This is a genomic window from Moraxella lacunata (assembly GCF_002027545.1).
Classification (GTDB): Bacteria; Pseudomonadota; Gammaproteobacteria; order Pseudomonadales; family Moraxellaceae; genus Moraxella; species Moraxella lacunata.
This window is the reverse complement of sequence record NZ_MXAN01000015.1, coordinates 1-57671: the sequence shown is the minus strand read 5'-3', so window position 1 is coordinate 57671 and position 57671 is coordinate 1. Positions and strand designations below refer to the sequence as shown.

Annotated in this window: 50 protein-coding genes, 1 tRNA gene and 1 pseudogene (1 of these 52 running past the window's edge); 25 read left to right on the top strand and 27 right to left on the bottom strand. The window is 43.8% G+C overall.

Features of this window, described 5'->3' with window-relative positions; all coding sequences use genetic code 11:
• The 10 genes from B5J94_RS03345 to B5J94_RS03300 form a co-directional block, all read right to left on the bottom strand.
• Positions 1-545, bottom strand: partial view of a uracil-DNA glycosylase family protein gene (locus B5J94_RS03345; RefSeq protein WP_062498880.1) — the 5' portion only. It extends 19 nt beyond the left edge of the window; the window shows 545 of its 564 coding nt (coding positions 1-545); it begins with the start codon at positions 543-545; its stop codon lies beyond the left edge, outside the window.
• Positions 546-711: 166 nt separating this feature from the next.
• Positions 712-948: a PIN domain-containing protein gene (locus B5J94_RS03340; RefSeq protein WP_062501769.1), complete on the bottom strand. Its 237-nt coding sequence runs from the start codon at positions 946-948 to the stop codon at positions 712-714.
• The gene (locus tag B5J94_RS03335; protein WP_062501771.1) at positions 945-1238 is read right to left on the bottom strand and encodes a hypothetical protein; all 294 of its coding nucleotides are present in this window, start codon (positions 1236-1238) and stop codon (positions 945-947) included. Before B5J94_RS03335 ends, B5J94_RS03340 begins: the two co-directional genes overlap by 4 nt.
• Positions 1239-1307: 69 nt before the next feature.
• Positions 1308-1706, bottom strand: coding sequence for a PIN domain-containing protein (locus B5J94_RS03330; RefSeq protein ID WP_079363931.1), 399 nt, complete (start codon positions 1704-1706; stop codon positions 1308-1310).
• On the bottom strand, positions 1703-1993 hold the full coding sequence (locus B5J94_RS03325) for a hypothetical protein (RefSeq protein ID WP_062499267.1): 291 nt from the start codon (positions 1991-1993) through the stop codon (positions 1703-1705). Before B5J94_RS03325 ends, B5J94_RS03330 begins: the two co-directional genes overlap by 4 nt.
• Positions 1994-2168: 175 nt before the next feature.
• On the bottom strand, positions 2169-4244 hold the full coding sequence (gene uvrB, locus B5J94_RS03320) for an excinuclease ABC subunit UvrB (protein WP_062499268.1): 2076 nt from the start codon (positions 4242-4244) through the stop codon (positions 2169-2171).
• An 88-nt stretch (positions 4245-4332) separates the two neighbouring features.
• Positions 4333-4848 carry a DUF2059 domain-containing protein gene (locus tag B5J94_RS03315; RefSeq protein WP_062499269.1) on the bottom strand — a complete coding sequence of 172 codons (516 nt, stop codon included), beginning with the start codon at positions 4846-4848 and terminating at the stop codon, positions 4333-4335.
• A gap of 153 nt (positions 4849-5001) precedes the next feature.
• The gene (locus tag B5J94_RS03310; protein WP_079363930.1) at positions 5002-6348 is read right to left on the bottom strand and encodes a lytic murein transglycosylase; all 1347 of its coding nucleotides are present in this window, start codon (positions 6346-6348) and stop codon (positions 5002-5004) included.
• A gap of 172 nt (positions 6349-6520) precedes the next feature.
• Entirely contained in the window at positions 6521-7960 is a 1440-nt protein-coding gene (locus B5J94_RS03305; RefSeq protein WP_062499271.1) for an L-serine ammonia-lyase, read from the bottom strand.
• 228 nt (positions 7961-8188) lie between these two features.
• Positions 8189-9112, bottom strand: a complete 924-nt coding sequence (locus tag B5J94_RS03300; RefSeq protein WP_062499272.1) for a WG repeat-containing protein — start codon at positions 9110-9112, stop codon at positions 8189-8191.
• Between the two features lie 178 nt (positions 9113-9290).
• Here B5J94_RS03300 and leuC point away from each other — a divergent pair, with 178 nt between their 5' ends.
• From leuC to B5J94_RS03260, 8 genes are all read left to right on the top strand, one after another.
• Entirely contained in the window at positions 9291-10709 is a 1419-nt protein-coding gene (leuC, locus tag B5J94_RS03295; protein WP_062499273.1) for a 3-isopropylmalate dehydratase large subunit, read from the top strand.
• 61 nt (positions 10710-10770) lie between these two features.
• On the top strand, positions 10771-11577 hold the full coding sequence (locus B5J94_RS03290) for a hypothetical protein (protein WP_062499274.1): 807 nt from the start codon (positions 10771-10773) through the stop codon (positions 11575-11577).
• 55 nt (positions 11578-11632) lie between these two features.
• Positions 11633-12166 (top strand): YbhB/YbcL family Raf kinase inhibitor-like protein, encoded by a 534-nt coding sequence (locus B5J94_RS03285; RefSeq protein ID WP_062499275.1) that lies wholly within the window; start codon positions 11633-11635, stop codon positions 12164-12166.
• A gap of 37 nt (positions 12167-12203) precedes the next feature.
• Entirely contained in the window at positions 12204-12854 is a 651-nt protein-coding gene (leuD, locus tag B5J94_RS03280) for a 3-isopropylmalate dehydratase small subunit (RefSeq protein ID WP_062499276.1), read from the top strand.
• A gap of 21 nt (positions 12855-12875) precedes the next feature.
• Positions 12876-13373, top strand: a complete 498-nt coding sequence (locus B5J94_RS03275) for a hypothetical protein (protein WP_062499277.1) — start codon at positions 12876-12878, stop codon at positions 13371-13373.
• 50 nt (positions 13374-13423) lie between these two features.
• Positions 13424-14491 carry a 3-isopropylmalate dehydrogenase gene (gene leuB / locus B5J94_RS03270; protein WP_062499278.1) on the top strand — a complete coding sequence of 356 codons (1068 nt, stop codon included), beginning with the start codon at positions 13424-13426 and terminating at the stop codon, positions 14489-14491.
• A 368-nt stretch (positions 14492-14859) separates the two neighbouring features.
• Positions 14860-15912, top strand: a complete 1053-nt coding sequence (locus B5J94_RS03265; RefSeq protein WP_079363929.1) for an RsiV family protein — start codon at positions 14860-14862, stop codon at positions 15910-15912.
• Between the two features lie 126 nt (positions 15913-16038).
• The gene (locus tag B5J94_RS03260) at positions 16039-16611 is read left to right on the top strand and encodes a YceI family protein (RefSeq protein ID WP_062498330.1); all 573 of its coding nucleotides are present in this window, start codon (positions 16039-16041) and stop codon (positions 16609-16611) included.
• Between the two features lie 147 nt (positions 16612-16758).
• Here the strand turns inward: B5J94_RS03260 and sthA are convergent, their stop codons facing one another.
• The 3 genes from sthA to ppsR are packed head-to-tail and all read right to left on the bottom strand — an operon-like array spanning position 16759 to position 19727.
• Positions 16759-18384, bottom strand: coding sequence for a Si-specific NAD(P)(+) transhydrogenase (gene sthA / locus B5J94_RS03255; RefSeq protein WP_228144510.1), 1626 nt, complete (start codon positions 18382-18384; stop codon positions 16759-16761).
• Positions 18385-18409: 25 nt separating this feature from the next.
• Positions 18410-18778 carry a DUF4377 domain-containing protein gene (locus B5J94_RS03250; RefSeq protein WP_158081030.1) on the bottom strand — a complete coding sequence of 123 codons (369 nt, stop codon included), beginning with the start codon at positions 18776-18778 and terminating at the stop codon, positions 18410-18412.
• Between the two features lie 55 nt (positions 18779-18833).
• Complete coding sequence (ppsR, locus tag B5J94_RS03245) at positions 18834-19727, bottom strand: posphoenolpyruvate synthetase regulatory kinase/phosphorylase PpsR (RefSeq protein ID WP_079363928.1); 894 nt, start codon at positions 19725-19727, stop codon at positions 18834-18836.
• Positions 19728-20049: 322 nt separating this feature from the next.
• Here ppsR and B5J94_RS03235 point away from each other — a divergent pair, with 322 nt between their 5' ends.
• The 12 genes from B5J94_RS03235 (at position 20050) to glyS (ending at position 36155) form a co-directional block, all read left to right on the top strand.
• On the top strand, positions 20050-21597 hold the full coding sequence (locus B5J94_RS03235) for an MBOAT family O-acyltransferase (protein ID WP_079363927.1): 1548 nt from the start codon (positions 20050-20052) through the stop codon (positions 21595-21597).
• Positions 21598-21620: 23 nt separating this feature from the next.
• Positions 21621-22892: an SGNH/GDSL hydrolase family protein gene (locus B5J94_RS03230; RefSeq protein ID WP_062498327.1), complete on the top strand. Its 1272-nt coding sequence runs from the start codon at positions 21621-21623 to the stop codon at positions 22890-22892.
• A gap of 32 nt (positions 22893-22924) precedes the next feature.
• Positions 22925-24193: a GDSL-type esterase/lipase family protein gene (locus B5J94_RS03225; protein ID WP_062498326.1), complete on the top strand. Its 1269-nt coding sequence runs from the start codon at positions 22925-22927 to the stop codon at positions 24191-24193.
• Positions 24194-24322: 129 nt separating this feature from the next.
• Positions 24323-26683 carry a phosphoenolpyruvate synthase gene (ppsA, locus tag B5J94_RS03220; protein WP_062498325.1) on the top strand — a complete coding sequence of 787 codons (2361 nt, stop codon included), beginning with the start codon at positions 24323-24325 and terminating at the stop codon, positions 26681-26683.
• Between the two features lie 127 nt (positions 26684-26810).
• Positions 26811-26896, top strand: a tRNA-Leu gene (locus B5J94_RS03215).
• 180 nt (positions 26897-27076) lie between these two features.
• Positions 27077-28036 carry a glycine--tRNA ligase subunit alpha gene (glyQ, locus tag B5J94_RS03210; RefSeq protein ID WP_062498324.1) on the top strand — a complete coding sequence of 320 codons (960 nt, stop codon included), beginning with the start codon at positions 27077-27079 and terminating at the stop codon, positions 28034-28036.
• Positions 28029-29150, top strand: coding sequence for a hypothetical protein (locus B5J94_RS03205; protein ID WP_062498323.1), 1122 nt, complete (start codon positions 28029-28031; stop codon positions 29148-29150). The genes glyQ and B5J94_RS03205 overlap by 8 nt, the downstream gene beginning before the upstream one ends.
• Before the next feature lie 12 nt (positions 29151-29162).
• The gene (locus B5J94_RS14040; RefSeq protein WP_156471029.1) at positions 29163-29336 is read left to right on the top strand and encodes a hypothetical protein; all 174 of its coding nucleotides are present in this window, start codon (positions 29163-29165) and stop codon (positions 29334-29336) included.
• A complete protein-coding gene (locus B5J94_RS03200; RefSeq protein WP_062498322.1) occupies positions 29333-29875 on the top strand; it encodes a hypothetical protein in 543 nt (180 codons plus the stop codon). The genes B5J94_RS14040 and B5J94_RS03200 overlap by 4 nt, the downstream gene beginning before the upstream one ends.
• Before the next feature lie 139 nt (positions 29876-30014).
• Entirely contained in the window at positions 30015-31706 is a 1692-nt protein-coding gene (locus B5J94_RS03195; protein ID WP_062498321.1) for an ATP-binding protein, read from the top strand.
• 49 nt (positions 31707-31755) lie between these two features.
• Positions 31756-34020, top strand: a complete 2265-nt coding sequence (locus B5J94_RS03190; protein ID WP_062498320.1) for a hypothetical protein — start codon at positions 31756-31758, stop codon at positions 34018-34020.
• Positions 34021-34061: 41 nt separating this feature from the next.
• On the top strand, positions 34062-36155 hold the full coding sequence (gene glyS / locus B5J94_RS03185; protein WP_062498319.1) for a glycine--tRNA ligase subunit beta: 2094 nt from the start codon (positions 34062-34064) through the stop codon (positions 36153-36155).
• A gap of 116 nt (positions 36156-36271) precedes the next feature.
• On the opposite strand, the gene glyA is transcribed toward glyS, so the two are convergent.
• Positions 36272-37654 carry a serine hydroxymethyltransferase gene (glyA, locus tag B5J94_RS03180; protein WP_062498318.1) on the bottom strand — a complete coding sequence of 461 codons (1383 nt, stop codon included), beginning with the start codon at positions 37652-37654 and terminating at the stop codon, positions 36272-36274.
• 259 nt (positions 37655-37913) lie between these two features.
• On the opposite strand from glyA, the gene B5J94_RS03175 reads away from it, so the two are divergent.
• On the top strand, positions 37914-39227 hold the full coding sequence (locus B5J94_RS03175; protein WP_062498317.1) for a CitMHS family transporter: 1314 nt from the start codon (positions 37914-37916) through the stop codon (positions 39225-39227).
• Between the two features lie 80 nt (positions 39228-39307).
• Here B5J94_RS03175 and B5J94_RS03170 read toward each other — a convergent pair whose 3' ends face one another.
• Complete coding sequence (locus B5J94_RS03170) at positions 39308-39763, bottom strand: chorismate--pyruvate lyase family protein (protein WP_062498316.1); 456 nt, start codon at positions 39761-39763, stop codon at positions 39308-39310.
• Positions 39764-40183: 420 nt separating this feature from the next.
• On the opposite strand from B5J94_RS03170, the gene B5J94_RS03165 reads away from it, so the two are divergent.
• Positions 40184-41785: an isocitrate lyase gene (locus tag B5J94_RS03165; RefSeq protein WP_062498315.1), complete on the top strand. Its 1602-nt coding sequence runs from the start codon at positions 40184-40186 to the stop codon at positions 41783-41785.
• 173 nt (positions 41786-41958) lie between these two features.
• Entirely contained in the window at positions 41959-44118 is a 2160-nt protein-coding gene (locus B5J94_RS03160; protein ID WP_062498314.1) for a malate synthase G, read from the top strand.
• 425 nt (positions 44119-44543) lie between these two features.
• On the opposite strand, the gene leuE is transcribed toward B5J94_RS03160, so the two are convergent.
• The 8 genes from leuE to nagZ all read right to left on the bottom strand — a co-directional run bounded on the left by leuE (position 44544) and on the right by nagZ (position 50510).
• The gene (gene leuE, locus B5J94_RS03155) at positions 44544-45194 is read right to left on the bottom strand and encodes a leucine efflux protein LeuE (RefSeq protein WP_062498313.1); all 651 of its coding nucleotides are present in this window, start codon (positions 45192-45194) and stop codon (positions 44544-44546) included.
• 189 nt (positions 45195-45383) lie between these two features.
• Positions 45384-45947 (bottom strand): hypothetical protein, encoded by a 564-nt coding sequence (locus B5J94_RS03150; RefSeq protein ID WP_062498312.1) that lies wholly within the window; start codon positions 45945-45947, stop codon positions 45384-45386.
• Positions 45948-46120: 173 nt separating this feature from the next.
• Positions 46121-46678, bottom strand: coding sequence for a hypothetical protein (locus B5J94_RS03145; protein ID WP_062498311.1), 558 nt, complete (start codon positions 46676-46678; stop codon positions 46121-46123).
• Between the two features lie 594 nt (positions 46679-47272).
• Positions 47273-47764, bottom strand: coding sequence for a hypothetical protein (locus tag B5J94_RS03140; RefSeq protein WP_143821888.1), 492 nt, complete (start codon positions 47762-47764; stop codon positions 47273-47275).
• Positions 47765-47890: 126 nt separating this feature from the next.
• Entirely contained in the window at positions 47891-48628 is a 738-nt protein-coding gene (locus tag B5J94_RS03135) for an SH3 domain-containing protein (RefSeq protein ID WP_062498309.1), read from the bottom strand.
• A gap of 29 nt (positions 48629-48657) precedes the next feature.
• Positions 48658-49032: a hypothetical protein gene (locus B5J94_RS03130; protein ID WP_062498308.1), complete on the bottom strand. Its 375-nt coding sequence runs from the start codon at positions 49030-49032 to the stop codon at positions 48658-48660.
• Between the two features lie 3 nt (positions 49033-49035).
• Positions 49036-49329 (bottom strand): hypothetical protein, encoded by a 294-nt coding sequence (locus tag B5J94_RS03125; protein WP_062498307.1) that lies wholly within the window; start codon positions 49327-49329, stop codon positions 49036-49038.
• A gap of 113 nt (positions 49330-49442) precedes the next feature.
• Positions 49443-50510, bottom strand: coding sequence for a beta-N-acetylhexosaminidase (gene nagZ / locus B5J94_RS03120; RefSeq protein WP_062498306.1), 1068 nt, complete (start codon positions 50508-50510; stop codon positions 49443-49445).
• Between the two features lie 179 nt (positions 50511-50689).
• Between nagZ and B5J94_RS03115 the strand changes: the two genes are divergently transcribed.
• Complete coding sequence (locus B5J94_RS03115) at positions 50690-52882, top strand: carboxy terminal-processing peptidase (RefSeq protein ID WP_062498332.1); 2193 nt, start codon at positions 50690-50692, stop codon at positions 52880-52882.
• Positions 52883-53072: 190 nt separating this feature from the next.
• Entirely contained in the window at positions 53073-53504 is a 432-nt protein-coding gene (gene ndk, locus B5J94_RS03110) for a nucleoside-diphosphate kinase (protein WP_062498305.1), read from the top strand.
• A gap of 95 nt (positions 53505-53599) precedes the next feature.
• On the opposite strand, the gene purU is transcribed toward ndk, so the two are convergent.
• The 4 genes and pseudogenes from purU to B5J94_RS03085 all read right to left on the bottom strand — a co-directional run bounded on the left by purU (position 53600) and on the right by B5J94_RS03085 (position 57540).
• Complete coding sequence (gene purU, locus B5J94_RS03105; RefSeq protein WP_062498304.1) at positions 53600-54457, bottom strand: formyltetrahydrofolate deformylase; 858 nt, start codon at positions 54455-54457, stop codon at positions 53600-53602.
• A 301-nt stretch (positions 54458-54758) separates the two neighbouring features.
• Positions 54759-55553 carry an ABC transporter ATP-binding protein gene (locus tag B5J94_RS03095; RefSeq protein WP_062498302.1) on the bottom strand — a complete coding sequence of 265 codons (795 nt, stop codon included), beginning with the start codon at positions 55551-55553 and terminating at the stop codon, positions 54759-54761.
• Positions 55550-56479 carry an ABC transporter permease gene (locus B5J94_RS03090; RefSeq protein WP_062498301.1) on the bottom strand — a complete coding sequence of 310 codons (930 nt, stop codon included), beginning with the start codon at positions 56477-56479 and terminating at the stop codon, positions 55550-55552. The genes B5J94_RS03095 and B5J94_RS03090 overlap by 4 nt, the downstream gene beginning before the upstream one ends.
• Before the next feature lie 80 nt (positions 56480-56559).
• A pseudogene (locus tag B5J94_RS03085) lies at positions 56560-57540 on the bottom strand (ABC transporter substrate-binding protein).
• Positions 57541-57671: the final 131 nt, after the last annotated feature.

Sequence of the window (57671 nt, the reverse complement as noted above, 5' to 3'; positions counted from 1 at the left end):
AACACCGCCCGATAAAACCATGCCTTTTTATCAAGGGCAAGCGGATACGCCCGTGATGATGACGGCAGACGGTGCAGAGTAACAATTTTATTGTCAAATGTTAAATTTACCGATTGCCCAACTTTTGGCATGTTAATATCAAAATCGGACAATAAAATCTGTGTCGCCTTTTCGCCTGTAGTGATGATATGATTGCACTCGGGCAAGGTGGCTAATAAGCCTTGAATGTCGGATTTTTGGATAATGGTTAAAAATTTATCGGACGCATTGTTATTTTCACGAATGACTGTTTTGGCAGTGTCATAAATGGCAATGCCTTGTTTGTTTAAAAAATCTTTTAAAAGTGTCTCTTTAAACTTTTTACCGTCAATAAAATAATCTTTATCATCAAAAAATACCAAGCCCATAATCCGCCACATGTCATTATTTAAATTGGGATAATAAAAATTCATCGCCCAGCGATTAGGCGGTGGTGGAAAACTGCCAAGCATCAACACTTTGGCATGGAGTGGGACGAATGGCGGTAAGAGGTGGGATTCTTGCATAATATTCTACAATAAAACAAAACCTTCCGCCCGACTTGCTTTTTTATCAAAGGTATAAACGGGTAAATTATCCAAACTGCGACTTTTGCACGCTATCAATAAATCAGATAAATCAAAAGTATTATTTTGGGCGTATAGTAGGGTTTGTTTTAGATGATTGGCTTGTTCAAACGTTAAAAAAAGGGAAATTTAATAAAGTTAATAGCGAATGGATAATTTCATGTCTAGGAATTTTATAACTAAATGCCAATACCCAATTTACTTCCAAAACCACCAATAAAGAGATAAAACCCTGTTCATTATTCGTATGAAATTTTTGAAATAATGCCACCACTTTTTGATATTGCACGGTATCGTCTTTGGTTAAATAACGCACCAAAATATTGGTATCAAGACTAATCATAACTCCGCCTTATCCATTTGTGAAAAATGGTGGTTTATGCCGTCATTCATTTCATCAATGGTTAGTGACTGCTTGACATAAGGGGCAAGCAGTCCGCCTGTATTTTCAATCATGGCAAGCACGTCATCTTTTTTGGCGGTTTTTTGATTATTTTTAAAACTCACCAAGCGATGAGAGTGCGTCAAGTCATCAATCAACCACTTAGGAAACACCACACTACCGTCTGCATTGAGTGGCAACATGATAGACAAACTGCTGTCGGTGGGGCTATTGATGATGATTTGGGTCATATATATTCCTTAGAGATTATTAGGATGTGTCTTTTGTTTTTTATTGCAAATGCCAAAGGCAAATACAACTTATGGCAATAAAACAAACCCTTCCGCCCGACTTGCTTTTTTATCAAAGGTATAAACGGGTAAATTATCCAAACTGCGACTTTTGCACGCTATCAATAAATCAGATAAATCAAAAGTATTATTTTGGGCGTATAGTAGGGTTTGTTTGACTTCTTTATTGTGTTCTATGTCAAAAATTGGCATATGGCAAAGATTTATCATTTCATGGATAATATCTTGACGGGCGATTTTATAGCGAAATGACAACACCCAATTTAATTCAATCAACACCAACAAAGAAATAAAGGCTTGTTTTTGATTGTTTTCTAAATCTTGCAAAAAGTGCAATACTTTTTGAAATTGAATTTCATCATCTCTTACCAAAAACCGCACCAAAATATTCGTATCCAATGAAATCATGAATTACCCCAAGTGCTAAATTGCTCGGCGATACTGTCATTCATCTCATCAATGGTGGATTTGATGTGGGTTTTGTGTTGTAGTCGCCCTGCCATGTCTTGAACTGATAAAGATTGTTTTTGCGGTGTGGGTCGTTTGGGGGTGATGACAAATTCTATTGGCAGATTTACCTGCAAATTCATGTCATCAATCAACCACTTAGGAAACACCACGCTACCGTCCGCATTGAGTGGTAACATGATAGACAAACTGCTGTCGGTGGGGCTATTGATGATGATTTGGGTCATGGTATGCTCCTTAGGTTGTCCGTTAAGTGTACCACAAAAAGGTGTATTTTGCCCCATTTCAACTTTATATAATTGGTTGATTTATTAAGGGTAAATTGCAATTTGCCCCTACAAATCAAAAAATAATTATTAAAAATCAATGAGTTATCATTTTAAGTTAAGTATAAAGTATATCTTACAGTTTATTAAACTCATCTTTTAACGCCAGCATGGTATCACGCACTCTCATCGCTTCTTCAAATTTTAGCTCGCCTGAGAGTTTTTTCATTTGTTTTTCTAGGCGGTTAATCTCTTTTATCATGAGTTCAGGACGGCGTAAGATTTCTACATCAATGTCATTTAGGGCAAAAGGCACATCAATTGTTGGGGCATCCACGCTCTCAATCTCGCCCGTGTCAATCTTATCGGTAATGGTACGGCTTGCCGATTTTGGTATAATGCCATGCTCATCATTAAAGGCGATTTGCTTGGCTCGTCTGCGTTCGGTCTCATCTATCGCTTTTTGCATACTGGGGGTAATGCTGTCGGCGTATAGGATAGCCTTGCCATTGACGTGCCGTGCCGCCCGCCCAATGGTCTGAATGAGTGACCGCTCCGAGCGTAAAAAGCCTTCTTTGTCCGCATCAAAAATCGCCACAAGCGACACCTCAGGCATATCCAAGCCTTCACGCAAAAGGTTAATACCCACCAGCACATCATGCACCCCTGTTCGAAGTTCATGAATGATTTTCATGCGTTCTACCGTATCAATGTCGCTGTGCAAATATGCCACACGCACGCCATATTCTTTTAAATAACTGGTCAAATCCTCCGCCATGCGTTTGGTGAGCGTGGTAATCAGCACTCGCTCATTGAGTGGCTTACGCAGGTTAATCTCGCCAAGCACATCGTCCACTTGGGTGAGTACGGGGCGTATTTCTAGTATGGGGTCAATCAGCCCTGTGGGGCGGACGACTTGCTCGACCACTTGCTCGCTATGTTCCAACTCATAAGGGGCAGGGGTTGCCGATACAAAGATACGAGTTGGCACGACCGCCTCCCACTCTTCGAACATCATGGGGCGGTTATCCATGGCGGACGGCAAGCGAAAGCCATAATTAACCAAGTTTTCTTTGCGACTTCTATCGCCCTTGTACATCGCTCCGATTTGGGGAACGGTAACGTGGCTTTCGTCCAAAAACACCAACGCATCAGACGGTAGATAGTCAAAAAGTGTGGGCGGTGCCTCGCCTGCCTGTCGCCCTGACAGATGACGAGAGTAGTTCTCAATGCCGTTACAGTAGCCTAACTGCTGTATCATCTCTAAGTCGTATTGGGTGCGTTCTTTGATACGCTGGGCTTCTAGTAGCTTATCATGCGAGCGAAAATAGTCTAACCGCTCGGCAAGCTCTTCTTTAATCGTACCCATTGCCACTTCTAATTTTTCTCGGGGGGTAACGTAGTGTGATTTGGGGTAGATGGTAATGCGTGGCACGGATTTGATGTTTTTGCCCGTCAAAGGGTCAAACCATGTGATTTTTTCAACTTCATCATCAAACATACTAATCCGCACCGCCAACTGCTCACTCTCGGCAGGGTAGATGTCTAATGTCTCGCCATGCAAGCGATAGGTGCCACGCCCAAAGTCCAGCTCATTACGCTCATACTGTAACTCAACCAAACGCTTGATAAGGTCGGTTCTGTCCACAACATCGCCCACGACCACGTGCAGGAGCATTTTTAGGTAGCTCTCAGGGTCTCCCAAGCCATAGATGGCGGACACACTCGCCACAATAATGGTATCACGGCGTTCGAGCAAGGCACGCGTGGCGGACAGTCGCATTTGGTCGATGTGGTCGTTGATGGCAGAATCCTTTTCAATAAAGGTATCGCTTGCCACGACATACGCCTCAGGCTGATAATAATCATAATAACTGACAAAGTACTCTACCGCATTATGGGGGAAAAATTCCTTGAACTCGCCATAAAGCTGTGCCGCCAGCGTCTTGTTATGAGCCATGATAATCGCAGGTCGCCCCAAGCTCTCAATGACCTTTGCCATGGTATAAGTCTTACCCGAGCCTGTAACGCCAAGCAAAAGTTGGTCTTTTTTGCCTGCCTTGACCCCGTCCACTAGGGACTGTATGGCGGTCGGTTGGTCGCCACTGGGAGCAAAGGGCGTAACCATTTTAAAGACTTTATCGTCATCGCCTAGCTGTTTGGTAAGCTGACTTTCGGTGATTTTGGCACGAGTGGTTTTGGGCTGTTGCATGGTTTTGTTGTTATTAAAAGAAATCCTTATCATAATGGGGTCATGATAAGGATTTGCAAGCGATGGCAGGAAAGAGCGGTGCAATTGATTATTTGTTTAAAATCTTTTTAACATCATCCTGCATTTTTTTAAGATGTTTGTTTTCGTAGGCTTCTACGGTTTTTTTGTTGCTCTCGCCTGCACTTTTCATGTAGGACTCAAAGACGGCATCTTGTTTTTTTAAGGCACTTTGCCCGTCTTTACTGCCATAAAAAGCAATCATGGCATCCACTTCGGCTTGGCTAAATGACTTGGCGGCGTTTAGGTAGGATTTTTTAAGCCCGTCTTTGGTCGCTTTGGTGTCTAGGCTGTTAATGAGTCCTTCGGCATAGCCGTCAAAGGCTTTTAGGGCTTTTTTGCGTTGGTCATCGGTGAGTGTGTTGTCCTGTGCCATGCCCTGAGCGATTGCCATGCGTTCCATTTCAAGTGGGGCAACGACCGCTTGGTAAAACGTGGATTCGTAAGGCATGATTTTGGCAAGTTCTTCTAGTGATTGATTGCTCGGTGCAGCAAAGGCACTGGTACAAAATAGGGTGCTAAGCAGTAGTAGGGATTTGATTTTCATAACAGCTCCAAAGGTTAAAAGTTAAAAGTGCTATAATCTAACAGATTTTTATCAAGATGAAAAGTTTTAAATTGTTATCATTTGCAACGATGGCTTAACTGTGTGATGAGTGATTTAAATAAAAAGTCGGTACATCACGCACCGACTTTTATGTTACCAGACCAAGCCACGCACTGAGTTTTGGGTGATAAAACCGTCAGGAATGCGTCCGTTATCCGCCTGCCAACGAGCAAAGGCACGAGACGTGTTTGCCCCTGCCACACCGTCTGCTTTGCCGGCAGAGTAGCCTTTGGCGTTTAAGGTTTCTTGCAAGCGAATCACTTCTGAGCGAGGCAGGGGCTGTTCGTGGCGTGGCCAGTTGCCACTAATGCCAGTCCCACCAGCGATACGTTTGGCAAGGGTTGCCACGGCTAGGGCGTAGCTAGATGAGTTGTTATAAACTTTGATGACATCAAAGTTGGGTGTTAGTAGCAGGGCAGGACCATTTACGCCAGCAGGGAGCCACAGCTCGCCTTGGGCATGACCGCCAAGGTACTCGCCATTGGCAGAGACCACGCCCAAGGATTTCCACGATTCTAGGGATTGTTTTTGTCCTAAGAGTTGATAGTTAAAGCCAGTTGGCAAGCGAACTTCATAAAAAGCATCCACGCCTGACACCCAACCGCTCGCTCCTAGATAATGGGCGGTGGAGGTAAGAGCGTCCGAGATTGTCCACGGGTTTTTTTGTCCATCGCCGTTACCGTCCACGCCGTATTTTATCCAAGTAGAGGGGATAAATTGGGTATGACCCATGCCTCCCGCCCATGACCCACGCAGTTGTGAACGATTGACATCGCCACGCTCAATCATCTGTAACATGGCAAGCAGTTCGCCTTCGGCAAAATTGCGACGGCGACCATCAAAAGCAAGACTAGATAAGGCATCGACTAAGTCGGTTGAACCTGTTGCCGCCCCAAAAGAGGACTCAATACTCCAAATGGCGACCATCACTTCTTTGGGGACACCATACTGGCTTTCGGCTCGTGAGAGTAGGGAGGGGTATTCACGCATTTTGGCTCTACCGTCAGAGACACGCCCTGAGGTAACGGCAGATTCGACGTATGACCATGGCATTTTGGCAAATTCGGCTTGGCGACCGTCTAGGCTGATGACCTGTGAGTTGAGACTGGCACTGCCCATCAGTGCATGCACCGCATGAGAGGCATGACCGCCAGCGATGGTGCGAGTGATAAAGTCGCTTTTCCAATCGCCAAAACTGCCATAGTAGCGATTTTCTACCGATGGGGCAGGCGTGGGGGCGGTTACTGGGGCGATGGGTGTTTGGGGTTTGACGATGACCACCCGAGATGGGGCGGGGGCGGGCGTTGGTGTTTCAACAGCGATGGGTCGCTGTGGGGCTTGGGGAGCCGAAGCACAGGATAGTAGCGTGATGGTGGCAACAGCCACAGCGGACAGGCGAAAAGTAGGGTGGTCTAGCAGAGTTGTTACAGAATAAGTCATGAGTATTTAGCGGTAAAAATTTGTTGCCATTGTACACAGTTATGAGAGTTTTGGCAATGATATTTATATATTTGGCAAGGTAAAGATGGATAAGGCAAAAGACGGAGTAAAACATCTATACCCGTCTTTTATTTGCCCTGCTAAATCTTGGTAAATGGGTTGATTGGTGTCATCAACACTGACTAAACCCCGCACCCACATGACCGACCACTGCCACAGGAATGCGGTTATCGGCATGAATGGCAAGTCCGCCACGAGCGGTTTCTTTGTATTTGTCCATCATGTCAAGCCCGGTCTCTTTCATGGTCAAAATGGCTTTGTCCAGTGAGACATGGTGAGAGCCATCGCCACGCAGGGCAAGGCGAGCGGCGTTAATCGCCTTGATGGACGCCATCGCATTGCGTTCAATACAAGGTACTTGCACCAGTCCTGCGATGGGGTCGCAGGTCAGCCCTAAGTTATGTTCTAACCCAATCTCGGCAGCGTTTAGACATTGGGCGACTGTACCGCCCATGACGTGAGCCAGTCCTGCTGCTGCCATCGCACAGGCAGAGCCAACTTCGCCTTGACAGCCAACTTCCGCCCCTGAAATGGACGCATTTTGTTTGATTAATGCCCCAATCGCCCCTGCCACGAGCAAAAACTCACGCACGCCTTGATAGCTAAATGACGGAATAAAGCCTTGATAATAATGTAGCACCGCAGGGATAATACCCGCCGCCCCATTGGTGGGAGCGGTAACGACCCGCCCGCCCGAGGCGTTTTGTTCATTGACCGCCAGAGCATACAGGTTCACCCAGTCCATCGCAAGCAGTCCGCCATCGGCTTTGCCGTATTCTTTACTAAGCTGGTCATATAAGGCTTTGGCACGGCGTTTGACGTTAAGACCGCCGGGCAGGATACCGTCTTTTTGGTAGCCGGCATTGACACACGCCTGCATGGTCGCCCAGATGTCATTAAGATAATCTTTAACTTCTTCTTCGTCTCGGACAGCAGTTTCGTTGTGGAGCATAAGCTCGCTGATACTAAACCTATGCGTGTGGCACAGCCGTTCGATGTCTGCTCCTAGCTCAAAGGGATAAGGGTAGGGCGATTTTTTGGGGGCATCCAGTTGCTCTTGTGCGGTTTGGGCTTTAAATTCGTCATTATCCACAACAAATCCGCCCCCGATAGAAAAGTAAGTCTCGCTGATACGAGTGCCATCGGCTAAGGTGGCGATGAGTGTCATGCCGTTGGGGTGTTGGGACAGGGTGACATCACTATACCACAAGATGTCGGTGGTTTCATCAAAATCAATGATATGACGACCGCCCAAGTTCATCTTTTGGTGCGTGCGTATGTCTGATAAATACTCGTCCGTGCGTTCGGTGTCTATCGTGCGTGGGGCGTGTCCGAGTAGCCCAAGTAAGGTGGCGGTATCGGTGGCGTGTCCTTTGCCTGTGGCGGACAGTGAGCCATATAGCTCTATGGTAATGCCTGTAATTGGACTAAAATCGCCATGCAATCGCTCACCTAACAGTGCCAAAAACCGCCCACTGGCAACCATCGGGCCGACCGTGTGCGAGCTTGAAGGGCCGACGCCGATTTTAAACATATCAAAAATACTAATCATAAAAAGTCCTTTATAAAGTTATTTTACCGTGTGACAAAATCAATTGTTAAATTAAGATAGTCTGACGGGCAGAGTGTGCAAACAATCCTATTTTAAAAAAATGCACAGATAGTCATATCAGATAAGTTGCTATTTTATCATGATTGATGGGGATTTGATATAAAAGTATCTGCCCAAATGTGGGCTTGGTTGAATTTAGAATAATGGCGTATTTTAAAATCAAAAACCCTAACAAGCCACATTAACCCCTTGCGAATTGATACATAGTTTGTCGCCATTATTTAGATTGCCAATCCATGCCTTGCCATTTTTAAACATCAGTGGTTCGGGCAGTTCGGGATTTTTAGTGCTGTCCAAGATAAACCCGTCTTTATGAAAGCGAAAATCGATGACCAGTTGCCCGCTTTTATCAATAAAGCCCCAATTATCGCCCATGCGTACCCCTGCCAGATTCTCACTATAAGCTCGGACATCATCAAAGGCGTAGATAATCATCGGTACGCCCTTATCATCGACAAAGCCCCATTTGCCGTCTTGTTGTCTTGGCGTGAGTGTCAGGTGCGTGCTCGGGTTTGGCAGACTGCCTTGGGCAAGTGTCGGCTCTGGGGTAGGTGACGTGTTGGGGGCTTGCCGTGTGCGATTGCCGTTTTTGTCGATGGTGTAGGTACTGCCGCCAGCGGTGACAGTGGCGAGACCTTGGGAGAAGTCACTGATGTGACTGATGGCTCTCTCGGGGCGGACGATGACCTTGCCCCGAGTGTCTAGCACGCCAAAGCCACGGTTTTGTTTGACGATGATACGCTCGCCCCGCACGCCCCTTGCCCATTGGTTGCCGTTCATGCGGTCGTAGTTAAAGGCGATGACGGTTTTGCCTTTGCCATTGATGTAGCCGACTTTACCGTTTTTTAGGGCGGGGAGTAGCCCACTTCTAAACTCCGAACCCAGCACCGCTTCATAAGCGAACAAATCAGCTGTTTTATTGCCTTTTTTGTCCAAAAGTGCCACAGGTGAGCCGTTGTCTTTGACCGCCAAAAACACGCCCGAACGTGCGGTACAGCTGACGTTTTTATAATGGCTTTTGGGTAGGGTACAGGCGTGAGTTAGGGGTGTGAGCGAGCCGAGCAGTAGGGCGGTGACTAGATATTTTTTCATAAAAACAATGCGTGAGAATTTGGGTTATTTTATCATAAGTGGCAAGATTATCATGCTAAAAAACTTTTTCCAAAAAGTTAAATAAACCATAAAAATTATAAATTATTGTTATTTTTAAATTGTGTTATAATCTTTTAAAATTCAACTACCCAGACCATTTTACATTTGGAGAATAACAATGGCAGGCAAAACCCTTTACGACAAACTTTGGGACGACCATTTGGTCAAAGAGCGTGATGACGGTTCATCGCTTATCTACATTGACCGCCAACTGTTGCATGAAGTAACTTCCCCTCAAGCCTTTGAAGGCTTAGAGCTTAATAACCGTAAGCCGTGGCGACTGTCGGCAAACATCGCAACGCCTGACCACAACGTTCCAACTTCTAAAAATGAACGTGAGCAAGGCATTGCAGGGATTGCTGACGATACCTCTCGCATTCAGGTTAAAACACTTGATGACAACTGCAAATCCTTTAATGTCGTGCAATTTAGTATCAATGACGTCCGTCAAGGCATTGTTCACGTGGTCGGGCCCGAGCAGGGCTTGACCCTACCGGGCATGACGGTGGTGTGTGGGGATAGCCATACCGCCACGCATGGGGCGTTGGGGTGCTTGGCTCATGGTATTGGTACAAGTGAAGTGGAACACGTCCTTGCCACGCAGTGCCTTGTGCAAAAGAAAATGAAAAATATGCTGGTGCGTGTGGACGGCAAACTTGGCAAAGGCGTTACGCCAAAAGATGTCGTGCTGGCCATCATCGGCAAAATCGGCACGGCAGGCGGAACAGGACACGCCATTGAATTTGGCGGACAGGTGTTTCGTGATATGTCCATTGAAGGGCGTATGACCGTGTGTAACATGGCGATTGAAGGCGGTGCTAGGGTCGGACTTGTGGCGGTTGATGATAAGACCACCTCCTATGTTAAAGGTCGCCCCTACGCTCCGACTGGCGAGAATTGGGATAAAGCCGTTGCTTATTGGAATACTTTAAAATCGGACGATGACGCTCATTTTGATACGGTGGTTGTGCTAAATGGCGATGAGATTGAGCCACAGGTGTCGTGGGGTACGTCTCCTGAAATGGTCATTCCCATTAGCCAAAACGTGCCAACCCTAGCGGACGCCAAAGATGACATACAGCGTAATGACTGGATGCGAGCCTATCAATACATGGGCTTGACGGCAGGACAGCCCTTGTCCGATATTGTGCTTGACCGTGTGTTTATCGGCTCTTGCACCAACTCACGCATCGAGGACATTCGTGCAGCAGCAGAAGTTGTTAAGGGTTACAAAGTCGCCCCAAGCATCAAGCAAGCGATGATTGTGGCAGGCTCAGGACTGGTTAAACAGCAAGCAGAGCAAGAAGGGCTGGATAAAATCTTTATGGATGCAGGCTTTGAATGGCGTGAACCGGGCTGTTCTATGTGCCTTGCCATGAATGCCGATAAACTACAAGCTGGCGAGCATTGTGCCAGTACATCCAACCGCAACTTTGAAGGCCGTCAAGGCAATGGTGGACGCACGCATTTGGTATCTCCTATCATGGCAGCAGCAGCGGCAATTCACGGGCATTTTGTGGATGTGCGGACGTTTTGAGATGATAAAATAAGATAATCTGTGCTAGAATGGGTTATTTTATTTTAATTAGAGTGTTATTATGTCGAATGAATCAAATTTTACCTATGAGTTGATTGAAAAATCTTTGGCTTTACCTGGTATTAAAGTTGAACGAAATGCTTTTTTACTTGATGTTTTTAAAGGCAAGGTCAAGCAATCCGATATTTCTTTATTGCTTGAAAAAGGTCCAATCGCATCAGGCTTAATTTCTCAAAAGGAAGTCAAAAAGACCGCCATCATGGTTGCCAACAAAAGAAAATTGATGTGTTCTGGTGGTTCTTTTTTGGCGGGTCTGCCGGGTGGATTGGCATTGATGGCGACAATACCTGCGGATTTAGTACAATTTTTTGCCTTTAATTTGCGTTTAGCCCAAGAAATTGCTTATATTTATGGTTATCAAGATTTTTGGAATGGCGATGTGTTAAATCATGAAAAAGTTGAGCATGAATTAATGCTGTTCTTGGGTGTTATGTTTGGCATTGGCGGAGCATCGCAATTAACACGATTAACAGCAGGAAATTTATCAAAGCAAGCTCTAAAAAAATTGCCACAAATGGCATTAACCAAAACATGGTACTATCCGTTGGTTAAAAAAATTGCAGGAATGATTGGTGTAAAATTAACAAAAGATACTTTTGCCAAAGGTGTTTCTAAGGCTATTCCTGTTATGGGTGGTATTATTTCAGGTGGTATTACTTATGTATCCATGGATAAGATGAGTAAAAGACTGTATGAAGCTTTTGATGTGGCAGTAGAATACACCGATGAAGAGATTTCAGACGATTTGAAAAACCTTAAAAAACAAATGCCAGATATTTTTGAAGGTGAATTTAAGCAAATTGATTAATGCTTAATTAATCAATTTGTATTAGTTTAATTATAAATGAATTAAGGAAAAAACCATGACCGACCTAACCCAAAACTCCTACCTAGATGTGCGTAACCCTACCCAGCCACAAGGTGAAATGACCCTAAAATGTAGCGACATTGCTGATGGTAGCACGCTGTCAGATGACTATGTTGCCAACATTTGGGGTTATACAGGAGGCAATGTGAGTCCAGAGCTTGTGTGGGACAACGCCCCAGCAGGTACCAAAAGTTTTGTACTGACCATGTATGACCCCGACGCTCCAACAGGCTCAGGTTTTTGGCATTGGAATGTGTTTAATATCCCTGCTGATTGGACAAAATTACCAAAAGGCAAATCCAATGATTTTGGAAATGGTATTGTAGAACTACAAAATGATGCAGGATTAAACGGTTTTATCGGAGCATTTCCCCCCAAAGGCGATAAACCACATCGCTACATTTTTACGCTGTATGCTTTAAATGACACGCTGGATTTGTCAAATGACATCAGTGCTGCGGTACTCGGCTTTAATTTAAATGGCAAAGTATTGGCAGCAGCAACTTTGACGGCTTATTATGGTTGCTAAAATGACTGTTTTTGATAAGTTATAACAAGGATAATTTATGAAACCATACACCACCGAACAGGGCATCGTTGCCCCACTTGACCGCTCAAATGTGGATACCGATTTGATTATCCCCAAGCAGTTTTTAAAATCCATCAAACGCACAGGCTTTGGCGATAATTTATTTGATGAATTGCGTTATTTGGACGAAGGCTTTTTGGGGCAAGACATTAATAAGCGTCCCAAAAATCCTGATTTTGTGTTAAACCAAGCCCGCTATGCTGGGGCAACCATTTTACTGGCTCGCAAAAACTTTGGCTGTGGGTCTAGCCGTGAACACGCTCCGTGGGCATTGGAAGAATATGGCTTTCGCACCGTGATTGCCCCAAGTTTTGCTGATATTTTTTATAATAACTGCTTTAAAAATGGTATGTTGCCTGTTGTGTTAAGTGAAAGCGATGTTGATGACTTATTTAACGAATGTTTTGCCAATATTGGCTATCAATTAACGGTTGATTTAGAAAACCAAAAAGTCATCAGCCCAAGCGGTAAAGAGTATTCTTTTGAAGTTGATGCGTTTCGTAAGCATTGTTTGTTAAATGGTTTGGACGATATTGGGCTAACCTTGCAACACGCCGATGACATTAAAGCTTTTGAAGAAAAAGCCAAAGCGGACAGACCGTGGGTGTTTAAAGAATTGACGGCTTGATATTTTTGATAGGATTTTATTATGACTGATACATTTTCCCCAGAAATTTTAAAAGAGCAATATCATTTAACTAATAATGAGGCTCACGAGTTAAGTGATTTATTAAAATTCTTTGAGAATAAGAATTTTACTTATAGTAAACAATTAAGTGATTTTATTGTAAAAAATAATCTTGCGGATAGATTTCCAAATTTAACTGGTGTAGGTTTATTTAAGAAAGGTTCTGATGAGTGGAATTTAAAAGGTGCAATTTCACCTAGTGTTTATCATATTGTTTGTAGTTGTCTTAATTTACAAGGTAAAGACAGTGGTTCTACAATACACAAATTCACAAGTTACAAATCAACTAAAAATAATTCATATCCTAATCAGTCTTTATTTGAAAGTTTGGAAAGATTTTTTGTTGATAAGAAAAGTTATGATGACGAAAAATATTCTATTGAAGATTTAGTTGAGTTATATGGTGAAAACCCTTCTGAAATGACCAGTAGTGAAATGGAGTTATTTTTGGAAACCTAAGAACCTGACTTTGATTGAAACATTTTCTAATTTAAAAAGGGAAAATCTTTATGAAACACATTGCAATCTTAAAAGGCGATGGTATTGGCCCTGAGATTATCGCCCAAGCCGTTAAAGTATTGGACAAACTCATTGAACAAGGCTTGGCTGTCAGCTATGAATACGCCAAATTGGGCGGTGAAGCCTATGACGCTTATGGTTTGCCATATCCAAGCCAAACCCAAGAGCTTTGCCAAAAGGTGGATGCAGTGCTTTTGGGGGCGGTTGGTTCGCCTAAGTACGATGACCTTGACCGTCCATTGCGTCCTGAGCGTGGACTTTTGGCGATTCGCAAGGATTTGAATTTGTTTGCTAATTTACGCCCTGCAATTTTGTATAAAGAACTGGCTGATGCTTCTACATTAAAACCTGAGGTTGTGGCAGGGCTTGATATCTTAATTGTCAGAGAATTGACAGGTGATATTTATTTTGGTGAGCCACGGGGCATTGTAACCCTTGACAATGGCGAGCGTGAGGGCTTTAATACCATGCGTTATGGCGAAAGTGAGATTCGCCGCATTGCCAAAGTGTCCTTTGAGGCTGCCCAAAAACGCCGTGGCAAACTGTGCAGTGTGGATAAAGCCAATGTGTTAGAAACCACCGAACTTTGGCGGCAGATTTTTACCGAAGTTGGCAAAGACTATCCAGAGGTTGAACTTAGTCATATGTATGTGGATAATGCTGCCATGCAATTGGTCAAAAATCCCAAGCAGTTTGATGTGATTGCCACAGGCAATATCTTTGGCGATATTTTGTCCGACCAAGCGTCCATGCTCACAGGCTCTATTGGCATGTTGCCATCAGCAAGCCTAAACGAGACAGGCAAAGGGTTGTACGAGCCGTCTCATGGCTCTGCCCCTGACATTGCAGGGCAGGATAAGGCAAATCCGCTAGCGACCATTTTGTCGCTTGCCATGCTTGTGCGTTATAGCCTAAATGATGAAAATCGTGCGGTGCAGATTGAAAAGGCGGTGCAAAAAGTGCTAGAACAAGGCTATCGCACGGCGGATATTTATGAAGACGGCACGACTTTGGTTGGCTGTGCGGACATGGGCGATAAAGTGGTGCAGGCGTTGTAAGCGTTGTTGATTTAACACAAAAAGCCCATGATTGTGGGCTTTTTATTTGCCAAGTGGTTGATTTTGCTTTACAATGCTAGGGCGTGTTGAACATTGATAACATTTTATTTAAATTCGGTAGAGTTTTAAAGCCTTGATTGATTTTTGCATGAAAAATGGCTATCCGACCACTTAATTTAAAAAGTTAAGTATAATTCTTAAATTTACCCAGTTTAAGTGGTCGGATTGTTTTTCATCGTCAAAATCCTTGTTGATATTTCAATATCAACTGCGGACTTTTCCTTGAAAAACTTGCGATTTTTCTCATTTTTCATTGCAAATACCAATATTCAACACGCCCTATCGGTTTTAATTTAAAAAGGGGTAAGATGATGAAAAAAGTATTGGTGCTGGCTTTGGCGGTGTTAATGACTGCTTGTGGTCAAGATGAAACGGTCAAAAACAATCAAGCAGAATATTTGGATGCTCAAAAAAATCAAGTCATGCCAAGTGGCGAGCTAACCCCAAGTGAGACCATTAAAGCCCTTGATCAAAAACTTGCCAATGTAGGCAAGATTACCAAGTCTGAACAAATTAAATTTAGCACGGTTGCCTATGAGTATGAACTGCCCGATGAGATGAAGCAGGCGTGCAATTTTGACCCAAAAACACCCAAAGATGACGAAGGTTTTTATAAAGAGGGCTTTTGCACGAGTATCAATATCAAATTGGCAAAAGTTGAACCACGTTGGATAGAGCAGATTGTCAATAAAACAATTACCAACGATGACAATCCTAAACTGCTTAAATTTAAGCAGAATGTTGATGAATTTGTGGGTGAGCATTTGATGTTTATCAATGAGATGAAAGACGTTGCCAAAGAAAATGGCGAGCCCTTTGAGTCAGCACCGAGCTATGCTTGGACGGTTGCCCCAGAGCTTATCCCTGCTCACAAAAACTTAGCTCAGGTTGCCATCGCAGGCGATGTTTATATGGGTGGGGCTCATGGCATGCCATTTATGGAGTATCTGATGTTTGATATGGATTTGCAGACGCAGATTGATTTTTCTGATGTGATTGTGGCGGATAGGGCGAGTGATTTTCATGAGCTGGCTTATGCGGGGTTTAAAGAATATCTAAAAGATGAGCTACAAATCACAACCAAAAAAGACATTCAAGAATACGAGCAAACGTGGCAGTTTGAGATGACCGAAAATGTGTATTTTGGTAAAAATGGGGTGGTGCTGGTGTATCAACCTTATGAAATGGGAGGTTTTGCACAGGGTTTTGTTGAGATTGTGGTGCCGTATGATAAATTACAAGGCATTATCCGAGAGGAATACTTACCTAAGCAGACAGCCAAAACAGCAAACCAAGAATCGGTAAGTCAAGAGTCAGTAAGTCAAAAGGCGGAGCAGGCAAGCCAAGCGGATAAGTCCTGATGTATCATTAACCAAACATTAACAATGCGTTTCTTAATCGTGCTTGTTTTTCCTAATCAGTCTTGCTAGAATTTATCGCATTGGTGTTGCACCAATAACATTATTCATCAAACCCAAGGAGTTGTTATGAAAAAGCTAGCCCTACTGTCTCTTGTTGCCCTAGCAGGCATGGCAAATGCTGCCACTTATGAGATTGACCCATTTCACACCAATGCCCGTTTTGCCATTGATCATTTTAAAACCAGTACCAACGTGGGCGGTGTGTATGGTCTAACAGGCGAGATGGAGTTTGATAAAGCCAAACGCACAGGTAAAATTGACATCGAGTTGCCATTGGCAAACCTACAATCAAGCTCTAAGGAGTTTACTGAACATCTGCTCAGTGCCGATTTGTTTGATGCCGAAAAATATCCCACCATGCGTTTTGAATCTACCAAATTCAACTACACAGGCAAGGGCAAAGCACGCAAACTAAGCTCAGTAGATGGCAAACTTACCCTACTTGGTCAAACACACCCTGTTCGTCTGCACGCCAATAAGTTCAATTGCTATGACAGCCCCATGGCAAAAACCGAAGTTTGTGGCGGTGATTTTAGCACGACCATTGACCGCACCAAATGGGGCATGGATTATTTGGTGAATGTTGGCATGGCAAAAAATGTCCGCATTGACATTCAAGTAGAAGCCGCTAAGAAATAATTTGTTTTAAAGAATCAAAAATCACCCCAAATCATGTTGGGGTGATTTTTGTGATTTGCATAAAGGATGGGTGATATGGGTAAAAGTTACATTTGCCACAGATTTATACCATGGACGTAAGGACGTGCTGAACACGTCCTTTGGGCTTTAAAAAATACGGTTCATGCCATTTAACGCCGCCACACGATAGGCTTCTGCCATGGTGGGGTAGTTAAAGGTGGTGTTGATGAAGTATTCTAGTGTGTGACCGCATTTCATCACCGCTTGTCCGATGTGGATAATCTCGGAGGCGTGGTTGCCGTAGCAGTGAATGCCTAGGATTTGTAGGGTTTCACGGTGGAACAAGATTTTTAGTACGCCCGAACGCTCACCGATGATTTGGGAGCGAGCTAGGTGTTTGAAAAAGGCTTGTCCAACTTCATAAGGGATTTGGTCACGGGTTAAGTCTTCTTCGGTCGCCCCAATGCTTGAAATCTCAGGAATGGTATAGATGCCAGTAGGCACGCTATTGACAAACTCAGCGTGTTTGTCACCCACCATAAAGCCGGCGGCATTTCGCCCTTGGTCGTAGGCAGCGGACGCCAAAGACGGCCAGCCGATGACATCGCCCACGGCATAGATGTGTTCGGCTTTGGTGCGGTAGGTTTGGTCAACTTCGAGCTGTCCACGACTGTTGGCAGATAAGCCAACCGCTTCTAGATTAAGCCCGTCGGTGTTGCCCGAACGTCCGTTACACCAAAGGATGGCGTCGGATTTGATTTTTTTACCGCTTTTTAGGTGTAAGACCACGCAGTCATCAAAGGTTTCTAGGCGTTCAATCTCTTCATTGCTACGAATACGCACGCCAAACTGACGAAAGTCGTGCGATAGGGCGTCCGAGATTTCATCATCAAGGTAGCTTAGCAGTTGTTCTTTGTTATTAATCAAATCAACGACATAGCCCAGACCTGTAAAGATGGACGCATACTCACAGCCAATCACGCCTGCCCCGTAGATGATGATTTTGCGAGCGACATAGTCCATTTGCAAAATCTTATCTGAGTCAAAGACGCGGGGATGGTCAAAGTCAAGCAGGTCAGGACGGTAGGGTCGTGAACCCACGGCAATGACCGCCTTTTCAAAGGTAACAGTCTTGGCACCCTCACCATGAACCTGCTCGACTTCTAGGGTGTTTTTGTCAATAAAACGCCCCCAACCTTGGATAATCTCAACACGGTTACGCTCATAAAATAGCTTGTGGGTATTGACTTGACTGGCAATCACTCGCCGTGCTTTGCTCAGCACCTTATTTAGGGGAACTTGAAAGTTGTCAGTAAATGAGCTAAAAATGGGGTCACGTCTCATGCTGATGATGTTAAACACCGATTGGCGAAGTGCCTTACTGGGGATGGTGCCGACGTGAGCACAGTTACCGCCCACTTGGTCGCGGGGGTCGATGACTGCCACTTTCAGTCCTGATTTGGCAAGTTTCATCGCCGCTGCTTCACCGGCAGGCCCTGCCCCTAGCACCACCGCGTCATATTCAAAGCCGTGACGGACTTTGCGTTTTTGGGGAGCGATGGCGACACGCTGACCATCTAACGGACTGATGAGTAAATGACTGGGGTCATGCTCTTCATGAGCTGGCGTGTTTGTGCTGTCGGGGGTTTTGATTTCTGCTTCGGGTAGGGCGGAACGTTTGGCTTGTTCTTTGATGGCGTGTTCTGCCTTGGTCTCATTTGTGGCAGGGTTTGGGGATTTACCTGCCGTCTCGGTGGGGTTGGTTTTGGTCATGATATTGCCTTTTTGTTTGTTTTAATTAACGAATATTTTGCGTTAAAATCTCATCTAACTGCCACAGCCCTGTGGGTTTGCCAGTATTTTGGTCTATCTCTTGACGCACTTTGATGGTGTAGGCAGTGCCAACGGTTGGCGTAAAGCCGATGATGTCATTATAGCCAATGCCGAACAGCTTATCATCGTCTGCCCCGATGGGCTTGACCAGTAGGCACTGCATGGGTGTGGCAGAATGACAGGCACTGCGATAAGGCATGACTTCTAGCGTTTCACTGGCATTTAGGGCGACATTAGGGATGTAACGTGGCTCGGGCACAGGGGGGCGACTTTGGCACGCACTCAAAGAGATGATGAGTGTTAGGGGTAAGAGTAACAAAGAGCGATGTTTCATATTTTTCTCAGAGTTTATCAGTTTTAAAATCATGTTATTTAAAATGCTTCAACAATCAGCCAATCCGTCGTGCCAAACCTGTGATTTGTAAAATCCGTGTGGCAATCTCTTCAACGCTCATCTCGGAGACATTGAGATTGGGGATTTTTTGGGCGGTGTAGATGGCTTGAATGGCACGTTGTTCTTCTTGGCATTGGGCAAGGGAGGCATAGCGAGAACCTGCTTTTCGCTCTTGGCGGATACGCACCAGTCGTTCGGTGTCAATGGTTAGACCAAAGAGTTTGTGGCGATAGGGCTGTAATACTTTGGGTAGATTGCTACTGTCTAGGTCATCTTCGGTCAAAGGATAGTTGGCGGCACGAATGCCAAACTGTAAGGCAAGATATAGGCTTGTGGGCGTTTTGCCTGAGCGTGATAAGCCAACTAGGATGATGTCTGCTCCGTCGTAGTGATTGGTTCTCGCCCCGTCGTCATTATCCAAGGCAAAATGCACGGCGTCAATCCTTGCCTTATAATCATCGCTGTCCACTTGTCCGTGTGCCATGCCTGCATGGGGGTCGGGGGTCTCACCGATTTCATTGGCAATGCGGGTAATCAGCCCTTCATAGATGTCAAGGTTGGTGGCGTCCGCCCCGTTGATGATGGTGCGAATCTCATCACTAACGATGGTATCAAACACCAAGGGTTTGAGCCCTGATAAGCGATGAGTTTCATTAATACGTTTGACCGCCTCATGAGCCAACTCAGGGGTGTCCACATAGGGGATGATTTTGACGTCAAATTTGACATTGCCAAACTGGCTCAGCAATGACCGCCCAAGTGTCTCGGCGGTGATGGCGGTGCCGTCAGAGATAAAAAAAGCACTGCGAAGTAGCTCGGGGGCTTTAAACTGCTTGGCTTGCCGAGCCTGCTGGTCTTGTTGGCTGGGTGTGGGGGTGTGAACGTACATGGCTATCCTTTGTATCCTATGCCATACATGAGTAAACTTAAATGAGAGTATAGCACAAAAACAGGGGATTTTGTAGGAAAAATTATCAACTGTGGCATGACAAAAAGAAACGGGATAAGTGAATGACAATAATTAAAACAGCATGAAAAGCGGATAAAATCCCATTGTGCATTTGTGGTAATTTTGTTAAAATGAACGACCTTTTTGTCAATATAAAAAGTGCAGTCTGATAAAAGGGCGGCACTAACCATAATGACAACAATCACATCTTTGGGTAGGGCGTATTCATGGTTTCTCAGATGGTTTATGGCTAAGGAATGCAATGTTTTCATTTTTATCGATAGAATTTGCGTTATTGTTCATGGTGTTTTTTGCGCTTTATTGGGCATTTAAAAAAAGACCAGACATTCAAAATATGCTGTTGCTCATTATCAGCTATGCCATTATTTATTTAATGGCAGGCTTGATGGCAGTTGGCATGCTGTTTATTTTTAGTATTGTCATTTATTTCATTGCTCAGCAAATCATCATCAGTCGCCACAAAAAAGCATGGATGGCGATGGGTGTTATCATCACTTTGATAAATTTATCGGTGTTTAAATATTATGAATTTTTCCGTGCTAATGTTAGCCGTGCCTTAGAGATATGGCAATTAGATAATACGGGACTCATGGCAAATATTATTTTTCCATTGGGCATTTCTTATTATTCATTTCAAGCCATTAGTTATTTGGTAACGCTTTACCGACAAAGCGTGGCTTATGAGCAAAATGAACAAAGCGAGCAAGAAAAACAAGATAAAAATAATGAAAGTCCGATTTCTTATTTGTCTTTTTGGCAAGCATTAACGCATTTTTCATTTTTTGCCACTATTTCGGCAGGTCCGATTACCCGTGTTAATGGCACCAAGGGGCTAAATGATATTACGGGTAAGCCTTGCGGGATGTATGAGCAATTAAATGAACCTGCCCCACGCCAATTATTATACCCAAAAATCGCCTTTGCCTTAATCGTGCTTGCTCTTGCCAAAAAATGGTGGTTGGCAGGGTATTTGGCGGATAATTGGGTCAATCCCGTCTTTGCCAATCCCACAGGCTTTCATAGCTTGGAAGTATTGACCGCCATTTATGGTTATACCTTACAATTATTTCTGGATTTTTCAGGATATAGCGAGATGATGGTGGCATTTGGGTTATTGCTTGGTTTTCGCTTACCCATGAATTTTAATGCTCCTTTATTGGCTCATAATATTAGAGATTTTTGGGACAGATGGCATATTAGTTTATCGACATGGATACGAGATTATATTTATATTTCCTTAGGCGGTAGCAGAAAGGGCTTTTGGTTTACTCAGCTTAATCTTATTATTGCGATGGTGTTATCAGGGATTTGGCATGGCTCAACCTTTAATTTTTTCTTTTGGGGATTATTACACGCCTTAGCCATTGCTTTATTAAATACAGGCGATTTGGCGTGCCAAAAAATAAGCGGTCATGCCAAAGGACGTAATTTTTTGGCAAATACAGGCATCATTGGTAAAACGCTGGGCGTATTAATCACTGTGCATTTTGTGGTATTTGCTTTTGTCTTTTTTAGGGCGACCACATTAGATGAAGCGTTATTGATTTTTAATGCCTTATTTTTTAATCATATTAATGTAGCATGGACAAATAACCCGCTTTATCTATTGGCGATTTTGGCATTGGCATGGCTGATTTATCCATTATTTCATCGTCATCAAACACAAATCGGTCGGCTAATTCATAAAATGCCAAGCGTGATTTTTTATGTGTTGTGCTTTATGGCATTTATGGCGGTGGTGATTTTGGCTCCGTCTGGCATTCCTGGTTTTATTTATGCAAATTTCTAAAAGACAAGATAAAGGATATTATCATGAGCGAACATAAACAAGATGAGATTAATCATATTAACAAGGCTGATATTGACAGTCAAGATAATGTCAATCAAGCAAATATTCATCGAAAAGACATTAATAAAGAAAAAATTAACAAAGAAAACATTGATACAGAAAATACAGATAAAGAAATCATTCATCAAGACGATGGTAATGATTGGGATAATGAAGTCATTATCCTAGATGATAATTTTAAACAATCCTTTATTACCACGCTCATGTTTTTGGTATTATCTACTGTCATGAGTATTTGGATAATGCAAAAATCAATCAATGCCTATTATCTACAAACTTATCATCAGCCCAGCCCATTAAATCTAATTAATAGTCCGTTATGGCAAAAAGGGGGTGATATTGGCGATGGATTGTATGCTTTTCATGATAATATCGCCAATAATATCGGCAATATGAATAAAACCATGATTGATGAGTTTAATACCAATCACGCCTATACCCCTGCTTATAAAGCCCAAATGGCAGAAAAAGCACACCAAGAGCAATTACGCCAAGAGCAATTACGCCAAGAGCAATTACGCCAAGAGCAATTACGCCAAGAGCAAGAAAGACAATTAAAAGCCCAAGCCCTAAAAAAAAATCAAGCCCAAAATGAATTAGAACAATCCTTAACATTAAATAAAAGCCAAAAAGTATTTTTTGCTGGCGATTCGATGATGCAGGGCATTGCCCCACATATGCAAAAGTATTTACAAGGCTTAGGCGTGGATTCGGTTAATCTTAGCAAACAAAGTACTGGCTTGGCATATCCTAAATTCTTTGATTGGAATAGCACCATTAAAAATACTTTGCAATCAGATAATAGTATTAAAGTACTCATCGTCATGCTGGGGGCAAATGACCCTTGGGATATGCCAGATAAACAGGGAAAATACCTAAAATTTAATAGCGAAGAATGGATAGCAGAATATCAGGCACGCATGAAAGACATATTGGATTTTGCCAAAGAAAGACAGGTGGGCGTGATTTGGGTAACACCGCCAAACATGAAAAAAAATAAATTAAATGAACAAATGGTTCAGCTTAATGATGTGATGATGAATGAATTGGCTCGTCATAATGTCAAAGTGATTGATGCACGTCCTATCATGGGTGGGCGTAACAATGTTTACAATGATTATCTTGAAAAAGATGGCAAAAACATTAAAATGCGTAGCGGTGATGGTATTCATTTTTCTGGCGATGGTCAGCGGATTCTTGCCAAAGAAGTGCAATCTTATTTAATCATTGAGTGATGAATTTTATTTGATAACTAAAAAGAGTATTCATGAATTTAACAAAACTTAGCTTTAAGCCTGCCTTATTAGTGATGGCGTGCGTGTCGGTATCGGCTCATGCCAATTTAACCAACTTTGGCGAACCCAATACCAATGCCCTAGCCCAAGCCATGACAAACCACTCGGTGCATATCGTCCAACTGGGCGATAGCCATACCGCCGGCGACACCATGACGGACGCTCTAAGAAATAGCTTGCAGGGCGTGATGGGCGATGGTGGCATGGGCTGGGCGATGCCAATGTATTTTAGCGGTCAGCGTATGGCACGGTTTAGCTATGATAATGTCGATTTTTCACCGATTTCTAGCCGTACCAATCAAAGTGAGTATTATACGCTGGGCGGACTGATTGCCAGACCCAAGGTTAATGGGGCAAGCCTGACCCTAAAACCCAAAAAAGGGGCAGAACCTGCTCAGCGTATTTGGGTGAGTATTCGTCAGCAACCGACAGACGGCAGATTTACAGGGGTGGACGCTTATGGCAAGCGGTTTGTGCTAGAAACGGCACGCAAGGACGGCACATGGCAGATGGTGAGTGTGAACGTGAATTTGCCGTTTACCATTTATAATGACAACGCCACAGGCTCGGCGATTGGTGGTTGGTGGGCGTTCAACCCCAGTGGGCGTGGGGCGGTGGTGTCGGCACTGGGTATCAATGGGGCGGAGCTGTCGCATTGGGGTAGATGGAGTGCACAGGCGTGGCAAAATGAGCTTGCGACCATTCGCCCCACACTCATCGTGCTCGCCTATGGCACCAATGAAGCGTATAATGGTGTGTCAGGCGAGAGCGTGCGTGCAACCTTGACCGAAAAAATCCGCCAAATCCGTGCCGTCAGTCCACGTTCGGCAGTCATGGTACTCGGCTCGCCCGAAGCTCTAAAAAGCACAGACGGTAGTTGTGGTACACGCCCTGCCACGCTCACGGACGTGCAGACCGCCCAACGGCAAGTCGCCCAAGCCGAACGCACGCTATATTGGGATTGGCAAGGGGCGATGGGTGGCTCTTGCTCGATGAAATCATGGATAAATCGTGGGCTTGCCAGTAAAGATGGCGTGCATTTTAGTCAGTCAGGCTACACTCGTCTGGGTAATGAGTTGGCAAATGAGCTGTTGGCATTACAAACACAAGCCCCCACGCAGTATCCGAATGCCACTTATCCCAACACTGCTCCGACATACAGCCCCAATGATGTGCCGAGTATCAACTCAGGGCAGGGTGGTCAAGGGCGTGGGTTTATCCGCATTGAACGGGCTAATTAGTCTTTATTAAAAGGTTAAAATAGGTGTATTTAGATAATAAATACACCTATTTTTATAAAAAATAACATTGAGTATTGGCAAATTTATCGTTATAATTTGACAAATTTTTATAGATTAAAAGGTGTTCTTATGGCACAAGTTATCCCCTTTAACAAACTTGGTAAAGACGATGTTGAGATTGTCGGTGGTAAAAATGCGTCTTTGGGCGAGATGATTAGCAATCTTGCCAATGTTGGCGTATCTGTGCCAAACGGCTTTGCTACGACCGCAGATGCGTTTAACCGCTTTTTGAACGAAACGGGCTTACTTGACAAAATCAATGCCGAGCTAAAAGGCTTGGACGTTGATGATGTTGAAAAACTTGCCGAAGTGGGGGCAAGAGTGCGTGGTTGGGTCATCGCCCAAGAATTGCCAAAAGACCTAGAAGACGAGATTCGCACGGCATTTGATACACTAACAGGCGGTCAAGATGTGGCGGTGGCGGTGCGTTCATCAGCGACTGCCGAAGATTTGCCTGATGCGTCTTTTGCAGGTCAGCAAGAGACATTCCTTAACATTCGTGGCATTGGCAACGTACTGATTGCCATCAAAGAAGTGTTTGCCAGTCTTTACAACGACCGTGCGATTGCCTACCGTGTCCACAAAGGCTTTGAACACGCAGGCGTGGCGTTGTCGGCAGGCGTTCAGCGTATGGTACGCTCGGAGACGGGTACATCTGGGGTGATGTTCACGATTGATACCGAAAGCGGATTTAATGACGTGGTATTTATCACGGCAAGCTATGGCTTGGGCGAAATGGTGGTGCAAGGGGCGGTAAACCCTGATGAGTTTTATCTCTCCAAAAAACTTCTTGCCGAAAATCGCCCTGCGGTGGTTCGCCGTAATCTTGGCTCAAAACACATCAAAATGGTCTATGGCGATGAAGGTACAACCAAACGCTCAACCAAAATCGTGGACGTAGAAAAAGCCGACCGTCAGCAGTTCGCCCTAAATACCGATGAGCTAACCCGCCTTGCCAAACAGGCTCTTATCATTGAAAAACACTACGGTTGTCCTATGGACATCGAGTGGGCAAAAGACGGCGATACGGGTGAATTGTTTATCGTGCAAGCTCGCCCCGAGACCGTAAAATCTCGCCAAGACAAAACCAACATGGAGCGTTATGTCATCAACTCAAAAGGAGCGAAAGTGCTGTGCGAAGGGCGTTCTATTGGTCAGCGTGTCGGTGCAGGCAAGGTGCGTATCGTAACCAATTTGAACGAGATGAGCAAAGTTCAAGACGGCGATGTGCTGGTGTCTGATATGACCGACCCCGATTGGGAACCTGTGATGAAGCGTGCCAGTGCGATTATTACCAACCGTGGCGGACGTACCTGCCATGCGGCGATTATCGCTCGTGAGCTTGGCGTCCCTGCCATTGTCGGCTGTGGCAATGCCACCGAGCTTTTAACAGACGGACAAGCGGTAACGGTATCATGTGCCGAGGGCGATACAGGCTTTATTTATGACGGCATTTTGGACTTTGAAGTCCAAAAAAATTCTCTCGCCAGTATGCCTGAGCTTGGCTTGAAGGTTATGATGAACGTGGGTAACCCCGACCGTGCCTTTGACTTTGCCCAAATCCCGAACGAAGGCGTGGGCTTGGCTCGCTTGGAATTTATCATCAACCGCATGATTGGCGTACACCCCAAGGCTCTTTTGAACGTGGATACCTTGTCCCAAGAGACCCAAGCCCAAGTGTTTGAGCGTATCGCAGGGTACAACTCGCCTGTGGAGTTTTATATCAACAAACTCATCGAAGGCATCTCAACGCTTGCCGTGGCGTTTAAAGACAAGCCTGTCATCGTGCGTATGAGCGATTTTAAATCCAACGAATACGCCAACCTTATCGGTGGTAAGCTGTACGAACCGCACGAAGAAAACCCAATGCTTGGTTTCCGTGGGACGAGCCGTTATATCTCGGACAATTTCCGTGATTGCTTTGAGCTTGAATGCCGTGCCTTAAAATACGTCCGTGATGATATGGGGCTGACCAACGTAAAAATCATGATTCCGTTTGTGCGTACCACAGGCGAAGCTAAGCAAGTGATTGAATTACTTGAAAAAAATGGGCTAAAACGTGGCGAGAATTCTCTTGAAATCATCATGATGTGTGAATTGCCAACCAATGCCTTGCTTGCTGATGAGTTCTTGGCTTACTTTGACGGTTTTTCAATCGGCTCAAATGACCTAACTCAGCTTACGCTAGGGCTTGACCGTGATAGTGGCATTGTGTCGCACCTGTTTGATGAGCGAGACCCCGCGGTCAAAAAACTGCTTGGCATGGCGATTGAGGCGTGCCGTAAACAGGGTAAATATGTCGGCATTTGCGGTCAAGGGCCGTCCGACCACCCAGACCTTGCCAAATGGCTCATGGAGCAGGGTATCAGCTCGGTATCGCTAAACCCTGATACGGTGCTGGATACTTGGTTGTTTTTGGCGGATAAATAATGGCTATAAGACTGGGCTGTAAAAAGCTCAGTCTTTAAAATATTTTTAAAATTTTTATAAAAACCCCTTGACGAAATTTTAAAATAAGCTATAATACGCACCCATAGCAAACAAGCTAACCACTCATGCCAGTGTGGTGAAATTGGTAGACACGACGGATTCAAAATCCGTTGCCTAATAAGCGTGTCGGTTCGAGTCCGACCACTGGTACCAACTACAAACCCTTGAAAAATCAAGGGTTTTTATTTTTTTAAAATAACACCCCCAATCCCTTATCTGCCCGTCATTTATCATTTATCAACAAAAATCTTAACAACTTAAAACCATAACCGTTTTTTATCCTGTCTAATTGTGTTAAAATAAGTCATTTACCATACCTAAAAGTGATGACCGATGACACAGACAACACAAACACCAAAACAAGCACTCACCTTTCAACAAATCATCCTAACCCTACAAAACTACTGGGCATCTCGTGGCTGTGTGGTCTTGCAACCTTATGACATGGAAATGGGGGCGGGGACGTTTCACACCGCCACTTTTTTGCGTGCTTTAACGCCTGAAAAATGGAATGCTGCCTATGTTCAGCCGTCTCGTCGCCCAACCGATGGGCGTTATGGTGATAATCCTAACCGCTTGCAACACTATTACCAATTTCAAGTGGTCTTAAAGCCAAATCCTGCCAACATTCAAGAGCTGTATTTGGGTTCTTTGCAGGCCTTGGGTATTGATACACTAACCCATGACGTGCGTTTTGTGGAAGACAATTGGGAGAGTCCAACGCTTGGGGCGTGGGGGCTTGGCTGGGAGGTGTGGCTAAACGGCATGGAAGTTACCCAGTTTACCTATTTTCAGCAGGTGGGTGGGATTGAGTGTTTCCCTGTAACGGGCGAGATTACTTATGGCTTGGAACGCCTTGCCATGTACATTCAGGGTGTGGACAGCGTCTATGACCTTGTGTGGACGGACGGCGAGTTTGGGCGTGTAACTTATGGCGATGTGTTTCATCAAAATGAGGTGGAGCAATCTACCTATAATTTTGAACATGCAGATATTAGCAAACTTTTTGAATTATTTGACTTTTATGAGCATGAAGCCGACCGCTTGGTGGGTGTAAATCTGCCATTGCCTGCCTATGAGATGGTACTAAAAGCCAGCCATACTTTTAATCTATTGGACGCTCGTGGGGCAATTAGCGTTACCGAACGCCAACGCTTTATCCTACGTGTGCGGACTTTGGCAAGAAAAGTGGCAGAAAGTTATACGGTAGCACGATCCAAATTGGGCTTTCCACTTGCTGATGAAGCACATAAAAAAGAAGCATTGGAGAAGTGGTTGCCGAAAAATGACTAAAACAAAATTATATATAATGCAGGACTTGTATGCAATCATTTGTGGATTGATACTTGCTACTGTCATTAAGGTATTTAAAGACTATGGCGATATTAGTCAATTCGTGATATATTCCATTGTGGCAACAATTCTAATTGTGGGCTATCCATTTTTCACATTTGGCATTTTTTTAAAATCTTGGGGTAGTAGTATAGAATGCACCTTAAAAGATATGTATTGGATTGCAAAACACACACCAACAAATATTGCATTGCCCGATTTCTTGATAAAATGTTCAATTTTATTAACCTTAATTGCAATCGCATTTTCGGCTTGTTGGGCATTTATGCCAAATAATAAAATTGCACTAATGACAGTTACTATTGTTGTCTTGATGTTGCAAAGTAGATTTTCAAACATTTTTGATAAATGGGTAAAATTACTATCTGACAACTTTCATATAGGATTGTTTGAGCGTAATAAACATAAGATTGTAAAATATTTTTCAAATTATATGACCAAAAATTCTTTGAATATGTTTTTGCAATTTTATGAATATTTACCCACGCATTTAAGAAAAAAGTATCCAAATATTGATGATATTGCTTTAATTGCAGGAATATCGGCATTATCAGGAAGTTGTTATCAGTATTTTGAGATTAACAAAGGCTCTTTTTCGACCATTACAGCACCTAATGGGGATAGATTGTATGATTATGATAATCCAGTAGAGCTATTTCCATCGTATCTTTCAGGAAACCTTATACCAATTAGAGACCATTCATCAAGAGATAAGCTGGAAACAGTCTTTGCTCTGTTGGAAATCAATCGTAAAATTAAAAATTCTATTGGTACGGAATTTTTTGGCATACCAACTTTAATGCGTCATTCAAATGGTCAGCCACATCCATCAAAGGTAGCAAAAGAAAATTTGGATTATTGTCAATCATTAATAAAAGGTGATAATAAAAATATATCGCAAGCCTTGATGATGTGTGCTTATTTGGTAAATCATAAAAATGTAATTTATAACAAGCCTTATTTGCCAGCAGATGATTTTGAAAAATTGGTTTTGGAAAGTGCCATTCCAGCATCAAAAATTGATTTTGAACAATTAAACACCAAGCAATTTTAATGAGGTTAAAAAATGAGTACCGCATCCTTTGATAAACAATTTATTGTGCGTGATGAAAAGGCGATTGAGCAATTTTTATATGATTTGGAAAATGCCAAACCTGTGCAAATCAAATCGCCCAAAAAAGAACAACCAAGCGTTGATGAATTTTTGGAAATTTTACAAAAACGCTGGGATAAAAAATGAGAATTTATCCATTATTGGATTTTTTGGATAATGATAAAAAAGAGCAATCCATTCAGCGATTGATAAATGAGTTTGATTGTCCAAAAAATCTTGATGTTGAGCGGTTTTTAAAAAATAAAGCCATTGACTTTGAACGCACACACAATGCCAGAACTTATTTAATTGCTTCCGAAAATGGCGAACTTTTGGCGTATTTTTCATTGTCTTTTAAAGATGTGAATATTGATAATGACAAATTAAGTAAAAGTGTTGTCAAAAAATTAGATGGCTTTAATAAAAATGCCAAAACCATACGAGCATTCTTAATTGGACAAATCGGCAAAAATGCCAATGTAGAAAATAACCCAATTATCTTGCAGGATATTTTTGATAGAATTTTTGAAATATTATTGTCCGCCCGTCAAATCATTGGCGGCCGTGCCGTTATTTTAGAATGCGGGCCCATTGATAAACTGCTTGATTTGTATGAATGTTACGACTTTAAACAATTAGCCGTTGTCAATGATGATGAAATGCTAACCCTATATCGGGTTTTGTAATGTAAATTTTTAAATAAAAAGGTCAAACAATGAACACAATCCTATTTGAACTTGGCTGTGAAGAACTACCGCCAAGACTCTCAAAATTTTTTTTAAATAGTTAAGAAATTCAGCAATTAAAAGCAATATGAAGTGCAATATGAGTGAAATCAATCAATTTTTAAATGATGATTGGGAGTATGAATTGCCAGCAAGAGTGGTTGGTTTTTCTCGTGCTGGTAGTGCTTTGGTTAGACTATTTTTAGATAGCATTGTTGCCATTAATGACAGTATGGCAGATGAAAAAGACATTAATTTATTTATTGGAAAAGTTCAGAATTTAAACAAGGGTGATTGTGTAATCATTAAGATGAGAAAGTCTGTCATTAATTACATCCTATTAAATGGTAGATTGGATGGTAGTAATTCTGCTAATTTTATAAGAAAAGTCGATAGCAAAAAAGAATATCAAAAATTATTAAAATTTAGCATTATACAAGAAATTGATCGAGATATTAATGCAAGAAGAGATGGTTTAAAAAGATTGGCTGAAGATTTTAATGCAATATTGGAAAATATTAATATACTAAAAGAAATTAAAGATTTAGAGCAAGCCAACGAATCATTAAAACAAGAAAAAGATAAGTTATTATCTTTTAAACAAGAAAATCAATGGTTGGAAAAAATTAAACCTTATGTTGTCAGTAATAAAAATAATATTAGTGATAATGGTAATAATGTTGATAAAATTATTACCAAAACTCAATCAAAGCCATTATTTAATAAAATTACCAAACTCCTAAAAGATAGATTCAACCTATCCGATGATTTTATCTATTGTTATTTATTATCTTTATTTACCAGCCTAACACAAGGACGATTTTTATTATTAACAGGGCATATTGGCACAGGTAAATCCAGCATCATCAAAGAAACAGGAAAACTGCTTGGTGGGCAAACCAATATGGTTGCCGTTCGCCCTGCTTGGCTTGATGCGTCCGATTTATTGGGTTATTTTGACCCTATTAATAATCGTTATCACAGTACTGATTTTGTTAGATTTATCAAGCAAGAAAATAATGACCATATCAATATGATATTGCTTGATGAATTAAATATCGCTCGTATTGAGAATTATGGAGCAGATATTTTGGCTTGTTTTGCAGAAATTGGCGAAAGAAACCAAGAACAAAACAAAATTCATCTATTTAATCAAGATTTGCAAGAACTGATTCATACTTATCAATTATTTGAAGAGTTAAATGATATACAAAAACAAAAATATCAGCATATCCTAGACAGAATTAAACAATCATCAAGCATTGCTATTCCCGATAATGTCTTAATTTGTGGTACGCTTAATATCGATGGTTCAACCGAAAATCTATCACCAAAAATGATAGACCGCTCATTTATGTTAAAATTTCCTGATTTTGATGGGCAACTTGGGGAAATAAAAGAAATCACAGAACAAGTGCCTTTATTGATTTCTCAAATGATTGATTCAGTAAGAAAAATAGATACAATCTCAGTTCAGCAATGGAATGATTTTTATGACAAAAATATCAAAAGCATTAAAGACAGCTTAATTCCAATCAGCAATCGTGTCGCCAAAGATTATTTGGTATTTTGTCAATTTGCAGAGTTTTTTGGTATTGATGATGAACACAAAATCAATGCGTTATTTTTTTATGCACGCATTTTACCAAGATTGCGTATTGAACGACTTGATGATAAGAACAAAGGCGTATTAAATTCATTTAAAAATAATGAATTGTTCGCTTCATTTGATAGGGAAATCAATAGTGGTAATAATGGCAACTTTATTGACTATCAACATATTTGTGGTTAATTAGGATAATTAAATGTATATCACCATTGGAAAAAATAGAAGGTGCTACATGCCTGACGAATGGCAATTTACTGCTTATCAGGTTTTAAATATTCATATTGATGACTCTAATATGATTGGTAAGCCATTTTGTCTAAAAGATAATCAAGAAAAAATAGATTTGATTAATACGGATAGAAACGGCAGGTTGTTAAAACATTGGTTATTGCCTTATGATAAACACATTAAACCAACGGCTGGCAATGTTGATATTGGATATGAAACAACAAATGGCGTGGTTAAAGAAAGAATTGTTATTTTGCCGTCTATTTTGGACAAGAAAGAATTTCAAGAAATGGCAAAAATGATTGGTGATGTTGTATTCAATTGCCATTCTTTTACTCGTGCCGATGTTGCACAACAAACCAATCAAGGCATTAATCAGGGTGGAAATAACAATGGGGCTAGTTCGCAAAAACAAGGTGGATATTCTGACTATATTTTAGAGCAATTGCCAAGTTTATTTAAAGTGTTGGAGCATCATATTCCAATCATTGAAAAATCTCCCAGTCTTAGTATGCGAGCGGTCAAAAAAGAAATTCAAATTCATAAATCAAATAACCCAAAAGATTTATTGGCAAGAAAATTACAGCCAAATAAAAAAATTACCCTAAGTTATGGTAAGTCTTATGATGATTATAGTCCAGAAAATAAATGGCTGGGTTATATTATCTTTAAAGTATTAACCAATTTGGTAGAAAATTTACTTGTTGGACTTCAAGAATATCAAAAAAATAATACCTTTGAATATCAAAACAACACCCATCATAATGAAACAGTCAAGAAAATTAACGAAATTAAACATAGATTGGATAAAATAAAGTCCAATGATTTTATCAAAAAATTTGACTTAAAATTAAATAGACCACCACAAATTACCACAAGATTGATAAAATCAAAAGGTTATGGAGAAATCGTAAGAGCTTATCAAGAAATTTTTAATGAAAATTTCTTGAAAGCCTTTGAATTTTATAACGATGTCACCACCGCTTATTCTAGTGGATATTTGGATAATTTATCCAATATTTATGAGCATTGGTGTTTGGTGGTTTTATATGATAATTTATTAAAACTTGGTTTTAAACCTGATGATGATTGTCGGTTGGAAAATGTCATTAAATTGCAAGATGATAATTTGGTAATTCCAAGTGAAAGCGTGTTTGTATTGGAAAAACCATTTACACAAGATGAAAAAGGTAAGTCTCTTGATAAGATTGTTATTGAACTACATTATGAACCAAAAATTAACAAAAGAAATAATAAGGGATATTATACGCCTGATATTAAGATAGATATTGTTGCCCCAGAAGAACGAGTTTATGGGATAACGAATTTTTCAGTCATTTTAGATGCAAAATTTAAAAAATATGAAAGAGATTATAATAGATTGGTGGAAAATTTGGAGAACAGAACAAATAATTTTCTCAATATTCGTGATAAAATGCTGTTTTTAAGTGACATGATTGGTGTTTCAATGTACAAATATCATTATGATTTAGAAAAGAAACCAAATATGAGTATGATTTTACATCCAAATAATGAAAGTGATAAATTTTTATGGCGTGGAGAGTTGAATTTTAAGAAATTTTTGTTGGATTCTAATATTTTAAAAAATGACAATTTCAATTTATTAAAAGAAGAAATTCAACAAGAAATGGATTGGGGTAATATCTCTGAATACATTGAAAGTCAAGTTTCCCATAAATTTGGCACTTTAACATTAAGACCGAGCCAGTTGGGCAGAGACATACGCCGATTATTTGCCATGATTTTTTATTATCATATGGGATTAACGAGCTTATGTTTGGGATGTGGCAGAGAATTGCACGAAGAAGATGAGTTTTTTGTCAATGAGTTTGATGATGAAATAAAATACACAACAAAATGTCAAGAGTATCAACAACGATTACAAAATCGTTTGCCGACAAAAATCGCATGGAATAGATTTAATCCAAATACTGCATTTAGAGCTGTTTGTAAGGACTGTCATACTAATTGGCGAGTGTCTTTTTGTAATGGCAAAGATGATAGAAATAATGGTGTTAGAAATACAATACACTATTATGAACCAAATAAAGAAAACCGTATTATTAAACTTGGTATCAATGATGAAACTGGCTATATACCCATTCATCATAAAACAAATGAAGGTACATATTGTCCCAAATGTTTTGCGATGAAAAGATCTAGCCATTTAAATGTTGGTGTGGATAATATTTTTCAAAACAACACATTACCAACGAATTTTTCTTATGATGAAGAATCACCTTTTTGATGGGTGGTATATTAATTTTAATTCAATAAAGAAGGCATCCTATGAGTACAATCCTATTTGAACTTGGCACCGAAGAGTTGCCCCCAAAATCCCTAAAAACCCTACAAAATGCCCTATACGACCATGTCAAAACGGCATTGGGCGAGCAAAACATCGCTTTTGATGACATCAAGGCATACTCTGCTCCACGTCGGTTGGCACTACTTATCAAAGGCATAAGCGACTATCAGCCCGACCGCACCGAAACCAAAAAAGGCCCAAATATCAAGGCAGGTTTTGATGCCGATGGTAATCTGTCTCGTGCAGGGCAGGGCTTTTTGCAGGGGCTTAACGCCAACGGCTTAAATCTCACCAAAGACGATTTAATCACAATCAGCGACAAAAAAGGCGAATACATCGCTTATACGCTTACTATCAAAGGCGAGAAAGTTACCGACCTGATACCAAGCCTTATCCAAAAGGCGTTGGACGATTTGCCGATTGCCAAACGTATGCGTTCTGGGGTGAGCAAGGATGAGTTTGTCCGCCCTGTGCAATGGGTGGTACTCATGGCAGACGATACCGTAATTCCTGCACACATTCAAGGGCATGACACAGGCAGGCAGTCTCGTGGTCATCGCTATCACGCCCCTGATTTTTTTGTGATTGACCATGCCGAGCATTATGAAAGCCTGCTTGCCGAGCGGTTTGTGGTGGCGGATTTTGCCAAACGCCAAGCGGATATTGTCGCCCAAGTCCACAAACTCTCCGATGAGATTGGTGCGACCGCCATTGTCCCTGATGAGTTGCTGGATGAAGTTACCGCCCTTGTGGATTATCCTGTTGCCCTGCGAGCAAGTTTCCCCGAGCGTTTCTTAGCCGTTCCCCAAGAAGCCCTTATTAGCACCATGCAAGCTGATCAAAAATATTTTTGTCTAACAGATGATAAAGGCAAACTAAAACCCAACTTTATCTTTATTAGCAACATTGACAGCAAAGACAAAGAAGCGGTGATTTTGGGCAATGAAAAAGTGGTGCGTCCACGTCTGTCAGATGCCGAATTTTTCTTTTTACAAGACCAAAAACGTCCGCTTACTGACTTTGCCGAAACCCTAAAAACCCGAGTGTTTCAAGACAAACTTGGCACAATTTGGGAAAAGGGCGAACGTATTGCCAAATTATCCGCCTTTATCAGTGAAAATTTGCACTCACATGGCTGGCAGGTATCAACCGATGATGTGGTACGAGCAGGGATTTTGGCAAAGGCAGATTTGGCGACCACATTGGTGGGCGAGTTTCCCGAGTTGCAAGGCATTGCAGGGACGTATTATGCTTATAAATCAGGTGAAAAAGCAGAGGTGGCAGAAGCCATTGGTGAACAATATCTGCCCAAATTTAGTGGTGATGAATTGCCCAAAACACCAATTGGCATCGCTCTTGCCTTGTCCGATCGCATAGATACATTGGTGGGGATTTTTGGAATTAATGAAGCTCCAACAGGTTCAAAAGACCCATTTAGCCTAAGACGGGCAAGTATTGGTGTTTTGCGTATTTTGATTGAAAATAAATTACCGTTAAATCTGGCAAGCCTTGTGGGTGAAGCCATCAAAAATTATGGCAATAAAATTAATAACATGAGCGAAACCTTTAACGCTGTGATGGCATTTGTGAGTTCACGTTATCGTGCCATGTATACCGAACAAGGGGTGGCGGCAGATACCATTGCAGCGGTGCAAGCGATAAATCCACACATGCCCTTGGATTTTGATGAGCGTATCCATGCAGTGCAGGCGTTTCGTGCATTACCACAGGCACAAGTGCTGGCAGAGAATAACAAACGTGTTGCCAACATTCTTGCCAAAGCTGATGATGTGGGCGAGAATATAGATGAGAATCTGTTGACCCAGATGGCAGAAAAGAGATTGTATCAGGCGATTTTGAGTGCCAAAGAGACGGTAAAACCCTTGCAGGATAAGGCGGATTATCAAGGGGTATTGACCGCCTTGACCGCCTTGGCAAGCCCATTGACCGACTTTTTTGATAATGTCATGGTAAACGCCGATGATGAGAATCTTAAAAACAACCGCCTAGCCTTGCTTGGGCAGGTGCGCACACTATTTTTGAGCGTGGCGGATATTGGGGTGTTGCAAGGTTAAACAAGTCTTGCCAAAAACCAAAACTCTATCGCAATGATAGGGTTTTTGATTAACTCTACTAGACAACTAAAAAATACACCCCATGACATCAGCAAGGGGTGGATTTTGTTTAGCACTTATTTTTGATTGATTTTTGCCATCGCTTTTTCGTAGAACTCATTGAATTTGTCTTTGGCGGTGTGGACAAATTCACTGTCGGCCTGCTCATCAATCATATCACTAATTTTGGAGAACAGCTCTTTGGTTTTGGATTTTTGATAAACGGGCAGTCTTTGGCAAACTTCGCTAACTTTGGCACGCACTTCGCTGATAACCTTTTCATCGCCTTTGGCGTCCAAAATATCGCACACCCAGCCCGCTAGCTCCACGCACTCAGCTTCTTTAAAACCACGAGTAGTAACGGCAGGTGTACCAAGGCGGATACCGCTTGTTACAAAGGGTGATTTGGGGTCGTTTGGCACGGAGTTTTTGTTCACGGTAATGTGAGCGTCCCCAAGCCATTTGTCCGCTTCTTTGCCTGTAATGCCTTGCTTGATAAGGCTGATTAGCATAAGGTGGTTTTCGGTACCGCCAGACACCACGTCATAGCCACGAGCGATAATCGTGTCCGCCATGGCTTTGGCGTTTTTGACGACTTGTTGTTGGTATTCTTTGTATTCATCGCTCATCGCTTCTTTAAAGCATACCGCTTTGGCGGCAATGGCGTGCATTAAGGGACCGCCTTGTGTGCCTGGGAAGACGGCTGAGTTGAGTTTTTTCTCAATCTCTTCGTTGGCACGGGCGAGGATAAGACCCGAGCGAGGGCCTCGCAAGGTTTTGTGGGTGGTGGTGGTTGTTACGTCCGCAATTTGCACGGGGTTTGGGTACACGCCTGCCGCCACAAGTCCTGCCACGTGTGCCATATCTACCATGAGATACGCACCGACTTCATCAGCAATCTCACGAAACTTTTGCCAGTCCATAACTTGGCTATATGCCGAAAAGCCAGCGATAATCATCTTAGGCTTATGCTCACGGGCTAGGCGAGCCACTTCATCATAATCAATCAAGCCGTCATCGGTAATACCATAATGCACGGCATTGTAAGTCTTGCCAGAGAACGACACGCTTGCCCCATGTGTCAAGTGTCCGCCGTGGGCAAGGCTCATGCCAAGCACAGTATCGCCTGCTTCTAGTAGGGCAAGGTACACGGCGGCGTTGGCGTTAGACCCTGAGTGTGGCTGTACGTTGGCATAGTCCGCCCCAAACAACTCTTTGGCACGGTCAATCGCAATCTGCTCAATCACGTCTACGTGTTCACAACCGCCATAATAGCGTTTGTTGGGGTAGCCTTCGGCATATTTGTTGGTAAGGTTTGAGCCTTGGGCTGCCATGACAGCAGGGGAGCAGTAGTTCTCACTGGCGATAAGCTCAATGTGGTCTTCTTGACGCTGTCCTTCGGCATCAATGGCGACAGCAATCTCAGGGTCAATGGCGTGTAGGGAGATGTCTTTGAACATAAAAAATCCTTAGGTTGGAAAGATTAGAAATGAAGTGGCATAAATAAACATGCTAAGTGTATCATATTTTGTCTAAAATGGTAGGGGTATTTTTTGGGGTAAGAACGATTGTTTTAACCTTTAAAAGAAAAAACAAAAAAATCAAGACAAATACCCCATAATATGATAGATTAACCTGTTTTTGATAATTATTTTTTTGAATAATTACTCTAAAATAAACATTATTTTATATCATTTCAATAATTCATGGGGAATGCGTATGCTAACCTTTATTGGGCTTGCGATTATCGTGATAATCGTGGCACTTCTTTTGACCGAAAAGGTCTCGCCTGTGATTGCGATGGTCATTGTGCCACTCATTGGGGTATTGGTGGCAGGCTTTGATTTAGGTCAGGTCAAGGATTTTTATACTGATGGCACACGTTCGGTGATCCAGATTGTCATCATGTTCATTTTTGCCATTTTGTTTTTTGGCATCATGAGTGATGTGGGGCTGTTTCGTCCGCTCATCAATGGTTTGGTTAAGCTCACTCGGGGTAACATCATTGCCGTGAGTGTCGGCACGGTGTTGGTGTCGGTGGTGGCACAGCTAGATGGAGCGGGGGCGACCACGTTTTTGCTTGTTGTACCTGCCTTGTTGCCTTTGTATAAAAAATTGCACATGAACCCTTATATGCTGTTTTTATTGCTGGCGGCCAGTGCCGGCGTGGTCAATATGCTCCCTTGGGGTGGCCCGACAGGACGGGTGGCGACCGTGCTAGAAATGGACGTAAACGAGCTGTATCAGCCTTTGTTTAGTGTGCAGGTCATTGCTTTGACGTATATTGTGGCGTTGGCGGTGTTTTTGGGTTTGCGTGAAAAAAGACGTATTACCAAAGAATTTGGCACGTTGCCTGATGTGGGCGAGCTTATCGCCCCTGCCCAAATGACGGACGAAGAGACACGCCTTGCCAAACCAAAGCTGTTTTGGGTCAATGTGGTGATATTTATCCTAGCGATGGCGGTGCTATTTTCGGGCAAATTGCCCCCTGGTTATGTGTTTATGATTGCCACGTCGGTGGTGCTACTCATCAACTACCGCAATCCCAAAGAACAGCTTGAACGCATTAACGCTCATGCAGGCGGGGCGATTATGATGGCAAGCATCATCTTGGCGGCAGGGACGTTTTTGGGGATTTTAAAGGGAACGGGTATGCTTGATGCCATTGCCAATGATTTGGTCAAAATCCTGCCAAATGCCATGTTGCCATACCTACACATCATCATCGGTATGCTGGGCGTACCCTTGGAGCTGGTACTTAGCACGGACGCTTATTATTTTGGGCTGTTCCCTGTGGTGGAGCAAATCACAAGCCAAGCAGGGGTCGCCCCAACATCGGCAGGCTATGCCATGCTTATTGGCAGTATCGTGGGGACGTTTGTTACGCCACTATCGCCTGCGTTATGGATGGGCTTAGGTCTTGCCAATTTGTCTATGGGTAAACATATTCGCTATTCGTTTATGTGGATTTGGGGCTTGTCGGTGGCGATTTTGGCAAGTGCGATTGTCATTGGGGTCATTCCTTTGGCATAAGGCTAATATCAGCCAACAACAACCGCTCAATGTGATTTGGGCGGTTTTTATTACAAATTTGTCTTTCCTGCCGAGAATTTTTATGAAAAATCCGTCAAAAACACTTCCTGCACCAACACCGCTCGCCCTTGCCAATCATAAACCGTATTTCGCCCCCAATGTTCATTATTATCAAAAAAGTAAGTGCGTTTGTGGGGTAGATTTTTATTGTGCTTAAACATGACATAGCCAATCGGCGTGCGTTTTAAGTGGCGTAGGCGTTTGGCATTGCCGACTAGGCTTGTCAAGGGAAATACGCTTTTGGCACGCACCCATGCTTTGTCATCATCGCCAAACAGCTCCACTTCACGCACCCACGCAAGAGTAGGGCGGTGGATGGGCAGTCCTAAGAGTTTTTTGGTGGCAAAGTCAATGGTTTGATGACCTTCATGCACCACATTGACACGCAAGGCTTGCCCTGCTCGCTGTTCTAATAAGGCGGTGAGCGAGCCGTGAGAATACAGATAAGGGGCTAGGGTGGTGGGCGGTGTGGTCATGATAAATTTTTGTGAAATTTGGCAAATTTTAGCACAAAACAATACGCAATAGGATAAAAACGGATGATTTTTGAGATGTTTTGTTACAATTTGGCAGATTTTTCAAAAAATTTTTATAAAAAATCAAACATCATCATCAAGACAATTTATACACCCCATTTTGATAAAATAGCCCCACTTTTCAAAGGGTTATCACATCGCCTGCCTTAATTATCATCAATTTTTATAATGAAAAACCCAACATCATTTTTTTAAAAAATAGTCATAATTTAAGCAGACTATTGGATAAATGCCAAACTTTTGGGTATGCTAGGCACATGAAAAACAAACGAGCAATACAGATGGTTTTGCATTGCTTTTTTCATAAGTTGGCAGTTTTGTCATTCACGGTCCTAGACCCATGAACCTATAAGGAAAATTATCATGACTTACCAATCCGCCCTAGAACACGTTCGCAACGTTAAAGCCAAATTAGGTGGCACTTGGGACGCTATCCGCCCAGAAGATGCCGCTCGCATGATTGTCCAAAACCGCTTCAAAACAGGTCTTGACATCGCCAAATACACCGCAAGCATTATGCGTAAAGATATGGCGGAATATGACGCTGACAACTCCAAATACACCCAATCACTCGGCTGTTGGCATGGATTTATCGCCCAACAAAAAATGATTGCCAACAAAAAATACTTCGGCACCACCAATAAACGCTACATCTACCTATCAGGCTGGATGGTTGCCGCCCTTCGCTCTGAGTTTGGTCCTTTGCCTGACCAATCCATGCACGAAAAAACTGCCGTGCCAAAACTGATTGAAGAGATTTACACTTTCTTACGCCAAGCAGATGCCAAAGAACTAAACGACTTGTTCCGTGCCTTGCAAAAGGCTGAGCAAGCAGGCGATACCGCTAAGGTAAAAGAGCTAGAAAGCCAAATTGACAATTTTGAAACCCACGTTGTGCCAATCATCGCTGACATTGATGCAGGTTTTGGTAACGAAGAAGCGACTTACCTACTTACCAAGCAAATGATTGAAGCAGGTGCGTGTGCCATTCAAATTGAAAACCAAGTATCAGATGCCAAGCAGTGCGGACACCAAGCAGGTAAAGTTACTGTACCACACGAAGACTTTTTGGCGAAAATCAATGCCGTGCGTTATGCGTTCTTGGAGCTTGGCGTGGACGAGGGCGTGATTGTTGCCCGTACCGACTCAGAAGGTGCTGACCTTACCCAAAAAATTCCTGTAAGCCGTGAACCCGGTGATTTGGCAAGCAAATACATCAGCTACCTAGAAACCACCGAAATTGACATCTCAGAAGCTAAGGAAGACGAAATTCTTATCAAGCGTAACGGCAAGCTACACCGCCCAACTCGCCTAGCTTCTGGCTTGTATCAGTTCCGTGAAGGCACTCAGCATGACCGTGTGGTGCTAGACTGCGTAACTTCGCTCCAAAACGGTGCGGACATGATTTGGATTGAGACCCCAACCCCAGACGTGGCAGGCATTGCAAGTTTTGTTAATGACATCAAAAAACAAGTCCCAGACGCCAAGTTGGTGTACAACAACTCACCGTCATTTAACTGGACAATCAACTTCCGCCAACAAGCCTATGACCGCTGGGTTAGCGAGGGCAAAGACGTATCAGGCTATGACCGTGCCAAACTTATGGACGCTCAATATGATGACAGCGAGCTTGCTCGTGATGCGGACGAAAAAATCCGTACCTTCCAAGCAGACGCTGCCCGTGAAGCAGGTGTGTTCCACCACCTAATCACGCTACCGACTTACCACACCGCCGCTCTATCTACGCACGAGTTGGCAAAAGGTTACTTCGGTGATGAGGGTATGCTTGCCTATGTCGCTGGCGTTCAGCGTAAAGAAATCCGTGATGGTATCGCTTGCGTGAAACACCAAGCCATGGCAGGTTCTGACATTGGCGATGACCACAAAGAGATTTTCTCTGGTGAAAATGCCCTAAAAGCAGGTGATGCGAGCAAGAACACCATGAACCAATTTGGCGGTTAATAGACCTGCTAAATAAAAGAAACGGTGTTTTGCTGTTAAGGTAGAACACCGTTTTTGTTTAAAATTTAATAAACGATAATGCAAAATGGTATTTTATCAATAACGGGCGTGTGCAACACGCCCCTACAATATCACATTATCTAAATGAAACCTATATTTTTAAGGACAAAATTATGGCTACCCAACGCATTACCAAAGGCTCGCTTGCCATTGACAAAATTTTATTTGATTTTATTGAAAATGAAGCCCTGCCTGTCGCCAAACTTGACAGCGACACTTATTGGAAAAATTTTGAGCAGGTCGTTCTTGATTTGACCCCAAAAAACAAAGCCTTGCTTGCTCGCCGTGATGAATTGCAAGCCAAGATTGACGACTGGCACAAAAACAACGCCTATGAATTGTCATCTTACAAAAATTTCTTGACCGAAATCGGTTATCTTGAACCCATCGTTGCCGATTTTGAGATTAGCACCCAAAACGTGGACGATGAGATTGCCACCATTGCAGGAGCTCAGCTTGTCGTGCCTGTGCGTAACGCCCGTTATGCCCTAAATGCAGGTAACGCCCGTTGGGGTTCGCTGTATGACGCATTGTATGGCTTTGACGTGATTCCTGAGACAGACGGAGCTGAAAAAGGCAAAGGTTATAACCCTGTGCGTGGGGCGAAGGTTGTGGCATTTGCCAAGAATTTTCTTGATGAAACATTCCCCCTAGCGGACGGCTCGCACGCTGATGTAACGTCTTACACCATAAAAGACGGTAAATTATCTGCCAAAATTGACGATAAAGTAACCACTTTAACCGAAAATAAAGTAGTCGGCTACAATGGTACGCCTGACAATCCTAGAGAAATTATCCTAAAAAACAACGGCTTACACGTCATTATCCAAATTGACCCAGAAAGCCCAATCGGCAAAGACGACAAAGCAGGGGTCAAAGACGTGGTGCTAGAATCTGCCGTTACCACCATTCAAGACCTAGAAGACTCTGTGGCGGCGGTAGATGCCGAAGAAAAAGTAGAAGGCTATCGCAACTGGCTTGGGCTAATGAAAGGCGATTTGTCCGAAACCTTAGAAAAAAATGGCAAAACCATTACCCGTACCCTAAACGCTGACCGCACTTATACTGACTTAAATGGCAATGCTAAGACCCTGCACGGGCGTTCGGTCATGCTACTTCGTAACGTGGGGCATTTGATGACAAACCCTGCTATCCTAGTGGGTGGCGAAGAGATTTTTGAAGGGATTATGGATGCACTTATCACGCCCATGCTCTCTGCCGTTGACATTCGTGGCGAGAATACCTTGCGTAACTCTCGCACAGGCTCGATGTATATCGTCAAGCCAAAAATGCACGGCTCGGACGAAGTGGCGTTTGCCGTTGAGCTGTTCTCCCGTGCCGAAGAAGCCATTGGCTTGCCCAAAAATAGCCTAAAAATGGGCATCATGGACGAAGAGCGTAGAACTTCTGCCAACCTTAAAAACTGCATCGCCCAAGCCCGTGAGCGGACGATTTTTATTAACACCGGCTTTATGGACAGAACGGGCGATGAGATTCACACCGCCATGCACGCAGGGGCGTTTGTGCGTAAGGGCGAGATTAAGGGGCAGGCGTGGTTTGGGGCGTATGAAGAGCGTAACGTCTCAATCGGTCTAAAAGCAGGACTGCGTGGCAAAGCCCAAATCGGCAAAGGCATGTGGCCTAAGCCTGATGAGCTTGCCGATATGTATCGCACCAAGATTGAGCACCCCCAAGCAGGGGCAAACTGTGCATGGGTACCGTCTCCAAGCGGTGCGGTGATTCACGCCATTCATTATCACAAATGCAATGTCATGAACCGTCAAGAAGAGCTTGCACGCCTTGCCACGCCTAGCCTTGATGACCTTTTGACCATTCCACTTGCCACCAATACCAACTGGACGGCGGACGAAAAACGCCGTGAACTTGAAAACAACTGCCAAGGCATTTTGGGCTATGTGGTGCGTTGGGTTGATTTGGGCATAGGCTGTTCCAAAGTGCCTGATATCAACAACGTGGGGCTTATGGAAGACCGTGCCACCTTGCGTATCTCATCTCAGCACGTCGCTAACTGGCTCGCTCACGGTATCGTAACTGCTGACGAAGTGTGGGACACCCTAAAACGCATGGCAAAAGTCGTGGACGAGCAAAACAAAGACGACCCTGCCTATCGTCCGATGTCGGCTGATTTTGATAATAATATTGCCTTTGTCGCCGCCGACCTTATCTTTAAGGGAGCGACCGAGCCGTCTGGCTATACCGAGCCACTGCTACACAAGGCAAGATTAAAGCTAAAAGGCTATCAAGGCGACTGATAAACCGCCCTATGGCCAATCAAAAACCCCAAATTAGTTTGGGGTTTTTGATTGGGTGTGATAAAGAGATTGAATTATTTAAAAATGGTTTAGGTAAATTTAGAGGGTTTGTATTTATAATCGCAGAACTCTAAAATTACCACAAATTCAATGACGCATCGGTGTAGGGGCGTGCTGAGCACGCCCTATAAAATCTTCGTATCATCAAGGGCGTGTGCAACACGCCCCTACAAATATTGCTGTGGTAAATATCAAGTTCGCTAGGTATAGATAAAAAAGTCAATATTTGAATACCATGTAGCTTCAATTGCGTCGGGATTTTACTTCAAATATTGACTTTCAAACTAATATTACAGCAAGTGTAAAATTAAGTCAATAAATTTCTTGTCAAATCATGGTTTTATTAGGTTTGTCAAAAACCCAAATCACAACCTTGCCAACCACAAATTCACCCCAAAGCCAATAAACAAACAGCCCACGCCCACCATTGCTAGTGTCATTATCATCGGGCGAGAACCAAAAGTATCCACCAGTTTTTTGCCACTAAATACCAAAAGTAGCAAATACAAAAAGCTGACAAGTTGCAAAATCACCGCCAGCACAAAAAACGTCAAAAACGGCTTATCATAAGTCGGGCTGACAAATTGCACAAAAAACGATAAGAAAAACAAAATCGCCTTGGGGTTGGTAAGGCTAAGTGATAGCGAGCGGTAAAAATAGTTTTGTGATTGGACTTTGGGTGGATTAAAACTTTTACCCGCAATGGCGTGGCGGTTTTTGAAGGTGTGATACGCCCCAATGATAAGCCGTGTCCCCAGATACGCCAAATAGCACCCACCGATGAGCTTGATGACATCAAACACCGCAGGGTAGAGTTTGAGTAGCGTCCCTGCCCCAAAGACGGTTGCCAGTATGAGTATCGTATCACCCACCAAAATCCCCGACATCGCCCCCATGCCCGCTCGCCTGCCTTGGCTTGCCGACACCGATAGGCAGTATAGGCTGTTTGGGCCGGGTAAGATGATGATGATAATTACGCCAGCAAGGTAAGTGGCTAGGTCTGTGATGCCGAACATGAAATTTTACTCAAAAAATAGGGGTGATGAGATTTGATTATATTGGGATTGGGGGTGTGCTTGCCGTCGATAATATTTTATTAAAAACCAATGAAAAACTAATGATTTGCTTTATTTTGTATGAAAAACGGACGATTCCCCCGTTTTTTAACAGATGTTTTCATTGTAAACGCCAAAGATAAGCACGCCCTAATCAATCGGTAAATGACGGCGTCGCTTTTCTTGTTTGATTGCATCCCAAAGCGCTTGCCATTGCTGTTGTGCGTCGGGGTGGTTCACGTTAATGGGCTGGATGTTCGGTAAACGTGTTTGAATGGTGTAATCACGCAATTTTTCTGTGGGGTTATTACGCAAACGCCACTTGCCGATGTAATCGCCCGTTTTTAAATTCACACTGTCTTCACCTGCACCTTCATTGGCGGCGGTGCCCGCAGCCCAAAAATCGTAACCAATCACTTGCATTTGATTGCTGCTGCGATTGTAGGCGTAATGGTAACTTCTGCCATGTCGCATCGCATTGCACGAGACGATGAAACCCACACGGGCGGTGCGTAAATTTGGCGGTTCATCGCAGGGATTGTATTGGATAATCACTTGTTTTTGGCTGGATAATTTAATATGAAAATCATCATCTTGTAACCAAATGTGGTCAGGCTTGCCATCTCCGTCCAAGTCTTTGTTAATGGACTGTTCTGTGGCGTAGGCATGGTGGCTTAGTAGGGTTAATAAGCCGATAAGTGCATATTTTTTCATGATGTTTTCCTGTTTTGTGTTTATGCCGTCTGAAAATTTCATGGGTTTTTAAAACATCAGCCAAATGATTGTAGGTCGGATTCTTGAATCCGACAAATGTTTTGATTGTATATACTGTTGATTAAAATTGAAAAATGTCGGATACGAGTATCCGACCTACGCTTAATGAACGATCAGCCAAACACATAAGCACACTCCAACACGGTTTGTGCCTTGCCGTTGATAGTAACGGGCAACAGCTCCGCTCGCAGGGTTTCGTGTCCTTCCAAAACGGGATTGAAATGTTTGCGTGGGCGGTATTTTCCTGCCAGAACACGCCGTGCTTGTTCAATCGGGGCATTCAACAGCAATCGCCTGTACTCAACACCTGCGGTTTCCAGCATAAATGTTTGGCTGTAATGCACCACAGGCAAGCCGTAATAATGCCCCGTGAGTGCCAGCCGTGTTTGGTCAAAATGGTGTTGTTCGCACGCATCCCATATTTTGTGGAATGACACGTTTTTGGCGGCTTGGTTGCGGTATTTTTTAGGTAAATCAATATCTTGAGTTAAATAAAATTGTCCGTTTGCTTTTACGTCAATTAAGCTCAAGCTGTTGGTAAATGCCGCCAATGCTTTGCTGTCATTGCAACCATCTTCCCAAGATTTGAACAAGCCCGACCAATCCGCAGGGGCGGCAACAGCAAGCGGGGCGGTTAAGCATAAAGCCATACTGAATAAAAGTTTTTTCATGATGATGCTCCGTTGAGCGGAGATGAATTTCTAATATTTTCAATAAAATCAAACAATTTTTTTTGGATTTAATAATTTGCCCTATTTTTCAGGCTGCCTGAAACATCATTTTCTGCAAATAATCTTGGCTACTTCTTGCCCATTGAGTTCAACATTGACCCAACCTTTGATGCCTTCCATTCCCGATTCTCGCACTTCGTAAAACCAGCCGTTTGGTTAGTAAAACAGATAAACATTTTGAATGCTGCCATCTACCCTTAATTCGCCGTTGGTCAAAAACAAATCAAGTTTTGCGCGTGATTTTGACCGTGCGGTGTAATGGTATTGTTCGCCGTGTTGGGTAATGGCGACTTGTATAGTGGATTCAATTTAAATCAGGACAAGGTGACAGCGACCGCCGTGTACACCTAGTACATAAGGGAGCAGGCAACGCTGTACTGGTTTAAATTGAATTCACTATATTTTGTTATTGCTGCTGCGGCAATAGAAAATGTCTTTGCCAGCAGGTGCGGCTTGGGCGGTCAGCATCAGCGAAAAAAATGATAAGAAAATATATTTTTTCACAATGTTATCCTTTCAGGCTGCCTGAAAAAATCAGAAACAACGGACGAATTTATCATTATCCCAAAAATCCATTTTGCCCGTGTCGTGATTGTGTTCCCAGTAATGAGAATGCAGAATGCCATCTTGCAAGCGAAGTTCAAAATCGCGTGCTGGGTCGGGATGACGGCTTAATCCTGAATATTTTGCCGTACCTGCAATATGGTTTGGCGTGTATTTTTTGCTGAAACGCAGTTGAGTAAAAATTTCGCGCTGCTCTGCATTGCCATTATGTACATAATGTAAACGCTGTTTATCAACTGTCAGCATAATCAGATAAGGCGATGTTTCATCTGATAACGACGTAGCGATATCATTGTGTTTCAAAGCATGGCAAGCTACCTGCGCGGTTTGGTTGTCAATAGGAGAACCGTGTTGCGCCACCCATTGTCCGTGAAAAGCAGACGGTATATCTTTGGCGGCAGCCTTAAAAGCGCATAAAGATAAGATGCTGATTAAAATGATTTTGTTTATGAAATTCATCATTGCTTTCCTTTTTTAGCAAATGCAGTATCCAACCTTTAAAATGAAATCAATTCATTTGTCGGATTCAAAAATTCGATTTACTTCGACTGTGTTTGATAATACGCCCCTTTCAGGCAGCCTGAAAACTTAATAAAACGTGCTGTTCATCGGCAATACTTCGCGCAATTTGCCGTTTTCAAACACAAACAACACCGCATAAGTCCCCGCGCCGTCTGAATTCCAAGCGATATAATGTATGCGTTTGCGCTTGGCATCATAAGTGCAAATGTGGTCTATTCCCTTGCCGCTGCCTTCAAAATAAGGGTTAAACAAATGTTCAAACGCGCTGGGCGCAATGCGGTGGCGGTTGTCGTTTTGCACCAGTGTCATCGCTGTGTAGGCGGTGTGCGGTATGGCGCCATCTGTGCCGAACATGGTTTTGCCTTTGTAGGTGAGCAAGATTGGATATGAATCATTCAATTTTTTGCCGCCAAAGTGTTTTTTATTGGCTGCATAATCAAATTTATCCATTTCCACATACAGTTGCGCGTGCTGATTGATGCAGGAAAAACCACGCGAGCTGGCTTGGTGGCTCATGGTGGGGAACTGGGCGATATTTCGCAAGCGCGATTGATGCAGCCAGCCGTCTTGGACTTGGTTTTTGCTGTTGCGGTATTGCACAAACACCCAGTCGCCCACAGGCGGTTCTGCTTCTGGCGGCACCAAATAAACAAAAGCACCGTTGCCAATGCGCGTGATAACACGGCTTTGCGTATTGGCTTCGGCACGTAGATTGACATAGCCATCGGCATCGCTCACTTCAGCAAAATCGGCTTGGGCGGTGGCTGTGGTAAAAAACAAAGCGATGAAAAAGGTTTTTCGCATGATTTTATCCTTATTGGATTGTCTAAAAATTATTTGCAAACCATCTCTGAAACAGTTTTGCCATGCCGTGTTACCGTTACCCGACCTTTGATGTACTCTGATTCGGCGGCATCACGCACTTCATATTGCCAGCCGTTTGGACGCGTAAACGTGTAAACCGAATGCAAATACCGCCCTGTGCCGTCTATGCGGACATCGCCGTTTTGCAAAAACAAATCGGGCGTTGCACGCGATTTTGACCATGCGGTGTAGTGGTAGTCGTTGTCATGGTTGCTTACGACGATGTTGATTTTGTCGCTGCGACAGATAAACTTGTCTTTGCTTTGGTGTTTGCCACAAAAACGGTATTTTTGTTTGAATGCGGTTAATTGCTTGTCGTCTAAGGTGAATGTATCGGTGGGCATGGACTAAATGATTTGGTCATCGTCATTGTCATCTATTTCTTCGTGATGCCATTTGGCACGCAGTTGTTGCGGTGTGGCGGTAAATACTTTGTCTAGCGTACAGCTAGCACGGTATTGCGAGATTTTGTGTTGCTTGATGCTCCACCAGCGTGTGGTTTCGCCGTTTTGGTATTCTTCGCAGCTTTCGCCTGCTTCCACCCATTTGCCCTGAAACACAGTAGGGATTTCGTTTTTCGGGGCTGCCTGAATGCGGGTGGCAGTGAACAATAAAGCCAATAAAATCAATGGTTTTTTCATGATTAAATCTCTCCAAGATGGGTGGTTTATGCCCAACCGTTTGAAAAAGTCAGTCATCCGTAGATTTGGTATAATCCACCAATTTTAAATTTAAACTTACCCATCTGCAAATCCTAAACCTTATAATTCGTCGGGTCTTTTTCATCTTGCTGGCCAACATCATCAAAAAACGCCTTTAATACATTGTCCCGAGCGGTGTGATAATGGGTGAATTTTTGGCAGGTGGTGGACAGGTCGCCTTGCCAAGCAGGTATCACGCTTTTCATCTTGCCAAAGCGGTTTGGCACATCAGGCATGGTTTTGGCAAATTCTACCGCACGCAGGGCATCATCACGGCTGTTGCACACCAGTGCTATGTCGCACCCTGCTTCTATGGCGGATTTGACCCGAGCGGTTACGTCCCCTGCCACATGGGCTGCTTTCATGGATAAATCGTCCGAGAACAGCACACCGTCATAACCCATTTTATCCCGTAAAATCTCTTGTAGCCATACTTTTGAAAAACCAGCAGGTTTGTCATCAACTTGACTAAAAATGACGTGGGCAGGCATGAGAGCGGATAGTTTGGCAAGGTTATTTTTAAAACTTACCAAATCACACCCCCAAATCTCATCTAGTGAGCGATTATCCACCGCATCGGATACGTGCGAATCGGGGGCGATAGAGCCATGACCGGGGAAGTGCTTGCCGGTGGCTTTCATACCCGCATCATTCATGCCGTCTATAAAGCGTGATGATAGGGTGGTAACGGCTTGCGGGTCGGCATGAAAGGCACGGTCGCCAATGACAAGGCTACACCCATTGATGTCCATCACAGGGGCAAAGCTAATATCCACGCCCACCGCCAACACTTCGCACGCCATCAGATAGCCTGTGTCATAGGCAAGCGATAGGGCAAGCTGTTGGTTGTCATCATAAATCTCGCCCAGTCGTCCCATCGCGGGCAAGGGCGTAAAACCGTCCCTAAATCGTGCCACCCGTCCGCCTTCTTGGTCGGCACTGATGATAAGGTTTGGGTTTATCGCTCGCATGCTGTCGGTCAAGGCTCGCACTTGGGTAGGGTTTGCCACGTTGCGTTTAAATAAAATCACCCCGCCTAAGGCATCATTTGCCAAAAATGCCTTGTCGTCGTCGGTGAGCGTCAAGCCGTCCACGTCCGCCATGATGATACCAGTTGCCATAAATCGCCCCATAAGAATTGAAAAGGCTTATTATGCCATGAAACCGCAAAAACGCCACAAAATCTGTGTAACTTTTCCCAAAAATCATCACAAAATAAAGACACACAAGTAATAAAGATATGTTATGATAAGTCATTTTTAATTTGTCAGTTGTGACAACCGTGTTTGGAAGTACTATGATGTCAAAAAAACAACTTTTTTTATCAGGGGTAGCAACAGTCATCGCAGGCGGTTTGTTTGCCCAAAGTTATGTAGGCGTGGCGATGGCACAGGACAAAGTCGGGTTTGAGCCGACTGCCGAACAAAAAGTCACCGCCCGTCAAGTGTCGTTATTATTGGACAAAGCCCATTATCTAGAACAGCCCCTAAATCAGGAAATGGGGGCAAAAATCTTGACCATGTACTATGACCAGCTTGACCCATCACGCACGCTGTTTTTGCAGTCGGACATCGATGAGCTAAATGCCAAATATGCCGATAATTTTGCCGAACGCCTAAAACGTGGCGACTTGTCGGCAGGGATTGAAGTGTTTGAGCGTTATCGCACACGTTCCAATGAGTATTATGATTTTGCCAAAGAATTTTTAAAAACCGATGTCAATCTAAACACCGACAAAACCATCGTGCTAGACCGTGAAGAAGCCCCACGTTTTAAGAGTGTTGATGAGCAGCGAGAGTTTTGGCAAACGCAGACCACCTATGCACTCATTGGGCTAACACTTGGTCAAGAAGATGATAAAGCAAAGGACAAGGCATTTTTGGACAATCCTGAGTTGGCTCGGGGTCAGGATTTGGTGCGTGGCGATGAGCGTACGCCCACTGAGATTTTGCTTAACCGCCTAAACCGTCAGCAAGAACAGCTTGCCCGCCTAAAAAATGATGAAATCATGGAAACGATTTTAAATGCGGCGACCTTGACTTACGACCCACACAGCAACTATTTTGCTCCTGTGCAAGCCAATGAAATGCAAATCCAGTCAAATTTGCAATTAGAAGGCATTGGCGTATCCATTCGTCCCGACCGCAAAAACCCTGATTATATCCGTATCGTGAGCCTAGTGGACGGGGGTCCTGCTCAAAAAACAGGACAAGTCCAAGCCAATGACTTGATTTTGGGGGTTGCCCAAGATGGCGAGAGCATGGTGGATACGGTCGGATTTAGCACCCGTGAGATAGTGGCACTCATTCGGGGGGCAAAAGGTACATCTGTTACCATTCGTGTCAAACAGCCCAACACGCCTGACAGTTCGGCTCGTACAGTTACCATCGTGCGTGACGTCATCAAACAAGAAGAGTCAGGGGTACATCACCGCGTGATTGAAGTGCCTTATGATGGTGGCATCAAGCGTGTGGGTGTGTTAGAGATTCCCAGTTTTTATCTTAACTTTGCCGCACGTCGTAGTGGGGCAGGGGCGGACGAGTATCGTTCGGTGAGCTTAGACACCGAAAAAGCCATCAAGGCGTTAAATGAGCAAAACATTGATGGTATGGTGGTGGATTTGCGTAATAACCCTGGTGGCTCGTTAGATGAAGTCGCCAAAATGCTGGGGCTATTTATCAAAGAAGGGCCTTTGGTGCAAATCCGTGATAACAAAGGCAACGTGCAGGTATTTGCGGACAAAGACGGTGGTAAACAGCTCTATGCAGGCGAGATGGCAGTGCTTATCAATCTAGGCTCGGCATCAGCGTCAGAGATTTTCTCGGCGGCGATTCAAGACTATGGACGTGGACTGGTGGTGGGCAGTACGACCACGGGCAAAGGCTCGGCACAGGTACAGCGTGATGATTTGGCACTCGGGTCGATGACGCTCACACAGCGTAAATTTTATCGTATCACAGGCGGTAGCACCCAAAACAAGGGCGTGGTGCCTGATGTGCCACTGGTGAACATCTATGAAGGCATTGAGTTTGGTGAGCGTGAGTACAAAAACCCCTTGGAGTGGGACACCATCAAAACCACGCCATTCATGGCACATGGTAAATATTCTAAGGATTTGATGGCATCGCTCATCGCATCATCAAAGGCACGCCAAGAGAGCAATCCGCAGTTCAAATACCTAACGGCATTGAACGACATTCGTGCCATGGATGATGACAAAAAACCTGCCAATGTGGACATTGACAAACGCCGTGCCAAGCGTGACCTTATCGAGCAAAAAACCTTGGCTGCCGAAAATGCCCGTCGTCAAGCCATGGGCGAGACCCCATTTACCGACTGGTCGATGTATCAGGCGAGTATGGACGCCCTGGCCGAAGAGCGTAGCTTGATGAAAGAAAACGAACGCCCGCAACTGCCCGAGAGTGAAGCATTTGTCATCGAAGCGGCGACCTTGATGTTTGAAGCCAAAGACAAAAAGACATTGGTGGAGTAATGCAAGGATAAAAGCAAGGATAAAAGCAAGCAAAGATAAAATAAAGCATGGCGGTTTGTCATGCTTTTTTACCAAATTTTATCGTTATCCCCTAGGATTTTTATCAAAACTTGGTTATAATAAAAAAGATTTTGACCGACAAAACGGCAAAATTACGAACTTATTCATCCATTTATTTTAAGGAAATATCATGGCTATTGAACGCACACTTTCTATCGTAAAACCAGACGCAGTGGGTGCCAACCACATCGGCGAGATTTTCTCTCGCTTTGAAAAAAATGGTCTAAAAATCATCGCTACCAAGATGAAACATCTATCAAAAGAAGAAGCCGAAGGTTTTTATGCTGAGCATAAAGAGCGTGGTTTTTTTAATGACCTAGTGGCATTCATGACCTCAGGCCCTGTGGTGGTGTCTGTCCTAGAAGGTGAAAATGCGGTACTTGCTCACCGTGACATCCTAGGTGCGACCAACCCAAAAGAAGCAGCTGCTGGCACCATCCGTGCTGACTTTGCTACCAGCATTGATGAGAACGCTGCTCACGGTTCTGACAGCACCACATCGGCTGAGCGTGAGATTGCGTATTTCTTTGCCGATAACGAAGTTTGCCCACGCACTCGTTAATTTTGCCAAGCAAAAACTGTTAAGCAAAACTGCTAAGCAAAAAAACCGAGCCATGATAGATGGTTCGGTTTTTTATATAAAAAATCCGCCAAAAATTAGTCAAAAACCACCGTTTTATTACCATCTAGGATGATACGGTCTTCTAGGTGCCATTTGACCGCACGAGCCAACACTTCACGCTCAATGTCTCGCCCAAGTTCTCGTAGCTCTGCCACATCAAAGGCATGGCTAACACGCTCCACGCCTTGCTCGATGATGGGGCCTTCATCAAGCTCGCTTGTGACATAGTGAGCGGTCGCCCCGATGAGTTTGACCCCTTTATCAAAGGCTTGTTTATAGGGGTTTGCTCCCACAAAGGCAGGCAAAAATGAGTGATGAATGTTGATGACTTTACTCTCCCACTTATCGACAAAACTTGGCGTAAGAATTTGCATATAACGAGCCAGCACCAGCAAATCATTGCCCTGCATGACTTCATCGATTTTGTCGTAGGCTTCGTCTTTGTTGTCTTTACCAACAGGAATATGCACAAAAGGAATGCCAAAGCTTTCAACATCGGCACGCAAATCTTCGTGGTTGGAGACGACTTTGGTAATCTGACAGGGCAATGTCCCACGGCTATAACGCCACAAAAGTTCTAACAAGGCATGGTCTTCTTTGGATACCAAAATCCCCATTTTTTTGACATCAAAACTACAAGACAACCGCCAGCTCATTTGGTATTTGTCAGCGACATTTTTGGCAAAGGTGTCAAGCAGGGTTTGCTTTTTGTCTGCCAAATCTTCCACATGAAATTCTACTCGCATGAAGTATTTACCGCCATAGGCTTCGGTCGTGTGTTGGTCAAGCGAGATGATGTTGGCCCCGTGATGATATAAAAAGCCTGATACCGCTTGGACAATGCCTGCTTGGTCGGCACAAGTTACCAAAAGTCGTGCAATGTTTTGATTCATGGTCTTACTCTGTTTTCATTAAAAAAGTGCTAATTTTACCACCATATGAGCCCGATGGGGGAATTTTTTGGTAAAAGATGTTATTTTGGATTTTAAAATGGGCTGTGTTGATTTTTCTAAAAAACTTCCTGCAAAACCAGTTTTCCGTTCGCCCTGAGCCATGCCTGCGGGTGGCGGAAAACCGTCATGGGCAGGCATGGCTCGCCATGACGGTTTTTTAATTCGGGGTTTTGCAGGAAGTCTAAAATAAAAAAGGATTTAAAAGTCGTTTAACCTTTAAATCCTTGGTGTAACCAAAACCCTAGCCCAATATCAAACTGTCATCCGCCACTTTCTCGCCACGGGTTTTTTCAAACATGTCGAGCAGGTCTTGAACATTCATACCAAGACGTTCATCGCCTGAGACATCAAGAACTACCTGCCCTTGATGGAGCATGACGGTGCGTGTGCCGTGGGCTAACGCCTGAGCCATCGAGTGCGTGACCATGAGTGTGGTTAGCCGACCTTCATTCACGATTTTGTCGGTGAGTTCTAGGACAAAACTGGCAGTCTTAGGGTCAAGGGCGGCGGTGTGTTCGTCCAGTAGTAGGATTTTAGATGGTTGTAGGCTTGCCATCAGTAGGCTGACTGCTTGGCGTTGTCCACCTGAGAGTAGCCCCATGCGGTCGGTTAGGCGGTTCTCTAACCCTAGATTTAAGATGGCAAGTTTGTCACGAAACAGTTCACGATTTTTGCTGTTTAGGGCAGGAAGTAAGCCACGCACGCCCCCACGCTTAAAGGCGAGAGCCATGTTCTCTTCGATGGTCAAGGCTTCACAAGTGCCTGCCATCGGGTCTTGAAACACACGGGCGACCCAGTGACTGCGTTTGTGCGTGGGTTTTTTGGTAACGTCCGTGCCATTTATCACAATCGAGCCAGTATCGGGGCGTAAGGCACCGCTTACCGTGTTTAGAAAAGTGGATTTGCCTGCTCCGTTGGTGCCGATGACGGTCACAAATTCGCCATCGTTGATGTGCAAAGACAGCCCACGCAAGGCAGGGTTTTCGATGGGTGTGCCAGCATTAAAGGTCAGACGTAAGTCGTTTGCTATCATCATGAGACACCCCCTGTTTTGGCAGATTTTTTGCCCATGCCAAATGCACTTAGGGCTTTTGAGCGAAATTTGGGTAAAATCAGAGCAATCGCCACGAGCAGGGCGGTCACTAGGTTCAAGTCCTGTGGCCCAAAGCCGATACTGCGTAAGGTTTGGCTAGATAGGGCGATTTGGATAAATAGCTTGTACAGCACGGCACCGATGACCACCGAGAGCGTGATAAGAAAGATTTTTTTGGCACTTAGCACGGTCTCGCCGATGATGACTGCCGCCAGACCGACCACGATGGTGCCGATGCCCACCGAAATATCCGCTCCGCCTTGGGTCTGTACGAATAACGCCCCTGATAGAGCAATCAAGCCGTTACTAATCGCCATGCCAAGCATGATGGTAAAGGAGGTGTTAATGCCTTGGGCTTGTGCCATTTTTAGGTTGGAGCCTGTGGCACGCATGGCAAGCCCTGTCTCGGTGCTAAAAAACCAGTCAAGCAGGAGTTTGACCACAACCACAACTGCCCCTGCGACCAGCACACGCACCCACATGCCATTATCGCCACTGATAAAGGGGGTAAAAACAGTCGGCTCACCAAGTAGTGATAGGTTAGGGGCGTTCATGATACGTAAGTTTACCGAATACAGAGCGGTCATGATCAAAATACCTGCCAGTAGGTGTAATATGCCAATCTTGACATTTAGCCATGCAGTCACAACCCCTGCCATCATGCCTGCCATCATACCAAAAAGACAAGCCACCCAAGGGTTAAAGCCTGCGATGATGGATACTGCCGCCACCGCACCGCCCAAGGGAAAACTACCGTCGGCGGTCAAATCAGGAAAGTCCAAAATGCGAAACGATATGAGCACCCCAAGTGCCATGATGGCATATATCAGTCCGCTCTCTAACGCCCCTAAAAAGGCAATCAATGACATATCTGCTCCAATCAAAACAAAACACACGCCCACGATTTGGCGTGCATTTTGTATTTATAAAATAATTATCTAAAAGGTGCTTATTCTACCACTGTTTTGGCTTTATCCAAAATGGATTGTGGTACGGTTAAACCCTGCTCGCTGGCATTTTTCTTGCTGACCATCAAGTCAAGCTCGCTGGCACTGTACACAGCGATGTCGCCTGCTTTTTCGCCTTTTAGGATACGAGCGGTGATTTTGCCTGTTTCTAGTCCCAGACCATGCTAGTTCACGCCAAGAGCAACACTCGCCCCACGCTCGACCACGCTAGGGTCAGATGAGACAAGGGGGATTTTACCTTCTTTGGCGACTTTGGCAAGGGCTTCATAGGCATTGATGACGTTATTGTCGGTTGATGTATAAATCACGTCCACTTTGCCAACCAAACTTTGGGCGCTCATGGCGATGTCTGATGATTTTTGGGCAGGGGCTTCAACGATGGTAATGCCTTGGGGTTCGGCGATGGCTTTTAGGTTACGCAAAGTCACGGTGGAGTTCACTTCTCCCTGGGCTATACACAAACCCGATGTTTTTGACGCTAGGAATCAGCTCTTTGATAAGGTCAATCTGCGGTTCAAGTGGTAGTACGTCCGATGCCCCTGTTACGTTCGTGCCAGGGCCGTCTAGTTTGGGTACCAGTTTGGCTTCCACAGGTTCGGTCACGGCAGAGAATACCACGGGAATGCTTGTGGTGGCATTGACGATCGCTTGGGCAGATGGGTGGCGATGGCGATGATGGCGTCAGGGTTGTCCGCCACGAACTGCTTGGCGATTTGTCCTGCGGTGGCAGGGTTGCCTTGGGCGGATTGGAAATTGACCGTTAGGTTCTCGCCTTCTTTAAAGCCTTCGCTGGCTAGGGCTTCAAGCGTGCCTTGACGAACAGCGTCAAGTGCAGGGTGTTCGACGATGGCGGTAATGGCAATCGATTTGCTCTCGGCAGTCGTCGGGGCTTGGGCGGTCTCGCTTTGGCTGGCAGGTTTATCGCCACCACAGGCAAACAGTAGCGAGCAAAGCGTGCTCATGCCGATAAGTTTGGGAAATTTGGCACTGATGGTCGCCATGACAGATTCCTTGTGTAACAATATGATGACTTTTATTAAATCTCTTTCCAAACTAAAAGTAAACCCTTATAAGTATTGGGGTTGAAGTTTTT

What these genes read in the sequence shown, in the direction of transcription:
- glyQ (WP_062498324.1), top strand. Translation starts at nt 27,077, where the DNA reads ATGACACAGACAACACAAACACCAAAACAAGCACTCACCTTTCAACAA.
- ndk (WP_062498305.1), top strand. Translation starts at nt 53,073, where the DNA reads ATGGCTATTGAACGCACACTTTCTATCGTAAAACCAGACGCAGTGGGT.
- glyS (WP_062498319.1), top strand. Translation starts at nt 34,062, where the DNA reads ATGAGTACAATCCTATTTGAACTTGGCACCGAAGAGTTGCCCCCAAAA.
- leuC (WP_062499273.1), top strand. Translation starts at nt 9,291, where the DNA reads ATGGCAGGCAAAACCCTTTACGACAAACTTTGGGACGACCATTTGGTC.
- B5J94_RS03205 (WP_062498323.1), top strand. Translation starts at nt 28,029, where the DNA reads ATGACTAAAACAAAATTATATATAATGCAGGACTTGTATGCAATCATT.
- B5J94_RS03330 (WP_079363931.1), bottom strand. Translation starts at nt 1,706, where the DNA reads ATGATTTCATTGGATACGAATATTTTGGTGCGGTTTTTGGTAAGAGAT.
- B5J94_RS03285 (WP_062499275.1), top strand. Translation starts at nt 11,633, where the DNA reads ATGACCGACCTAACCCAAAACTCCTACCTAGATGTGCGTAACCCTACC.
- B5J94_RS03135 (WP_062498309.1), bottom strand. Translation starts at nt 48,628, where the DNA reads ATGCGAAAAACCTTTTTCATCGCTTTGTTTTTTACCACAGCCACCGCC.
- B5J94_RS03235 (WP_079363927.1), top strand. Translation starts at nt 20,050, where the DNA reads ATGTTTTCATTTTTATCGATAGAATTTGCGTTATTGTTCATGGTGTTT.
- B5J94_RS03090 (WP_062498301.1), bottom strand. Translation starts at nt 56,479, where the DNA reads ATGTCATTGATTGCCTTTTTAGGGGCGTTAGAGAGCGGACTGATATAT.
- leuB (WP_062499278.1), top strand. Translation starts at nt 13,424, where the DNA reads ATGAAACACATTGCAATCTTAAAAGGCGATGGTATTGGCCCTGAGATT.
- leuE (WP_062498313.1), bottom strand. Translation starts at nt 45,194, where the DNA reads ATGTTCGGCATCACAGACCTAGCCACTTACCTTGCTGGCGTAATTATC.
- B5J94_RS03190 (WP_062498320.1), top strand. Translation starts at nt 31,756, where the DNA reads ATGCCTGACGAATGGCAATTTACTGCTTATCAGGTTTTAAATATTCAT.
- B5J94_RS03290 (WP_062499274.1), top strand. Translation starts at nt 10,771, where the DNA reads ATGTCGAATGAATCAAATTTTACCTATGAGTTGATTGAAAAATCTTTG.
- glyA (WP_062498318.1), bottom strand. Translation starts at nt 37,654, where the DNA reads ATGTTCAAAGACATCTCCCTACACGCCATTGACCCTGAGATTGCTGTC.
- B5J94_RS03325 (WP_062499267.1), bottom strand. Translation starts at nt 1,993, where the DNA reads ATGACCCAAATCATCATCAATAGCCCCACCGACAGCAGTTTGTCTATC.
- B5J94_RS03170 (WP_062498316.1), bottom strand. Translation starts at nt 39,763, where the DNA reads ATGACCACACCGCCCACCACCCTAGCCCCTTATCTGTATTCTCACGGC.
- B5J94_RS03125 (WP_062498307.1), bottom strand. Translation starts at nt 49,329, where the DNA reads ATGAAAAAACCATTGATTTTATTGGCTTTATTGTTCACTGCCACCCGC.
- ppsA (WP_062498325.1), top strand. Translation starts at nt 24,323, where the DNA reads ATGGCACAAGTTATCCCCTTTAACAAACTTGGTAAAGACGATGTTGAG.
- B5J94_RS03150 (WP_062498312.1), bottom strand. Translation starts at nt 45,947, where the DNA reads ATGAAAAAATATGCACTTATCGGCTTATTAACCCTACTAAGCCACCAT.
- B5J94_RS03275 (WP_062499277.1), top strand. Translation starts at nt 12,876, where the DNA reads ATGACTGATACATTTTCCCCAGAAATTTTAAAAGAGCAATATCATTTA.
- B5J94_RS03160 (WP_062498314.1), top strand. Translation starts at nt 41,959, where the DNA reads ATGGCTACCCAACGCATTACCAAAGGCTCGCTTGCCATTGACAAAATT.
- B5J94_RS03200 (WP_062498322.1), top strand. Translation starts at nt 29,333, where the DNA reads ATGAGAATTTATCCATTATTGGATTTTTTGGATAATGATAAAAAAGAG.
- B5J94_RS03095 (WP_062498302.1), bottom strand. Translation starts at nt 55,553, where the DNA reads ATGATGATAGCAAACGACTTACGTCTGACCTTTAATGCTGGCACACCC.
- B5J94_RS03335 (WP_062501771.1), bottom strand. Translation starts at nt 1,238, where the DNA reads ATGACCCAAATCATCATCAATAGCCCCACCGACAGCAGTTTGTCTATC.
- leuD (WP_062499276.1), top strand. Translation starts at nt 12,204, where the DNA reads ATGAAACCATACACCACCGAACAGGGCATCGTTGCCCCACTTGACCGC.
- B5J94_RS03305 (WP_062499271.1), bottom strand. Translation starts at nt 7,960, where the DNA reads ATGATTAGTATTTTTGATATGTTTAAAATCGGCGTCGGCCCTTCAAGC.
- B5J94_RS03175 (WP_062498317.1), top strand. Translation starts at nt 37,914, where the DNA reads ATGCTAACCTTTATTGGGCTTGCGATTATCGTGATAATCGTGGCACTT.
- ppsR (WP_079363928.1), bottom strand. Translation starts at nt 19,727, where the DNA reads ATGTACGTTCACACCCCCACACCCAGCCAACAAGACCAGCAGGCTCGG.
- B5J94_RS03115 (WP_062498332.1), top strand. Translation starts at nt 50,690, where the DNA reads ATGTCAAAAAAACAACTTTTTTTATCAGGGGTAGCAACAGTCATCGCA.
- B5J94_RS03225 (WP_062498326.1), top strand. Translation starts at nt 22,925, where the DNA reads ATGAATTTAACAAAACTTAGCTTTAAGCCTGCCTTATTAGTGATGGCG.
- B5J94_RS03260 (WP_062498330.1), top strand. Translation starts at nt 16,039, where the DNA reads ATGAAAAAGCTAGCCCTACTGTCTCTTGTTGCCCTAGCAGGCATGGCA.
- B5J94_RS03230 (WP_062498327.1), top strand. Translation starts at nt 21,621, where the DNA reads ATGAGCGAACATAAACAAGATGAGATTAATCATATTAACAAGGCTGAT.
- purU (WP_062498304.1), bottom strand. Translation starts at nt 54,457, where the DNA reads ATGAATCAAAACATTGCACGACTTTTGGTAACTTGTGCCGACCAAGCA.
- B5J94_RS03250 (WP_158081030.1), bottom strand. Translation starts at nt 18,778, where the DNA reads ATGAAACATCGCTCTTTGTTACTCTTACCCCTAACACTCATCATCTCT.
- B5J94_RS03315 (WP_062499269.1), bottom strand. Translation starts at nt 4,848, where the DNA reads ATGAAAATCAAATCCCTACTACTGCTTAGCACCCTATTTTGTACCAGT.
- sthA (WP_228144510.1), bottom strand. Translation starts at nt 18,384, where the DNA reads ATGACCAAAACCAACCCCACCGAGACGGCAGGTAAATCCCCAAACCCT.
- uvrB (WP_062499268.1), bottom strand. Translation starts at nt 4,244, where the DNA reads ATGCAACAGCCCAAAACCACTCGTGCCAAAATCACCGAAAGTCAGCTT.
- B5J94_RS14040 (WP_156471029.1), top strand. Translation starts at nt 29,163, where the DNA reads ATGAGTACCGCATCCTTTGATAAACAATTTATTGTGCGTGATGAAAAG.
- B5J94_RS03310 (WP_079363930.1), bottom strand. Translation starts at nt 6,348, where the DNA reads ATGACTTATTCTGTAACAACTCTGCTAGACCACCCTACTTTTCGCCTG.
- B5J94_RS03340 (WP_062501769.1), bottom strand. Translation starts at nt 948, where the DNA reads ATGATTAGTCTTGATACCAATATTTTGGTGCGTTATTTAACCAAAGAC.
- B5J94_RS03265 (WP_079363929.1), top strand. Translation starts at nt 14,860, where the DNA reads ATGATGAAAAAAGTATTGGTGCTGGCTTTGGCGGTGTTAATGACTGCT.
- B5J94_RS03145 (WP_062498311.1), bottom strand. Translation starts at nt 46,678, where the DNA reads ATGAAAAAACTTTTATTCAGTATGGCTTTATGCTTAACCGCCCCGCTT.
- B5J94_RS03140 (WP_143821888.1), bottom strand. Translation starts at nt 47,764, where the DNA reads ATGATGAATTTCATAAACAAAATCATTTTAATCAGCATCTTATCTTTA.
- B5J94_RS03195 (WP_062498321.1), top strand. Translation starts at nt 30,015, where the DNA reads ATGAGTGAAATCAATCAATTTTTAAATGATGATTGGGAGTATGAATTG.
- B5J94_RS03300 (WP_062499272.1), bottom strand. Translation starts at nt 9,112, where the DNA reads ATGAAAAAATATCTAGTCACCGCCCTACTGCTCGGCTCGCTCACACCC.
- nagZ (WP_062498306.1), bottom strand. Translation starts at nt 50,510, where the DNA reads ATGGCAACTGGTATCATCATGGCGGACGTGGACGGCTTGACGCTCACC.
- B5J94_RS03130 (WP_062498308.1), bottom strand. Translation starts at nt 49,032, where the DNA reads ATGCCCACCGATACATTCACCTTAGACGACAAGCAATTAACCGCATTC.